Annotated in this window: 40 protein-coding genes, 1 tRNA gene and 2 pseudogenes (2 of these 43 only partly in view); 23 read left to right on the top strand and 20 right to left on the bottom strand. The window is 64.6% G+C overall.

Annotated elements, in window-relative coordinates:
* The 6 genes in view from ABIC16_RS04765 to ABIC16_RS04740 are tightly spaced (at most 14 nt apart) and all read left to right on the top strand, a layout consistent with a single transcriptional unit that may run on beyond the window.
* Positions 1 to 2,333, top strand: the 3' portion of a protein-coding gene (locus ABIC16_RS04765; RefSeq protein WP_354290223.1) for a beta-N-acetylhexosaminidase. Its footprint begins 28 nt before the window's first position; the window shows 2,333 of its 2,361 coding nt (coding positions 29-2,361); its start codon lies off the left edge, out of view; the stop codon is at positions 2,331 to 2,333.
* Positions 2,333 to 4,936 (top strand): beta-mannosidase, encoded by a 2,604-nt coding sequence (locus tag ABIC16_RS04760; protein ID WP_354290222.1) that lies wholly within the window; start codon positions 2,333 to 2,335, stop codon positions 4,934 to 4,936. Before ABIC16_RS04765 ends, ABIC16_RS04760 begins: the two co-directional genes overlap by 1 nt.
* Positions 4,933 to 7,482: a glycoside hydrolase family 3 C-terminal domain-containing protein gene (locus ABIC16_RS04755; RefSeq protein WP_354290221.1), complete on the top strand. Its 2,550-nt coding sequence runs from the start codon at positions 4,933 to 4,935 to the stop codon at positions 7,480 to 7,482. The genes ABIC16_RS04760 and ABIC16_RS04755 overlap by 4 nt, the downstream gene beginning before the upstream one ends.
* Positions 7,479 to 8,909, top strand: coding sequence for a glycoside hydrolase family 125 protein (locus ABIC16_RS04750; protein WP_354290220.1), 1,431 nt, complete (start codon positions 7,479 to 7,481; stop codon positions 8,907 to 8,909). Before ABIC16_RS04755 ends, ABIC16_RS04750 begins: the two co-directional genes overlap by 4 nt.
* Complete coding sequence (locus tag ABIC16_RS04745) at positions 8,906 to 11,224, top strand: GH92 family glycosyl hydrolase (RefSeq protein WP_354290219.1); 2,319 nt, start codon at positions 8,906 to 8,908, stop codon at positions 11,222 to 11,224. Before ABIC16_RS04750 ends, ABIC16_RS04745 begins: the two co-directional genes overlap by 4 nt.
* Before the next feature lie 14 nt (positions 11,225 to 11,238).
* Entirely contained in the window at positions 11,239 to 13,167 is a 1,929-nt protein-coding gene (locus ABIC16_RS04740; protein ID WP_354290218.1) for an alpha-L-fucosidase, read from the top strand.
* A 237-nt stretch (positions 13,168 to 13,404) separates the two neighbouring features.
* On the opposite strand, the gene ABIC16_RS04735 is transcribed toward ABIC16_RS04740, so the two are convergent.
* From ABIC16_RS04735 to ABIC16_RS04715, 6 genes and pseudogenes are all read right to left on the bottom strand, one after another.
* Complete coding sequence (locus ABIC16_RS04735; RefSeq protein ID WP_354290217.1) at positions 13,405 to 15,447, bottom strand: L-dopachrome tautomerase-related protein; 2,043 nt, start codon at positions 15,445 to 15,447, stop codon at positions 13,405 to 13,407.
* Between the two features lie 109 nt (positions 15,448 to 15,556).
* Positions 15,557 to 17,461 carry an acetate--CoA ligase gene (gene acs / locus ABIC16_RS04730; protein ID WP_354290216.1) on the bottom strand — a complete coding sequence of 635 codons (1,905 nt, stop codon included), beginning with the start codon at positions 17,459 to 17,461 and terminating at the stop codon, positions 15,557 to 15,559.
* Between the two features lie 24 nt (positions 17,462 to 17,485).
* The gene (locus tag ABIC16_RS04725; RefSeq protein WP_354290215.1) at positions 17,486 to 17,929 is read right to left on the bottom strand and encodes a hypothetical protein; all 444 of its coding nucleotides are present in this window, start codon (positions 17,927 to 17,929) and stop codon (positions 17,486 to 17,488) included.
* Positions 17,930 to 17,963: 34 nt separating this feature from the next.
* Positions 17,964 to 18,191, bottom strand: a pseudogene (locus ABIC16_RS21175) (hypothetical protein); the annotation flags it as partial.
* A complete protein-coding gene (locus tag ABIC16_RS04720; protein WP_354290214.1) occupies positions 18,160 to 18,759 on the bottom strand; it encodes a CC0125/CC1285 family lipoprotein in 600 nt (199 codons plus the stop codon). The gene ABIC16_RS04720 and the pseudogene ABIC16_RS21175, both read right to left, overlap by 32 nt.
* A gap of 100 nt (positions 18,760 to 18,859) precedes the next feature.
* Complete coding sequence (locus tag ABIC16_RS04715) at positions 18,860 to 22,183, bottom strand: TonB-dependent receptor (protein WP_354290213.1); 3,324 nt, start codon at positions 22,181 to 22,183, stop codon at positions 18,860 to 18,862.
* A gap of 363 nt (positions 22,184 to 22,546) precedes the next feature.
* Here ABIC16_RS04715 and ABIC16_RS04710 point away from each other — a divergent pair, with 363 nt between their 5' ends.
* The 4 genes and pseudogenes from ABIC16_RS04710 to ABIC16_RS04690 all read left to right on the top strand — a co-directional run bounded on the left by ABIC16_RS04710 (position 22,547) and on the right by ABIC16_RS04690 (position 28,694).
* A complete protein-coding gene (locus tag ABIC16_RS04710) occupies positions 22,547 to 24,148 on the top strand; it encodes a tryptophan halogenase family protein (RefSeq protein WP_502958283.1) in 1,602 nt (533 codons plus the stop codon).
* A gap of 8 nt (positions 24,149 to 24,156) precedes the next feature.
* Positions 24,157 to 25,659, top strand: a complete 1,503-nt coding sequence (locus tag ABIC16_RS04705) for a tryptophan 7-halogenase (protein ID WP_354290211.1) — start codon at positions 24,157 to 24,159, stop codon at positions 25,657 to 25,659.
* A gap of 2 nt (positions 25,660 to 25,661) precedes the next feature.
* Positions 25,662 to 27,173: a tryptophan halogenase family protein gene (locus ABIC16_RS04700; protein ID WP_502958339.1), complete on the top strand. Its 1,512-nt coding sequence runs from the start codon at positions 25,662 to 25,664 to the stop codon at positions 27,171 to 27,173.
* Between the two features lie 62 nt (positions 27,174 to 27,235).
* Positions 27,236 to 28,694: pseudogene (locus ABIC16_RS04690) on the top strand (tryptophan halogenase family protein).
* Positions 28,695 to 28,718: 24 nt separating this feature from the next.
* On the opposite strand, the gene ABIC16_RS04685 reads toward ABIC16_RS04690, so the two are convergent.
* Both ABIC16_RS04685 and ABIC16_RS04680 read right to left on the bottom strand, forming a co-directional pair.
* Complete coding sequence (locus ABIC16_RS04685) at positions 28,719 to 29,735, bottom strand: cupin-like domain-containing protein (RefSeq protein WP_354290208.1); 1,017 nt, start codon at positions 29,733 to 29,735, stop codon at positions 28,719 to 28,721.
* Between the two features lie 78 nt (positions 29,736 to 29,813).
* Entirely contained in the window at positions 29,814 to 30,923 is a 1,110-nt protein-coding gene (locus ABIC16_RS04680) for an aldo/keto reductase (protein ID WP_277968031.1), read from the bottom strand.
* A 96-nt stretch (positions 30,924 to 31,019) separates the two neighbouring features.
* Between ABIC16_RS04680 and ABIC16_RS04675 the strand changes: the two genes are divergently transcribed.
* A complete protein-coding gene (locus ABIC16_RS04675; RefSeq protein ID WP_354290207.1) occupies positions 31,020 to 31,922 on the top strand; it encodes a LysR family transcriptional regulator in 903 nt (300 codons plus the stop codon).
* A 371-nt stretch (positions 31,923 to 32,293) separates the two neighbouring features.
* Positions 32,294 to 33,469 carry an alpha/beta hydrolase gene (locus ABIC16_RS04670; RefSeq protein WP_354290206.1) on the top strand — a complete coding sequence of 392 codons (1,176 nt, stop codon included), beginning with the start codon at positions 32,294 to 32,296 and terminating at the stop codon, positions 33,467 to 33,469.
* Between the two features lie 185 nt (positions 33,470 to 33,654).
* Here ABIC16_RS04670 and ABIC16_RS04665 read toward each other — a convergent pair whose 3' ends face one another.
* Entirely contained in the window at positions 33,655 to 34,566 is a 912-nt protein-coding gene (locus ABIC16_RS04665; protein WP_354290205.1) for a LysR family transcriptional regulator, read from the bottom strand.
* A 102-nt stretch (positions 34,567 to 34,668) separates the two neighbouring features.
* Here ABIC16_RS04665 and ABIC16_RS04660 point away from each other — a divergent pair, with 102 nt between their 5' ends.
* On the top strand, positions 34,669 to 35,367 hold the full coding sequence (locus ABIC16_RS04660; RefSeq protein WP_354290204.1) for a pirin family protein: 699 nt from the start codon (positions 34,669 to 34,671) through the stop codon (positions 35,365 to 35,367).
* A 55-nt stretch (positions 35,368 to 35,422) separates the two neighbouring features.
* A complete protein-coding gene (locus ABIC16_RS04655) occupies positions 35,423 to 36,250 on the top strand; it encodes an alpha/beta fold hydrolase (RefSeq protein WP_354290203.1) in 828 nt (275 codons plus the stop codon).
* Between the two features lie 71 nt (positions 36,251 to 36,321).
* Here the strand turns inward: ABIC16_RS04655 and ABIC16_RS04650 are convergent, their stop codons facing one another.
* The 9 genes from ABIC16_RS04650 to ABIC16_RS04610 form a co-directional block, all read right to left on the bottom strand.
* Positions 36,322 to 37,587, bottom strand: a complete 1,266-nt coding sequence (locus tag ABIC16_RS04650) for an MFS transporter (RefSeq protein WP_354290202.1) — start codon at positions 37,585 to 37,587, stop codon at positions 36,322 to 36,324.
* Positions 37,584 to 38,696 carry a metallophosphoesterase family protein gene (locus tag ABIC16_RS04645; RefSeq protein ID WP_354290201.1) on the bottom strand — a complete coding sequence of 371 codons (1,113 nt, stop codon included), beginning with the start codon at positions 38,694 to 38,696 and terminating at the stop codon, positions 37,584 to 37,586. Before ABIC16_RS04645 ends, ABIC16_RS04650 begins: the two co-directional genes overlap by 4 nt.
* A 475-nt stretch (positions 38,697 to 39,171) precedes the next feature.
* Entirely contained in the window at positions 39,172 to 39,591 is a 420-nt protein-coding gene (locus ABIC16_RS04640) for a hypothetical protein (protein ID WP_354290200.1), read from the bottom strand.
* A complete protein-coding gene (locus ABIC16_RS04635; protein ID WP_354290199.1) occupies positions 39,581 to 40,183 on the bottom strand; it encodes a DNA/RNA non-specific endonuclease in 603 nt (200 codons plus the stop codon). Before ABIC16_RS04635 ends, ABIC16_RS04640 begins: the two co-directional genes overlap by 11 nt.
* Positions 40,184 to 40,868: 685 nt before the next feature.
* Positions 40,869 to 41,180, bottom strand: a complete 312-nt coding sequence (locus ABIC16_RS04630; RefSeq protein ID WP_354290198.1) for a hypothetical protein — start codon at positions 41,178 to 41,180, stop codon at positions 40,869 to 40,871.
* Positions 41,177 to 42,274 carry a hypothetical protein gene (locus ABIC16_RS04625; RefSeq protein WP_354290197.1) on the bottom strand — a complete coding sequence of 366 codons (1,098 nt, stop codon included), beginning with the start codon at positions 42,272 to 42,274 and terminating at the stop codon, positions 41,177 to 41,179. The genes ABIC16_RS04630 and ABIC16_RS04625 overlap by 4 nt, the downstream gene beginning before the upstream one ends.
* A gap of 178 nt (positions 42,275 to 42,452) precedes the next feature.
* Complete coding sequence (locus ABIC16_RS04620; RefSeq protein WP_354290196.1) at positions 42,453 to 42,848, bottom strand: hypothetical protein; 396 nt, start codon at positions 42,846 to 42,848, stop codon at positions 42,453 to 42,455.
* The gene (locus ABIC16_RS04615; RefSeq protein ID WP_354290195.1) at positions 42,845 to 43,942 is read right to left on the bottom strand and encodes a hypothetical protein; all 1,098 of its coding nucleotides are present in this window, start codon (positions 43,940 to 43,942) and stop codon (positions 42,845 to 42,847) included. The genes ABIC16_RS04620 and ABIC16_RS04615 overlap by 4 nt, the downstream gene beginning before the upstream one ends.
* Positions 43,943 to 44,056: 114 nt before the next feature.
* A tRNA-Leu gene (locus tag ABIC16_RS04610) sits at positions 44,057 to 44,143 on the bottom strand.
* Between the two features lie 96 nt (positions 44,144 to 44,239).
* Here ABIC16_RS04610 and ABIC16_RS04605 point away from each other — a divergent pair.
* The 9 genes from ABIC16_RS04605 (at position 44,240) to ABIC16_RS04565 (ending at position 55,742) form a co-directional block, all read left to right on the top strand.
* Positions 44,240 to 45,175 carry a complex I NDUFA9 subunit family protein gene (locus ABIC16_RS04605; protein ID WP_354290194.1) on the top strand — a complete coding sequence of 312 codons (936 nt, stop codon included), beginning with the start codon at positions 44,240 to 44,242 and terminating at the stop codon, positions 45,173 to 45,175.
* Positions 45,176 to 45,235: 60 nt separating this feature from the next.
* Positions 45,236 to 46,045 carry an undecaprenyl-diphosphate phosphatase gene (locus ABIC16_RS04600; protein ID WP_277968088.1) on the top strand — a complete coding sequence of 270 codons (810 nt, stop codon included), beginning with the start codon at positions 45,236 to 45,238 and terminating at the stop codon, positions 46,043 to 46,045.
* A gap of 159 nt (positions 46,046 to 46,204) precedes the next feature.
* Positions 46,205 to 47,647: an NAD(P)-dependent oxidoreductase gene (locus ABIC16_RS04595; protein WP_354290193.1), complete on the top strand. Its 1,443-nt coding sequence runs from the start codon at positions 46,205 to 46,207 to the stop codon at positions 47,645 to 47,647.
* Positions 47,644 to 48,399: a hypothetical protein gene (locus ABIC16_RS04590; protein WP_354290192.1), complete on the top strand. Its 756-nt coding sequence runs from the start codon at positions 47,644 to 47,646 to the stop codon at positions 48,397 to 48,399. The genes ABIC16_RS04595 and ABIC16_RS04590 overlap by 4 nt, the downstream gene beginning before the upstream one ends.
* Positions 48,396 to 52,916 carry a glutamate synthase large subunit gene (gene gltB, locus ABIC16_RS04585; protein ID WP_354290191.1) on the top strand — a complete coding sequence of 1,507 codons (4,521 nt, stop codon included), beginning with the start codon at positions 48,396 to 48,398 and terminating at the stop codon, positions 52,914 to 52,916. The genes ABIC16_RS04590 and gltB overlap by 4 nt, the downstream gene beginning before the upstream one ends.
* 160 nt (positions 52,917 to 53,076) lie before the next feature.
* Complete coding sequence (locus ABIC16_RS04580) at positions 53,077 to 53,514, top strand: hypothetical protein (protein ID WP_354290190.1); 438 nt, start codon at positions 53,077 to 53,079, stop codon at positions 53,512 to 53,514.
* 336 nt (positions 53,515 to 53,850) lie between these two features.
* Entirely contained in the window at positions 53,851 to 54,648 is a 798-nt protein-coding gene (locus tag ABIC16_RS04575) for a nuclear transport factor 2 family protein (protein ID WP_354290189.1), read from the top strand.
* A 64-nt stretch (positions 54,649 to 54,712) separates the two neighbouring features.
* Positions 54,713 to 55,384 (top strand): glutathione S-transferase family protein, encoded by a 672-nt coding sequence (locus ABIC16_RS04570; RefSeq protein ID WP_277968094.1) that lies wholly within the window; start codon positions 54,713 to 54,715, stop codon positions 55,382 to 55,384.
* Positions 55,365 to 55,742 carry a tRNA-binding protein gene (locus ABIC16_RS04565; RefSeq protein ID WP_277968095.1) on the top strand — a complete coding sequence of 126 codons (378 nt, stop codon included), beginning with the start codon at positions 55,365 to 55,367 and terminating at the stop codon, positions 55,740 to 55,742. Before ABIC16_RS04570 ends, ABIC16_RS04565 begins: the two co-directional genes overlap by 20 nt.
* Here the strand turns inward: ABIC16_RS04565 and ABIC16_RS04560 are convergent.
* On the bottom strand, positions 55,734 to 57,221 hold the full coding sequence (locus tag ABIC16_RS04560) for a hypothetical protein (protein WP_354290188.1): 1,488 nt from the start codon (positions 57,219 to 57,221) through the stop codon (positions 55,734 to 55,736). The genes ABIC16_RS04565 and ABIC16_RS04560 overlap by 9 nt on opposite strands.
* A 48-nt stretch (positions 57,222 to 57,269) precedes the next feature.
* Positions 57,270 to 57,671 carry the 3' portion of a hypothetical protein gene (locus tag ABIC16_RS04555; protein WP_354290187.1) on the bottom strand. Its footprint extends 27 nt past the window's final position, so the window shows 402 of its 429 coding nt (coding positions 28-429); its start codon lies beyond the right edge, outside the window; it ends in the stop codon at positions 57,270 to 57,272.

Below are 57,671 nucleotides of genomic sequence, written 5' to 3'. Positions count from 1 at the left end.
GGGCGATCGGCACGGTCGGGATGATGTCCGCGGTTCTCGGCATTTCTTCGGCTTCGGCGCAATCCGCTGGTGTTGCCAAGCCTTTGCCGTTGCTGCCGCTCCCCGCCACGATCACCACCACGCCGGGCGTGGTCCGAGTCGTCACCGGCACCACCATTGCGGTGCCGCCCGGCGATGCAGAAGCCGCCTCGGCTGCGCAATTGCTGATCGCCCGCGTGACGACGACGCGCGGAATCACGTTGCAGGTCGCGAATGCCGACGCCACGATCCGCTTCGTCCGCGACCGGACCATCACCGGACCAGAAGCGTATCGGCTCGACGTGACCGGCGGTGGAATCCGGATCGCCGCCGCGTCCCGCAGCGGGTTCGTGTACGGCGCGATGACGCTCGCCCAACTGCTTAGCCCCGACCAGGCGTTCGGCAAGCCGGTGACGGTCGCGGGCGTATCGATCTCGGACGCCCCGCGTTTCGCCTGGCGCGGCCTGATGGTCGACGTCGCGCGCCATTTCCAGCCACTCCCCGCGCTGTACCAGATCGTCGACCAGATGGCGGCGGTGAAGCTCAACACGCTCCATCTGCACCTGACCGACGACCAGGGCTGGCGGTTCGAAGTCAAACGCTACCCGAAGCTGACCGAAATCGGCGCGTATCGGACACCCCCATCGACCGGCGGAGCCGCCCCCACAACGCGCGTCGGCGGTTTCTATACGCAGACCCAATTGCGCGCGCTAATGCGCTATGCCGCCGAGCGCGGGATCACGATCGTTCCCGAAATCGATCTTCCGGGCCACGCGCAGGCTTTGGTCGCAGCCTATCCGGAGCTTGGCGTATTGGGGGATCGCCCCGCCGTGTCGCACGACTGGGGGATAAATCCGTATCTGCTCAACCCCGGCCCTAAGGGTGTTGCGTTCGTCGAGGCGGTTCTCGACGAATTAATCTCGGTGTTCCCGGGCAGTTACGTCCATCTGGGCGGCGACGAAGCGATCAAGGACCAGTGGCAACGCTCACCCCAAGTGCAAGCGCAAATGGCATCGCTGAACATCAAGACCGAAAACGGGTTGCAAAGCTGGCTGATCGACACGTTCGGCCGGTATCTTGCGAGCAAGGGTCGGCGGCTGATTGGCTGGGACGAGATCCTCGAGGGTGGGTTGCCCCCGTCTGCATCCGTGATGTCGTGGCGTGGTGAAAAGGGCGCGGTCGATGCGGCGAACGCTGGACATGATGTCGTCCTGTCGCCCGACCCGATGCTGTACCTCGACAATCTTCAAAGCGATCACGCCGACGAACCGCCGGGACGGCTGAAGGTACAGACGCTTGCGGCAATCTATGCCTATGATCCGATGCCAGAGGGGATCGATCCCGCGCGCGCTAAACATGTGCTTGGCGCGCAAGCGAATGCATGGAGCGAGTACCTCGTAACCCCTTATCAGGTGCAGCACGCGCTATTCCCCCGCGCGGCGGCACTGGCGGAAACGACGTGGTCCAGCGCACCGCGCGATTTTTCCAGTTTCTCGAAGCGGCTAGCGCCCCAAGTCGCGCGCTGGCGGCGGGGCGGGATCGAGGTGGCGGACAGCGCTTTTGCGGTCGGCTACACGCTACAGGGTTCGCGCGGCGACGCACTCCGCACGGGCAAGGTGACGGTCACGCTCGCGACGCAGGTGCCGGTCGGCACGATCCGCTACACGCTCGACGGCAGCGCACCGACCGCGCGGTCCGCCGCTTATGCCACCCCGCTAATCGTCGCGCCCGGCGTGACGATCAAGGCCGCCGCGTTCGATGCCGAGGGAATCGCCACCGCAAAGGTCCGGGACTTCGCCACGAGCCGCACGGCCTTGCTGTCGCGCATGCCGTCCGATCTCGTCGCCTGTCCGGGACGGTCGTTCGGGTTGCGGATGCCGATGACCGCGGATGCCGAGACCAACGGTCCCACCGTCCACATCGGCGTGTTCGACACGTGCAGCGTATATCCCGCCGCGCCGCTCGATGTCGCGGGCGGCTTCACCGTCGACGTCGCGCGGATCGCCCGCAATTTCGGGCTGGCGCACGATACTGCGGACGTGCGCCAGCATTTCCGCGTTACGCCTTATGGCGAACTGCTCGTCTCGCTCGGATGCCGTGACACCAGCGGTCGCGTGCCCGCCATGGACGCGCCGCCGACCAAAGTGATCGCGAGCTTTCCGCTGCCCGATCCCGCGACCGCGCCGACGCGCATGACCTTTTCCGCTACGCTTCCACGAATGACGGGTGACCACGACCTATGTTTCCAATTCACGTCGCCAGCCGAGGGGCCCAATTACGCACCGCTGGCCGTCCAGCTGACCGAGCGCCGCTGATGCGCCAGGCTTTGAGCAGCGCCTTCGTCCTGACGTTGTTCGCCTCGGTCGCCGCGCCGCTTGCAGCCGCGCCGCGGTCCGCGATTCAGCTCGACGACGGCTGGCAGGCGCGGATCGCGCCGTCGGATGGTGCCGCGATCGCCGCGCATCGTTCCGAGGCGCGCTGGTTCCCCGCGCGCGTACCCGGCAGCATCCAGCAGGACCTGATCGCGCGCCACCGCGTGCCCGATCCGTTCCTCGCCACCAACGAAGCCGCGATCCAGTGGGTCGGGCGGACCGACTGGCAATATCGCCGGACGCTCGCGGTGACGCCCGCGATGCTCGCGCGCGATCATCTCGATCTGGTGTTCGACGGGCTCGACACCTTCGCGACCGTGACGATCAACGGGCGTGCGGTGCTGACCGCCGACAACGCGCATCGCCGCTGGCGGATCGCCGCGAAACCGTTCCTAAAGCCGGGCGCGAACGAAATCCTCGTCACCTTCGCCGCGCCGATCAAGACGTTGCAGCCGATGGTGATGGCGCAAAAGGCGTCGCTTCCAGGCGAATATGATTCCGCGTTTGGCGACGAGCCCAAGGGCCGCCAGACCTCGCCCTACATCCGCAAGCCCAAGTACAATTACAGCTGGGACTGGGGCCCGCGCATCCTCAACGTCGGGCCGTGGCGCCCGGTGCGGCTCGAGGCGTGGGACAGCGCGCGGATCGATACGCTGCGCGTCGAGCAGGATGCGCTGTCGGATGCCGAAGCACGGCTGCTCGCGAAAACCACGATCCAGGCCGATCGCCCCGGCCCCGCGCAGATCCGCGTCACGCTGACCGGCCCCGGCGGCACCAACCAGACCGTTACCCAGCAAGTCACACTCGCCGCCGGACCGAACGCCGTCTCGCTGCCGATCACGGTCGCGCGCCCGCAACGCTGGCAACCCGTTGGGTACGGCGCGCAGGCCCTGTACCGCGTGTCCGCCGCGCTCGAGCAGGACGGCACCGCGACCGACACCGCGGACCGCCGCATCGGGCTGCGCACGGTCGAGCTGATCCGCGACAATGGCGCGATGGGGTTCCGCGTCAACGGCATCCCGATCTTCGCCAAGGGCGCGAACGTGATCCCGTTCGACAGCTCCCCGACCCGCGTCACACCTGCATCGATGCGCCCGCTGCTCACCGCGGCACGCGACGCCAACATGAACATGCTGCGCGTCTGGGGCGGCGGCTATTATCTCGACGACGCCTTTTACGACATGGCGGACGAGATGGGCCTGATGGTGTGGCAGGACTTCATGTTCGGCGGATCGGTCACCCCGCCCGATGCCGCCTTCCGCAAGAACGTCCAGATCGAGGCGGAGGAACAGGTCGAGCGGATCGGCACGCACCCGTCCGTCGTCCTCTGGTCGGGCGGCAACGAGATCCTGTCGGGCTGGGAAAACTGGAGCGATCGCAAGGCGTTCAAGAAAGTCGTCGGCGCGGACGAGCAGGAGCGGATCGGCGTCGGCATGGCGGTGCTGTTCGACCGGGTGTTGCGCGATGCGGTGCTGACGCGCTCGCCGGGCACGCCCTATTGGCCGGGCTCGCCCTCGAACGACTATGACGGTCCGACCGATACCGACAAGACAGGCGACCGCCATTTCTGGGACGTCTGGTCCGGCTCCAAGCCAGTCGAACGCTACCTCGACGCCTGCCCGCGCTTCATGTCGGAATATGGCTTCCAGGCGATGCCCGACATGGCGACGGTGCGCGGCTTCGCGGGCAACGGCCCGCTCCAGCCGACCAGCCCGGTGCTCAAGGCGCACCAGAAGTTCCTCGCCGGCGAAGGCAATGACCGCCTGTTGCTCTACATGCGCGACCGGCTCGGCGAGCCCAAGGACATCGCCGACTTCGTCTATCTCAGCCAGGTCAACCAGGCCGAGGCGATTGCGCTCGCAGCACTTCACCACCGCTCGTGCCGCCCGGTGACGATGGGGTCGCTCTACTGGCAGCTCAACGACGTCTGGCCGTCGATCTCCTGGTCGAGCATCGACTATAGTGGCCGCTGGAAACTGCTCCATTATGCCGCGCGCCGTTTCTTCGCGCCGCAGGTGATCGTCGCCGAGCATAAGGACATGGCGACCCGGATCGCATTGGTCTCGGATGCGACCACCCCGATCGCCGCACGCTGGCGAGTCCGCGCGTTCGACATGACGGGCAAACCGCTCGCCGAGCAAGGCGCTGAGACCACGCTCCCCGCACTGTCCGCAACCGACGTCGCCAAGCTCGACGATGCGGCGCTGTTTGCAGGCGCCGACCCCACGACGAGCTATGCGGTCGCCGAACTGATGATCGGCGATGCGGTCGTCAGCCGCACGATCATCGAACGCGGCGTCCCCAAGACGATGCGCTACCCCGACCCCGGCCTGACCGCGACCTGGTCGGGCGACACGGTAACGGTGCGCGCAACCGCGTTCGCGCGCGCGGTGATGCTCGATTTCGGCAGCATCGGCGCGCATCCGTCCGACGACGGGTTCGACCTGTTGCCCGGCGAGAGCCGCACGATCACCGTCACGTCCAAGGCCACGCCGAAGGCGCTTGCCGCCGCCCTCACCCTCCGTTCGCTGGGATCCCGCCGATGATCTGGTTGTTGCTCGCTGCCGAGGCCGCGCAAGTGTCGCCCAACCTCGCCACCATGACACCCGAGCAGAAAGCGTCGCAGCTCCAGAGCAGTGCGCCCGCCGATCCCGCCGCCGGGCTGCCCGCCTATGACTGGTGGAGCGAGGGCCTCCACGGGATCGCGCGCAACGGTTATGCGACGGTCTTCCCGCAGGCGATCGGCATGGCCGCGACGTGGGATGCGCCGCTGCTCAAGCGGATCGGCGACGTCGTCGCGACCGAGGCACGCGCCAAGTTCAATGCGCAACCCGTCAATGCGGATCGCAAGATCTACGAAGGGCTGACGATCTGGTCGCCCAACATCAACATCTTCCGCGATCCGCGCTGGGGCCGCGGGCAGGAAACCTATGGCGAGGATCCGTATCTGACCGGGCGGCTCGGCGTCGCCTTCGTCACCGGCTTGCAGGGCCCCGACCCCGCGCACCCCAAGGTGATCGCGACGCCCAAGCATTTCGCGGTCCACAGCGGCCCCGAGGCGGGCCGCGACAGTTTCGACGTCGATCCGTCGCCGCAGGATCTGGAAGCGACCTATCTGCCCGCGTTCCGCCTCGCGGTGACGGAGGGCAAGGCGCAGTCGCTGATGTGCGCGTACAACTCGATCCTCGGCGTCCCCGCCTGCGCCAACGCGCCGTTGATGATCGATCGGCTGCGACGTGACTGGGGCTTCAAGGGCTTCACCGTGTCGGATTGCGATGCGGTCGCCAACGTCCACATGTACCATCATTACCGGCTCGATGCCGCGGGTGCCGCCGCGGCCTCGCTCAAGGGCGGGACCGACCTCAACTGCGGCAACACCTATGCCGCGCTGCCCGAGGCCCTGAAGCGCGGGCTGGTCACGCAGCAGGAAATCGACACCTCGCTGCAACGCGCGCTCGATGCGCGCCGCGCGCTCGGCATCGCGTATGGCGCGACCAGCCCGTGGTCGAAGATTTCGCCCAAGGAGATCGGCACGCCCGACCATCACGCGGTCGCGCTGGAAGCCGCGCGCAAGGCGATCGTCCTGCTCAAGAACGACGCCAACCGCTTGCCGCTCAAGGCTGGTACGCGGATCGCGCTGATCGGTGCGGACGCCGATGACGTCGGCGTGCTTCAGGGCAATTACCACGGCACCGCAATCACCCCGGTCACCCCGCTGGAAGGGATTCGCCGCGAATTCGGCGCAGCCAACGTCCGCTATGCGCAAGGCTCGCTGCTGGCCGACGGTTCTGCCGTCCCGATTCCCGAGACCGCACTCCGCTCGAACGGCGCGCCCGGCTTGCAGGCCGAGTATTTCGCCACCCCCGGCGCGACCGGGACGCCCGTCGCGACGCGGCGCGAGCGTCACATCGACCATGACACCAACCGCGCAGCCCCCGCCCCCGGCCTGGGCGCGCAGTGGAGCGCACGCTGGACCGGCGAGCTCGTACCCCCAGGGCCGGGCACGTATCGCCTGATCGTCGATGCCCCCGCCTGCTGGAAATATTGCAAGTCGCACGATGCCGCGCGGCTGTGGATCGACGGCAAGCCGCTGTCGCAAGGCGAGATCAAGAAGGGCCGGATCGACGTTCCGTTCACCAGCGATGGTCGCCCAGTCGCGTTCAAACTAGAGTTCGACCATGTCAGCGACGACGAAGGCGTTCGCCTGCTATGGCTCCCCCCCGCCGAGCCGCTGATCGCCGAGGCGGTCGCGGCAGCGAACGCATCCGACGTCGTGGTCGTCTCGGTCGGCCTGTCGCCCGATCTTGAAGGCGAGGCGCTGTCGGTCAGCGTCCCCGGTTTCGTCGGCGGTGATCGCACCGACATCGCGCTGCCGTTCGCACAACAGCGCCTGATCGCGGCGCTCAAGGCGACGGGCAAGCCGATCGTGCTGGTGCTCACCAGCGGCAGCGCGGTCGCGCTCGACCCCGCCAACGCCGACGCGATCCTCGCCGCCTGGTATCCGGGGGAATCGGGCGGCACCGCAATCGCCGACACGCTCGCCGGGCGCAACAATCCGTCGGGTCGCTTGCCGGTCACCTTCTATGCCAACACGACCGATCTGCCCGCCTTCGTCGATTACGGGATGAAGGAGCGGACCTATCGCTACTTTACCGGCACCCCGACCTGGGGCTTCGGCCACGGCCTGAGCTACACAAGCTACGGCTATACCGCACCGGTTGCGCGCGTCAGCGTCGCCGCCGGGCAAAGCGCCACGGTGCAGGTTCGCGTCGCCAATACCGGCGGCCGCGACGGCGAGGAGGTCGTCCAGGCGTATCTCGTCCCGACCACCGCCGCCGCAGCGGGCGGGACCACCCCGGTCCTCCAGCGCCAGCTCGTCGGCTTCACCCGCCTCGCAGTGCCGCGCGGCAAGGCCCGCACCGCCAGCTTCACGTTCGATCCGCGCAGCCTCAGCCTCGTCGCGCGCGACGGCACGCGCACGGTCGAGCCGGGTGCGTATCGCATCTTCGTCGGCGGCGGTCAGCCCGGCACCGCGCCGGGCGCATGGATCGACCTGACGATCACCGGCACCCGGCAGGAGCTTCCAAAATGATCGTGACACGCCGCGAAGCCATCCTGGGTGGCGTGGCTGGGGCCACGCTCACCGCAACGCCCGCGCTCGGTGCGACCTCGCTGCCGAGCAAGCGGCCTGCGGTCGGCGCCCGCCGCTTCACCAGCCGCGCGGTCGAGCGCGAGATCGCGCGGGTTTCGGCGAAGATCGGCGATCCCAAGCTGCGCTGGATGTTCGCCAACTGCTATCCGAACACGCTCGACACCACCGTCAGACTGAGCACGGTCGACGGCGGCCCCGATGCGTTCGTCATCACCGGCGACATCCCGTGCCTGTGGCTGCGCGATTCCTCGGCGCAGATGACCCCCTATCTCCATCTCGCGCGCGAGGATGCGCCGCTGCGCCGAGTCTTCCACGGGCTGATCGCGCGACAGGCGCGCTCGATCCTGATCGACCCCTATGCCAATGCGTTCATGGAAGATCCGACCGCCAAGACCGACCTGAGCTGGTCGCTGTCCGACAAGACCGACATGAAACCCGGCGTCGCCGAGCGCAAATGGGAGATCGATTCGCTCTGCTACCCGATGCGGCTCGCGCACGGCTATTGGCAGGCGACCCGCGATCGCGCGCCGTTCGACGCGCGCTGGGCCAAAGCCGCGCGGCTGAGCATCGCGACCTTCCGCGTGCAACAGCGCAAAGACGGTCGCGGCCCCTATAGTTTCCTGCGCAAATCGGATCGCAACATCGAGACGATGCCGCTCGACGGCTATGGCAACCCGTCGCGCCCGGTCGGGCTGATCCATTGCGGATTCCGCCCGTCGGACGATGCGTGCCTCTATCCCTTCCTGATTCCGTCCAACCTGTTCGCGGTCACCGCCTTGCGTGAACTCGCGGTCGTCGCACAGGGCGCACGCGGGGACGCTGCCCTCGCGCAGGACGCCACCGCGCTTGCCGACGAAGTCGCGCGGGCGCTGGTCGAACATGGCCGGATGCGGCTGCGCGATGGCAGCGAGGTGTGGGCCTATGAAGTCGACGGCTTCGGCAATGCGATTTTCATGGACGACGCGAACGTCCCCTCGCTGTCCGGCCTCGGCTATCTCGGCTGCGTGCCCGCCAACGACCCGCTGTGGCAGCGCACCCAGGCCGCCGCGTGGAGCCCCGCCAACCCCTATTTCTTCCGCGGCAAAGCGGGCGAAGGGATCGGCGGGCCGCATGTCGGTCTGCGCCAGATCTGGCCGATGTCGCTGATCGTCCGCAGCCTGTCGAGCAACGACCCCGCAACGATCCGTGCCTGCCTCAAGACCCTGCGCGATACCGACGCGGGCACCGGCTTCATGCACGAAACCTTCGACCAGGATGATCCCGCGCAATTCACCCGCTCGTGGTTCGCCTGGGCCAACGGCCTGTTCGGCGAGCTGATCGTCCGTGTCGCCAACACCCGCCCCGCTTTGCTGGAAGGCACCTTGTGAGCATCGACCGTCGTACTCTGATCGGCAGTTCCGCCATCGCGCTTCTCGCCAGCGCAATGCCACTCCGCGCCGCCTCGCGCCCTGCCGCCAGCGCGCCCAACCTGTTCGTCGGCACCGGCGGCGACGGGCATACCTATCCCGGCCCGACCCTGCCGTTCGGCATGGTCCAGCTCGGCCCCGATACCGACGTCACGCGCTGGGATACGTGCTCGGGCTATCATCACGGCGACGGCTCGATCATGGGGTTCAGCCACACCCATTTGTCGGGCACCGGGATCGGCGACATGCTCGACGTGCTGGTCGTGCCGACGACGGGTCCGGTGCAGTTGCTCCCCGGGCCGATCGACAATCCCGACGCGGGCTACCGGCAGCGCTATTCGAACGAAGTCGCCGAGCCCGGATCGTACCGCGTCCAGCTTGAATCGGGCGTGCGCGCCGAACTCACCACGACCGAGCGGACCGGCTGGCATCGCTACACCTTCCCGCGCGGTGCGGGGCATGTGCTGATCGACCTGTCGCATCTCGTCCACGACACCTCCGACAAGGCCCCGTTGATCGACGATGCGACGCTCGCGATCGACGCCGACGGGGCGATCACTGGCGGACGCCGCGTGTTCCGCTGGGCGAAAGGCCGCCGCATTCACTTCGCGCTGCAATGCTCGCGCCGCCCCGACCGGGTGACCTTCTACGGCGACGATGATGTCGAGCAGCCCGCCGGCACCCGGCAAGTCGCGGGCAAGCGGCTCAAGCTCGCGCTCCACTTCGACGATGCGGGCTCGGCACCGCTGCTGCTGCGCTGTGGCATTTCGGGCGTCGACGTCGCGGGCGCGCGCGCCAACCTTGCGGCGGAAGCGTCGCATTGGGACTTCGACCGCACCTTGCGCGCCGCGCGCAAAAGCTGGGCGGACGCACTCAGCGCGGTTCAGGTCGAGGGCGGCACCACCGACCAGCGCACGATCCTCGCCTCGGCGCTGTATCACGCGCAACTCGCGCCCACGCTGTTCTCGGATGTCGACGGGCGTTACGTCGGGCTAGACGGCAAGACGCACACGGTCCCGCGCGGCGGGGCCGCCTACAGCAGCTGGTCGCTGTGGGACACGTATCGCGCGCTCCATCCGCTGCTGACGCTGATCGCGCCGGTGCGCACCAAGAGCCTGATCGACGACCTGATCCGCCAGACGCAGCAATCCCCTTATGGCCCGCTGGTGTGGCCGTTGCAGGGCAAGGAAACCGGCACGATGATCGGCTGGCACGGCGTCGTTCCGCTCGCCGAAGCCCGCGCGAAAGGCATTCCCGCCGACTACGCCGCCGCCTGGCCCGCGATCGCCAAGCGCAGCTTCGATTTCGCCGCCCCCGACAAGGACAACAGCCTCGGGCGCGACCTGTACGACCGGCTCGGCTACGTCCCCGCGGACAAGGTCTTCGAAAGCGTCAGCCGTACGCAGGAATATGCCTATGACGATTGGGCGTCGGCACAGATCGCCCGCGCCGCCGGTGCGACGACGGACGCCGATCGCCTGCTCAAGCGCTCCGGCAACTGGCGCAATGTGATCGACCGCGAGACGGGCTTCGCGCGCCCGCGCTTCGCCGACGGCACATGGTGGACGCCGTACGATCCGATCCAGCTCGGCCACATGCCGCGCCCCGGCTGGCGCGACTATACCGAGGCGAACGGCTGGCAGGCGACCTTCCTCAACCAGCACGACATCTACGGCCGGATCGCGCATGTCGGCGGAGACGCGGCGTTCGCCGCCAAGCTCGACGCGATGTTCTCCGCGCCCTCGACGCTCCCCGCCAACGCCCCGCCCGACATCTCGGGGATGCTCGGCCAATATGCGCACGGCAACGAACCTGATCAGCACGCCGCATACCTCTATGCCTATGCCGGCCAGCCGTGGAAGACGCAGGCGATGGTCCGGCGGTTGTGCACCGAGATGTACCGCAACGCGCCCGACGGGATCATCGGCAACGACGATTGCGGGCAAATGAGCGCGTGGTTCGTCTTCTCGGCGCTCGGCTTCTACCCGGTCGATCCGGTCGAGACGGTCTATGTGTTCGGCTCGCCCCTATTCGAACGCGCGGTCGTGCGCGTCGGTGACCGCCGCACGTTGACGATCGAGGCCCCAGGTAACCGCGCCAATACGCCCTATGTCACTGCGGTCACCTGGAACGGCAAACCCTGGACCAAGAGCTGGATCGACCACGCCACGCTCAGCGCCGGTGGCACGCTCCGCTTCACCATGTCGGCCAAACCCAACCCCGGCTTCGGCGCGGCACGCGGCGATCGTCCCCCATCCTTCGGCCATTCGGCATGACCCTGGAGATTCCTATGACCAGCTTCTCGCGCCGCGCGGTGATCGCCTCCGGCCTCGCCGCCACCGCTGTTCCCGCGCTGACTGCCCCCGCGCTCGGCAAGTCCCCTGTCGGCGCGCCCAAGCCGTGGGGCGCGACGCCGTCGCCACGCCAGCTCGCGTGGCACAAGCGCCAGCAATATGCCTTCATCCATTTCTCGATCAACACCTTCACCGACAAGGAATGGGGCTACGGCGACGAAGACCCGAAGCTGTTCAACCCGACCGACTTCTCCCCCGACCAGATCGTCGCGGCGGCCAAGGCGGGCGGGATGACCGGGATCATCCTGACCGCCAAGCATCACGACGGTTTCTGCCTGTGGCCGACGCTGCTGACCGAACGCTGCATCCGCAACACGCCCTACAAGAACGGCAAGGGCGATATCGTCGGCGAGATGGCGGCGGCAACGCGCCGCGCCGGGCTCGACTTCGGGCTCTATCTGTCGCCGTGGGACCGGCATCACCCCGAATACGGCCGCCCCGCCTATGTCGACTATTTCCGCAAGCAGATCGTCGAGCTTTGCACGCGCTACGGCACGCTGTTCGAATTCTGGTTCGACGGCGCGAACGGCGGTGACGGCTATTACGGCGGCGCACGCGAGACGCGGAAGATCGATGCCCCCGCTTATTACGACTGGAAGACGACCGTCGCGCTCGTCCACCAGCATCAGCCGATGGCGTGCACCTTCGATCCGCTCGGCGCGGACATCCGCTGGGTCGGGAATGAGGACGGCGTCGCGGGCGACCCGTGCTGGCCGACGATGCCCAACCACCCCTATGTCCAGGCCGAGGGCAATAGCGGCGTGCGCGGCGCGGAATTGTGGTGGCCCGCCGAGACCGACGTGTCGATCCGCCCTGGCTGGTTCTATCACGCGGACGAGGACGGCAAGGTCAAGATGCCCGACCGTCTGCTCAAGCTGTACGACGAATCAGTCGGGCGCGGCACCAACCTCAATCTCAACCTGCCGCCCGACCGGCGCGGGCGCATCGCCGACACCGACGCGGCGGTGCTCGCCTCGTTCGGCGCGGCACAGGCGGCGACCTATCGCACCGATCTCGCGCGAGGCGCGGTCGCGCATGCCAGCGCCGAACGCGGCGCGGCCTTCGCTGCGGCGCGCGTGCTCGACGGGCGCGACGACAGCTACTGGTCGACACCCGACGCCGACCACAATCCCACGCTGACGCTCGACCTGCCGCCGGGGCGCAGCTTCGACCTGATCCGGTTGCGCGAATATCTCCCGCTTGGCGTCCGCGTCACGCGCTTCGCGGTCGATGCCGAGGTGGATGGCTTGTGGAAGACGCTCGCCGAGCATGAAGCGATCGGCGCGCAGCGCATCATCCGCTTGCCGCAACCGATCACCCCGCGGCGGCTTCGCTTGCGCATCCTCGACGCGCCTGCCTGCCCCGCGATCAGCGAGATCGCGCTGTTCCGCCAGGTCGCGCCGGTCAAGGTCGCACCCAGCACGCGCAAGGACCCGACGATCCTGTCGACCGCAGGGTGGCGGATCGTATCGGCCTCGTCGCCCGGCGCGGAAGCGTTGCTCGACGACGATGCCGCAACGCGCTGGACCACCCCCGCACCGACGCCCGGCACGCCGTCCACCGTTACCATCGACATGGGCAAGACGGTGCGCCTCGCGGGTGTGAGCATCACCCCGTCGCGCACGCTCGCCAAAAACGTTTCGCCGCCGCGCGGCTATCGCTGCGAAACCAGCGTCGATGGCAAAAAGTGGGAGCCTGCGGGTGCGGGCGAACTCGCCAACATCGCTTATGCGCTCGCGACGCAACGGTTGCCGTTCGCCAAGGCGCGCGACGCGCGGTGGTTGCGCCTCTCGTTCGACGCGACCGCGCTTCCCGCAGCGTCGCTTGCGCTGGCGGGGATCGGCGGGTTCATCGCGGCGGGGTGAGGTGCATAGGGTGGTGGGGAGGCGAGATCGCCCCCCCACCGTTCGTTTCGAGCGAAGTCGAGAAACCCGCGCTGTGCCCGGTTTCTCGACTTCGCTCGAAACGAACGGGAGGAGTGAAAGCTTGCCCCCCACCCCGTTCGGGCTGAGCGAAGTCGAAGCCCCCCCTCCCCACAGACCGCGGTCCGTTTGGCAAGAGGTCCTTCGACTTCGCTCAGGACGAACAGGTGAGGGAAACCCTCAGCGCCGCCCACCCTTCCCCGGCATGAACGCAAACAGCTGCGTCTTAAGCGAAGCCGGCGTGCCCGGCTTGAACCAGTTGGTGTCCTGGATATGGCTCGCAGTCACATAGATCCGCCCGTCCGGCCCTTCCGAAAACGTGTCCGGCCAGCGCAACCGGCGATCGCTCAGCACCGGTTCGACATGATCCCCCACCAGCCGCGTGATCGCATTGTCGGTCGGCGAGGTCAGGTACAGCGTCCCGGCCTTGCTCATCCACAGCCCGTCCGCGACATGCGTCTGCGCGACCGTCTTCACGCCCGCCTCGCGCGCCGTCTCAGCCACACCCTCGCGCAGCAGCGCGGTGTCGGTCGAGTACAGCGTCTTGCCGGTCAGCGCCTGATAATAGAGCGTCTTGCCGTCGTTCGAAATCGCGATCCCGTCCGCCGAGAAGGCAGGCTGGCGACCATCGGGGCGGACCAGCGGCTTGCCGTCGGTGGTCACCTTGACGGTCTTGTCGATCTGCGTCGAGACATGCCCGTCGAGCGCACGGAAGCCCTTGCCGCTGTCGAGGTCGATCACGATGATCGCGCCGCGCGTCCCGCTGTCGGTGATGTAGCCGGTCTTGCCGTCGGGCGAGAAGCGGATGTCGTTGAGATACGTCCCCTGCAACGCGACGTCGCCCGGCACCAGGATCGTCTTCACGACGCGGTTGGTGGTAAGGTCGATCTTGACCAGCTTGGGCGCGCCTTCGAGGATCTTCTCATTGCCCGGCGCGCCGGGGTCGAGCACCCAGAGATTGCCGTGGCCGTCGGGCACGATCGACTGGACGCAGACGAAATAGTCGCCCACCGGCAGCTCGGTCGCGCGCGCGTTGCGCCAGCTGTTCCACTTGGCGTCGGGATAGGGCTTGAGTGACCCGTCGGCCATCACTTCGGCGACCGAAATCGGCGCATCGTCGGTCCAGCGCGGGAAGTTGACAAAGCGGCGACCGTCGGCGGTGACCGCGACGCCCGTCACCTGATGGTCGAACGTCGCGACTTCGCTCAGCGCATTGGTCGCTGGGCCACTCTGCGCGCGTGCCACGCCGAACGCGGCAGCGGCGATGATCCCGGCGGCGGCGATGCCCTCGAGGAGGGGCTTGGTCTTGGTCATATAGAAACTCCGGTCATGCGTGTCGGCGAGGCTCTGGGGGTCGCCGGTGAAAAGATGAATGAGGTGGCGCGCGACCGCCTGTGGGTGCTCGCGCTGCGGAAAATGGCCAACGCCTGAAATCCGGATATAGCCGAACGGCCCGGTAAACTTGTCCGGCACGCCCGCGCTGGCGGACGGCGGATTGACGCCATCCGCATCGCCCTGGATGTAGATCGCGGGCAGCGCGAGCGAACGCGTCGCCTTGACCTTGTCCTCGAGCCACTGGCTGCGCGGATCGGGCGCGGCCTCGTCCCAGCGCGCGCGATAGCTGTGGAGCGTCACGTCGACCCAGTCCGGATTCGCGAAGGACTGCGCGACGCGGTCGAACGTCGCCGCGTCGAACCAGCCGCGCGGTGCCCAGTTGACCCAGTGGATATGCGCGAAACCCTTGGGATCGGCGCGCACGGCTTCGGCGCCACGCGCGGTCGCCATGAACCAGTGATACCAGGTCCGCTGCGCCTGTTCGAACGGCGGGGTCGGCGCGCCGCCCATCCGCGGCATCGACGACAGCAACGCGATCCGCTCGACCCGCTCGGGCCATCCGATCGCGAGCGCCTCGGCGGTGGTCGATCCCCAGTCATGCCCCGCGACCATGAACCGCTGGATCCCGAGCCCGTCCATCAGCGCGATCGCGTCCATCGCGAGGATCGCGCTGTTGCCGGTGCGCGGCCCGTCACCAAGCCGCGTTTCGCCGAACCCGCGCAAGCTCGGCACGATCACGCGCAGGCCCGCCTCGGTCAGCGCGGGGACGACCGCGTCCCAGGTCGAGGCGTCGTCGGGCCAGCCGTGCAGCAGCAACACCGCCTGTCCGGCGGGGTCGCCATGCTCGGTATAGGCAATCGAGAGATGTTCGGTGACGAGGTGCTGCATGGGGCGGGGTGGCCTGTATCGTTGACCACCCCACAACCCGGTCAACCGCAGCGCGTTCCGCCGGGATGTTTCCAACCCGGCTCGCGAACCCGTGCCGTGCTCCCGCGCCTTACGCCTTCGCCGCCTGACTATCCGCCACCAGCGCATCGACCACGCTCGGGTCCGCCAGCGTCGAGGTATCCCCCAGTGCCCCGGTATCGCCCTCGGCGATCTTGCGGAGGATGCGGCGCATGATCTTGCCCGAGCGAGTCTTGGGCAGGCCGGGCGCGAACTGGATCGCATCGGGGGTCGCGATCGGGCCGATCTCGTGCCGGACCCAGTCGCGCAGCCCCTTGCGCAGCGTCTCGTCCGGCTCGACCCCGGCGTTGAGCGTGACATAGGCGTAGATGCCCTGCCCCTTCACGTCATGCGGGAAGCCGACCACCGCCGCTTCCGCGACATCGGCGTGGAGCACCAGCGCACTCTCGACCTCGGCGGTGCCCATGCGGTGCCCGGACACGTTGATGACGTCGTCGACCCGGCCGGTGATCCACCAATAGCCGTCGGCATCGCGCCGCGCGCCGTCGCCGGTCGTGTAGACCCCCGGATACAGGCTGAAATACGCCTCGAAGAAACGCGCCGGATCACCCCACAACCCGCGCATCTGCCCCGGCCAGGATTTCGCGATCACCAGATTGCCCTCGGCCGCGCCCTCCAGCCGCTGCCCCTCGGCGTCGAGCAACTGCGGATCGACCCCGTAGAAGGGCAAGCTCGCCGACCCCGGCTTGGGCGGCGTGCCGGGGAGCGGGGTGATCATGTGCCCGCCGGTCTCGGTCTGCCACCACGTGTCCATCACCGGGCAGCGCCCCTCGCCGACGACGTCGTGATACCAGCGCCACGCCTCGGGATTGATCGGCTCGCCGACCGACCCCAAAACCTTGAGCGACGCGCGGCTCGTGCCCGTGACGAAGGAATCGCCCTCCTTCATCAACGCGCGCAGCGCGGTCGGGGCGGTGTAGAGCGTCGTCACCTGATGCCGGTCGACCACTTCCCACATCCGCGCCGCGGTCGGCCAGGTCGGCACGCCCTCGAACATCAACGTCGTCGCGCCGTTCGCGAGCGGACCGTAGACGATATAGCTGTGCCCGGTGACCCAGCCGATATCCGCGGCGCACCAATAGACCTCGGGCGCGGCATAATCGAACACGGTCGCATGCGTCATCGCCGCCCACAGCAGATAGCCGCCAGTGGTATGCACGACCCCCTTGGGCTTGCCGGTCGATCCGCTGGTGTAGAGGATGAACAGCGGGTCCTCCGCCGCCATCGGCTCGGGCGGGCAATCGTCACCGACCGGCGCGACCGCTTCGTCATACCAGACGTCGCGCCCTTCGGTCATCGCGACCGTGGCCCCGGTCGCGCGGACGACGAGGACATGGTCGACCTTGCCCGCAATCGTGATCGCTTCGTCGACACACGCCTTGAGCGGCACCGCGCGCCCGCCGCGGCGGCCTTCGTCGGCGGTGATGACGATGTGGCTGTCGCAATCCTCGATCCGCCCGGCGAGCGCCTCGGCGGAGAAGCCTGCGAACACCACCGAATGCACCGCGCCGATCCGCGCGCAGGCGAGCATCGCGACCGCCGCCTCGGGGATCATCGGCATGTACAGCGTGATCCGATCGCCCTTCTTCGCGCCCAGTCCCTTAAGCACATTGGCGAAGCGCGACACTTCGCGGTGCAGCTCAGCATAGGTGATGGAGCGCGGTTCGGTCGCGGGGTCGTCGCCTTCCCACAGGATCGCGACCTGATCGCCACGCGCTTCGAGATGCCGGTCGATGCAATTGACCGAGACGTTGAGCACGCCATCCTCGAACCAGGTGATGCGGAAATCATCCTTGTCGAACGACCAGTCGCCCGCGCGCGTCGGCGGCGTCATCCAGTTGAGCCGCTCGGCCGCTTCCAGCCAGAAACCGTCGGGATCGGCCAAAGACCGCGCGTGCACGGCTTCGCGCTGCGCGAGCGGATGGGTGTCGGACATGGGGGAACTCTCCTTTACGATTTTTCAGCTGACCCCGTCGTGGTCGGCAACATAGCAGTGGAGCGCGTTCGTGGCGTTGATCGCGTCATAGGCATCGATGTCGTTCGCCACCACGGTCGCCAGCGTGCTTTGATACGGCTGGATCAGGCAACTACGCTTCGATGAAGGTATCCGGTTGGAGACGATCCGGACGCACCTCGCCTCCATCGCAGCCGGCGACGGGAAAATGTCGATCTTCCGCTCGAGGGTCAGGCGTATCATAATGACGTCGCGCCGCGGCTGCCGTTCAGCGACTGCCAAGCGCCGCAACGCTTTGCGCGAAGGCGTCCACAACGTCCCGGACTCGTCGCCCCGAAGTTTCCGCGCCGTGAGCGCGCCTCTCCCCATACTGCTGGTCAGCGCTTTGGAGATACGGACGGACATAGAGGTCCGGTCGTAGCTCAGATCCTCCGGCTTGATATCCGCCACATCCACCCCCTCCCGTCGCCCACACCGTAAGGTGCCGGATCGACGGCGCAACGGCACAGCTCAAACCCGTGTGAAAGGTCGCCGTCAAGGCTCTATCGGACAGCAACCGATGATCGTTCGGATCAAGTCTGCCGGACACGGTCGCACTGTCTCGGCGGTGTCGACGTTTTACCTCCGTTCGAGGGCGTGAAGACCTAGCCCGGGACGGTAGCACGCCCCCATGCAGGCCGTTACTTTTTGGGCGTGATCTCTGCGATGACATCCTTTGCCGCAAAAATCTGCGGCGGATTGGTCTGGCCGCGCAACAACGTTTCGCGATCCGCGGCCATCTGCACGAGCAGGACCGTCTGATTTACCTGCCGCGGCTGCCATCGTTCGAGCATCTGATACGGGACGTCGCCGCCACCGAACCCCCCTGTGCTCGGACCAGTCGGGACCGACGGACTGCTAACCCCCGGAGCTCCCCCCGATTGGTCGCCCGGACTGCCGGTTCCGGCCGAGACCGACCCGCCCGACAGATTGGGACCGGCGCGCGACGACAGGCTGCTCGTCCTGCTCGCTTCCACCTGGTGCGTCCGTGTCTCAAGGACGGCGAAAACCGGTTGCCCCGCCGCAACGGTCAACTCCGCCGCGCGCAGAAATGCAAAGCGCGCAACCTGTTCGGAGGGCATGCTCTCCGCCCCCGTATACGTCACGGTCATCCGTCCGTCGGCGGCGGGAGAAGCGTAATAGCCAACCCCGCCCGGGCCGGCGGCGGCCTGGTAGGACGGGGCGGCGGTGACGCATCCAGATACGCTGACGACTATTGCGAACAGGACAAACGCTTTCATCGCATGATCCCTTCTCACTTTGTCTAAAGGCCGTGAATCAGCGTATCAACATGCCGGATGGGCGCCTCACCACCCGGCATGTCGCGCTAGTTGTGTCGGTCTACATCTGGAAAATCGCCCCGACCACGATGCGGCGATCGTTAAGGAAGCTGAAGCGGTCGTACATTTGACCGCTCTGATCGATGTAGGCACGCGCCTTGCTCTTGGTATCGAGGATGTTGGCGATCGAGGTGCGCAACTGGACCCGCCCCAGCGTGTATTTCAGCGACGCGTCGAGGAACCCCGCCGCGGAGTTATAGATCGGGTTGCCCGTAACATAATCGCGATAGGTGGTCAGATATTCCGACCGCCAGTTATAGGCGAGGCGCGCTTCCAGCCGCTTGTCTTGATAGATCGCGACCGCATTGGCGATGTGCTTCGACTGGCCGAGCAGGTCGCTCACCCCCCAGCGGAACACGGTCGTCACGTCGTCGGGCACACCGTCGCCGTCGCTGTCCACGCCGTTGCCCGGAGGCGTCGTGGAAGCGTCAATATAGGTATAGTTGCCCTGCACACCGAGATATTTGAGCGGACCGGGCAGGAAATCAAAGAATTGCTGATAGCCGATTTCGATGCCCTTAACCTTGGCCTTCGCCTGATTGACCGGACCGTTGTAGATGATTTGCGTCCGCGTCCCGTCCAGCGTCACGTCGCCCAGCACTAGGTCACCGTTGGTGATGATGTTCGACAAGTCCTTGTAGAAGCCCGCGACCGACAGATACCCGCCCTTGAAATACCATTCATACGACAGATCGAAGCTGTTCGCGGTGGTGGGTTTTAGGAACGGGTTGCCGCGGCTGACCCGGACTTCGCCGACACGAATGTCCACGGCGCCACGGTCTATGCCGCGGAGCGGATCATTGACGTCGGTGATCGGCGGATACGATGTGCGGTTGGTCGTTACGACATATTCCTGCGACGCGCGCAGGTCCTGCACGTTCGGGCGACTGAGCCCCTTGCTGAAGCCGAAGCGGATCAGCATTTCGCGATTGAGGTTCCACTTCATGTTGAACGACGGCAACCACCGTTCGTCGACTAGGTCGACCTTGATCGGTTTCGCCGCCTGCGCCGCATAGGCGATGGCCCCCGGCAGGAAATCCGCCGGATCGTCGCGGCTTTCGGCGTCGTCGGTGCGAGTCCGAATACCCGTCACCGGGTCGACCGCCGGCGTCTGGACGTCCGCCACGAACGGACGGAAAGCTTGGAACCCTGCCGATGTCAGGTCCGTCCGCACATATCGCAAGCCTACGTTACCGTCGATCGACATGCCGTTGCCGAAGGTCTGCTTGAAATCGACGCGGAGATACGCGTTCTTTGTCTTCTCGGTGATGTCCGAGGTGTCTTCCGGCCGGAACACCGCGCTCCCGAAGCTCGATCCGTCCGCGACGCCGCGCGGCACCCAGCCGTAGTTCGCACCGAGTTGCGGCTCGCTTGCGATGTAATTCCGGAACTTGGTATAATCCGACAGTAGCGACTGGTTGACGAACACAAACGAACTGTTCGCGCCGCCGACGACACCGCCGCGGAAGAATTTGCTGAAATCAACCGACTGGAAACCCGCCGCCGGATCCTTGAAGGTCCCCGCTACGGCAAAGCCGCCACGGCCATCCCACGCCGGCGCGATCGACCCCCAGTTAAGCGCCATTTCCGAATTGACCTGGCTGCGTTCCGAGAAGCGCGCACCGAACTTGATGCTATCGAACCAGCTCGCGAGCCCGTCGCCACCCGACACGTCATACGCTAGATCCCCGCGCAGAGCGTAGAGATCCCCCGTACCGACCTGGAAGCGATCGGCGGCGAACTGCCAGTTCGCACCGTTCAGGTCGCCGCTGTTGGTGGGATGCGGGATATACACAGCCGGGTTGCCGTTCGCTGCATCGGCGTCTCCGGTGAAACGGGTCTGGCCCGGATTGAACCGATGCGCCGGGTCGATCACGAAATCGATCGTCGGATGGTCGAGATTCTGCTTGATGTTCCAGTTGAGGTAGGTGTTCATCCCGCCCCAGATTTCACGCTGCTTCGCACTGGCCTTGGTGTATTGGCCGTCCAGCGTCAGGCTCAGACGGTTGCTCACCTTCCACTTGAAGTTGACGGTGAAATCCTGCGTGCGCGATCGCTCCTGCTTGCCGATGCCGAGCGACCCGACCGGTGCACCGCGCGCGCCGGTCCATGAATCCGCATTATTGGTGACGAACCCCGATTCCATCAGGCCGCCCTTGACCGGGATAAGCGTTTCGCAATCCCCCGGGTTAGCCGGGAAACCGCCCGGGCCGCTGCACATCGGAAGCCCCGCCGAACCGAAATTGGGGTTCAGCTTGATGTTGCTGACGCCCATGGTGGTGCCCGTGTCGTGCTCGGGAAACCATTCCAGCGTGCGCTCGACACTGTCGATGTCGAGATCAACGCGAATGTACTTCGCGGTCAGCTGCATGCTGTCGTTCTTCCACTGACCGGCGAGATAGTAGCTCTTGCGGTCGCGGTCGACGTCGTTGGTCCGCATCTGGAAACCGGGTGTGGCGCCGATGATCTGCGAAGGATTGACCCCGGTGAACTCGCCTAGCTTGTTCGCGCCGGTCAGCGAGGTTTCAGGGATATTGCCGCTTGCGTCGAGCACACGCGGCATCGGCGCATTCTGCTGCCAACCGTTGATCCGCGAGTTGAGAATCGATTGCGAGAAGGAACCGATTAGGCCGAATTCCCCAATCCCCGTCTTCCACCGGTTCCCAATGGTCACGCTACCAGCGGGAGACCATTTTTTACGCAGATCGGAATAGGTCGTGTCGAACGCGACGGCGAAGATGCCTGCCTTGCGATCGAACGGCTCGAGCGTGCGCAGGTTGATCGTGCCGCCGATGCCGCCCTCGATCAGGTCGGCGCTCTGGTTCTTGTAGACGTCGACCCCGCCGACCAGTTCGGGCGGGATGCTCGAGAAATCGAGCGCACGACCGCCGTTGGCGCTGAACGCGTCGCGACCGTTGAATTCCGAACGCACGAACCCGAGCCCGCGGACGAGGTTGCCGCGTCCTTCAGGTGACGGAAAATCGGGGCTGGCACCCCCCGTCGGGAAGCGCGAGATGGTGACGCCCGGAATACGCCCGATCGCTTCGGCGACCGACAGATCGGGCAGCGTCGCGATGTCCGACGCGCTGATCGAATCGACGAAGGTGCTGGCGCGGCGTTTGATTTCCTTGGCGGAATTGAGCGCGCCGCGAATACCCGTCACGACGATATCGTTATCACCGGCAGGCAAGGTGTTGCGCGGAAGGGTTGCCGTCGGGCTTGCCGAGTCGATCTGCTTGTCGTCCTGCAGCGGCACTTCGGTCTGTTCCGGCGGAACGATGTCAGTGCGCGGACGCGACGACTGAGCCAAAGCTACTGCCGGCATGGAAAGGAGTGAAATTGCCGATGTCGCGAGCAAAAGGCCCTTCGCCGAACATGGCACGGCCGTACGCGTCAGAAATCGCATGGATTCATCCCCTCCAAACCGGATTTGTTCCGGCTACTCCCAGTTTCCACCCTATCAATCCGCTTTGCCGATATGTGGCCATTGTTGGCCATCACACCGCGGATTCCGAGTGAATGAAACTTTTATACTCCGACTTATTTGCGTCGCAATGGGGTCTTCAAAATAAATCCGTTTCGGCCCGAAATCCGCACATTTCCGGCGATTTGGCAGCGATTTGACGCGTCAAATCCTTGTCCTCCGGCTACAAAATTGAACTCCCGGTATTGGACCAATCCGAACGCGATGCTACCGCAACCACAGGAGGAGAGGATGCCAGAGAAGCCGTTCGCCGATGCGCGCGCATGCGCATCAGAAATCACCAGCATTTGCATCGTCGGGGGCGGCACGGCTGGTTGGATGACGGCGGCTGCGCTGGCGAAGAAGCTCGCGGGATTACCTGTTACGATCCGGCTGATCGAATCGGCGGAGATCGGAACTGTTGGCGTCGGTGAAGCCACTTTGCCGCATATCAGGGCGTTTAACAGTGCCTTGAACATCGACGAAGCCGAGTTGATGCGCGAAACCGAGGCGACGTTCAAACTCGGCATCGAGTTCTGCGACTGGGGTAGGATTGGAGACCGCTACATCCACCCGTTCGGCGATTTTGGCCCGGCGATCGACGGTGTTCCCTTCTACCATCACTGGTTGCGATTGCGCGCATCGGGCGCGGCGGGGGGTGCGGCGGGGCGGCTCGACGATTATTCGTTCCCGATCGTGGCGGCCGAACACAACCGCTTCCAACACCCGATATCGGACCTCGATCGACTTGAATCGACGTTTGGGTATGCTTACCAGTTCGATGCATCACGCTATGGCGCTTACCTGCGCCGTTATGCCGAAGCGCGGGGCGTCGAGCGCGTCGAAGGCATGGTAAAAGACGTGCGATTAAACGTCGATTCAGGGTTCGTTCAGGCCGTTTCTCTCGCCGATCAACGCGTGTTTGCTGCCGATTTGTTCATCGATTGCTCCGGTTTTCGCGGCCTTTTAATCGAGGGCGCGCTCGCGGCGGGGTATGACGATTGGAGCGACTGGCTGCCGTGCAACCGTGCGATCGCGGTGCCGACGCAAAGCCGCGGTCCGCTCGGTCCGTTCACCCGCGCGACGGCACGGACGGCGGGATGGCAATGGCGTATTCCGCTCCAGCACCGCGTCGGCAACGGGCACGTTTATTGCAACAGCTTCATATCGGACGACGAGGCCGAACGGCAGCTGATCGAGAACCTCGACGCACCGATGCAGGCCGCACCGCGGCGGCTCGCTTTCACCACCGGGCGACGGCGCGCATTCTGGAAGCGCAACGTCGTTGCGATCGGACTGGCGGGCGGTTTCCTCGAGCCGCTGGAATCCACGTCGATCCACCTGATCCAGGACGGCATCACCGAATTGCTCGCGCTGTTTCCGGATCGCGGGTTCGACGCGCCGAGCACGGCGGAATACAACCGGCGGATGGGGCTGCACTACGAACGTGTTCGCGACTTCCTGCTGCTCCACTACGTCGCCACGCAACGCGACGACAGCCCGTTCTGGCGGCATTTCCGCGCGCTGAAACTGCCCGACAGCTTGCAGGAGAAGATCGAGGCGTGGACGACGCGCGGCTATGTCGTCCCCTACGAATTCGGGCTGTTCCTCCCGCCGAGCTGGGTGGCGGTGATGATGGGGCAGAACCTGCTCCCGAAGGGGTACGATCCGCGCGCCAATACCATCGGAGACGCCGCCCTCGCCGCGCGCGCCGCCGCGGTTCACGACGCCGTCACCAGGGCGGTCCGTGCGACGCCGGACCATGCCGATTATATCCGGCGGATCGGCGCGGCGGGCAGCCTGTCCGTCCCGGCGACGGCGGCGTAGCGACCACCGTGCAGTCCACCGCCGACCACACCGCCAGCCCGATCGCGCATATCCTCGTCTGCGGAAGCGGGCTTGCCGCATGGATGACGGTCGCGACGCTCGCCAGGCAAGTCGCCTCCGCGACCCGGATCACCTTCGTCGACATTGGCGGCACCGCGGAAAGCGACCTGTTCTACGGCACCGTCACGTCGCCGTCCGCCTATGCCTTCAATCTCGCGGCGGGTGTCGGCGAACCCGCCGTGACGCTCGATAGCGATACCGCCTTTTCGTGGGGGACCCGCTACGACCATTGGGCGGGCGGAAAGCGATCCTGGACGCAATGCTTCGCGCTGCCCTTCCCGGTGGTGGATGGCGTCGTGTTCCATCACTATCTGGCGGCGGTCGGGATCGACCGGCTGGAACCCTATCTTGCGGGGGCAATGGCGGCGAAGCGCGGTGCCTTCGCGCATCCGCCCCGCGACGACCCGGCCGGAAAGCCGCAACACCCGCTCGGCCGCGCGGAATATGGCTATCAGTTCGATCCCGACCGCTATGCCGGCGTGTTCGCGGCAGCCACTACCGCTGCCACGGGCCGGGTCCGGCGGATTGCAGGAGCGTTGGCTGCCGTAGACGTCGATGCTGGCGTGATTTCCGCGCTGCGGCTGCACGACGGCACGGTGCTGAACGCCGACCTGTACGTCGATTGCAGCGGGCCTGCCGCGGCAGTGCTGTCCGCGCTGGAACCAGAAACCCGCTCGGGCCGCCGGATCGGGATCGCCGCGAGCGACGCCCCCGCCGCGCGGCCGGGTCGACCCGTGCGAACCGTAACGCCGACACCGTACGGCTGGCGCAGCGACACGCCGCTGCGCGGCCGCACCCGCCGGGTCACGGTTTACGATCCGACGCAGGCCGACGAAGCGTTTGCGGCCCATGCCCTCGCACCGGACCGCATCGCGGAAACGACACTCCACCACCGCCGCCACGCCTGGGCGGGGAATTGCGTTGCGATCGGCCACGCCGCATATGTCCTCGAACCGCGCACGCCCGCCCCGATGATGCTGCTGGAACGCGACGTGGAGCGCTTGCTGTCGCTCATCCCCAACGCGCCGGGAATGCGGGTCGAGCGGACAGAATATAACCGGCGCTTCCAGGAAGATCATGACCACGCCGCGGCGTTCGACCGCGCGCTGGTCGCCACCGATGGGCTTCCCGATAGGCCCTATTGGCACGCCGCGCGCGACGAACCGCCCTCCGAAAAGCTGGCGCGCAAGCTGGAGATGTTCGAGAACCGCGGCTTGCTGGTCGCCTATGACCTCGAACCGTTTCACCCGGAGGACTGGACGATCCTCCATCTCGGCATGGGGCGGCGCCCGGCGCGGCACGACCGGCTCGCGGATCGTGCGCCATCCGCACAGGTCCACGCCTTCCTGAGCACGCTGGAGACCAGCATCGCACAGTCGGTCGCGACCGTGCCGGACTGCGACGTGTACCGTGCGCACCTGGAGCAATATCTGCTCCGCAACCGGCGATGACCATGCAAGCACCGCATCTGAAACAGATCGTCATCGCAGGCGGGGGCACCGCAGGGTGGATGGTCGCGGCGGCGCTGTCGAGCTTGCTCGAACCGCGCGACGTGACGATCACGCTGGTCGAATCGGACGCGATCGGCACGGTCGGCGTCGGCGAAGCGACGATCCCCGACATCCTCGCCTTCAACCAGATGCTCGGGATCGACGAAGCCGAGTTCATGGCCGCCACCCACGCAACCTTCAAGCTCGGGATCCAGTTCGTCGACTGGGGAAAAGTCGGCGACCGCTACTTCCACCCGTTCGGCCAGCATGGCGCGGACATGCGCGGGATCGACTTCCATCAATATTGGCTGCGCAGCCGCGCCGATGGAAACCCCTCCGCGATCGACGCCTACAGCCTTTGCGCGGTGGCAGCGCAAGCGAACCGATTCACCTTGCCCGATCCGAACCCGCGCTCGGTCCGGTCGCAGATCCGCTACGCCTATCATTTCGATGCCACGCTCTATGCGCGCTTCCTGCGCCGTTATGCCGAAGCGCGGGGGGTCCGCCGGGTGGAAGGGATCGTGCGCAACGTCCGCCGCGCCGCCGACGCGGACGCGATCGCCGGGCTGGACCTCGTCGACGGTCGGGCGGTCGACGGGGACTTCTTCTTCGATTGCACCGGCTTTCGGGCGTTGCTGACCGCCGACACGCTCGACGTCGGATATGACGACTGGAGCCACTGGCTCCCGTGCGACCGCGCGCTGGCGGTGCCGAGCGCACACGCCGGGCCGCTCCCCCCTTATACCCGTGCGACTGCGCGGGGGGCGGGGTGGCAGTGGCGGATCCCGACGCAACGGCGCACCGGTAACGGCCATATCTATTCGAGCGCGTTCCTGTCGGACGATGCCGCGGCGGACATTCTGCTGGGCGGGCTCGATGGCCCGGCCTTGGCCGATCCGCGCCAGATCCGCTTTACCGCCGGCTGCAGGAAGCGCTTCTGGACGGGCAATTGCATCGCGATCGGGCTCGCCGCGGGGTTCCTCGAACCGCTGGAGTCGACCTCGATCTATCTTATCCAGGAGGGGATCAGCCGATTCATCTCGCTGTTCCCTACGGCCGACATTCCATACATCGTCCGCACCGAATACAACCGCCACATGCGCACCGAATTCGAACAGGTGCGCGACTTCATCATCCTGCATTATGCCGCGACCGAGCGCGACGACACCGCGTTCTGGAACCATTGCCGCACGATGGCCCTGCCCGACACGCTCAACCACAAGATCGCACTGTTCCGGGAGACGGGACGCGTCTTCCGGTACGAAGAGGAGCTGTTCGCGCGACCGAGCTGGGTCGCGGTGCTGCTTGGCCAGCGCGTCGTCCCCAAGACCTTCGATCCGATCATCGCCACGCTCCCCAGCGGCGACGTCGCACACAGTCTGCAATCGATGCAGCGCGCGATCCAGGCGGCGGCGGAACAGATGCCGACGCACCAGCAGTTCATCGCGCACTTCTGCCCGGCGCAGGCGGCGTAGGCGCGGTGGAGGACGCGCGCATCCGCAGAATCGTGATCGTCGGCGGTGGAACGGCGGGCTGGATGGCGGCGGCGGCGCTGTCGCGCGTGCTGGCGGCGGGCGGCCTGGACATCCGCGTGATCGAATCCGAAGCGATCGGCACGGTCGGGGTCGGCGAAGCGACGATCCCGCATATCCAGTATTTCAACCGGTTGCTCGGTATCGACGAGAACGACTTCGTCCGGCGCACCGCCGCCACGTTCAAACTGGGGATCGAATTCGTCGACTGGGGCGGGCTGGGTCAGCGCTACATCCATCCCTTCGGGAGTTACGGCCAGGAAATGGAAGGCGTGCACTTCCATCACTTCTGGTATCGCCAGGCGCAGGCGGGCGGCGCGCTTCCGCTCGATCGCTACAGTATCGGTGTCGGCGCAGCGCGTGCCGGCAAGTTCCAGCGCCCCGATCCATCGCTCGTCCATTCGCCGCTTGCGACGATCGCGTATGCCTATCAGTTCGATGCGGCGCTTTATTGCCCGCTATCTGCGCGAACTGGCGGAAGCAGCGGGAACGCTGCGGGTCGAGGGCAGGATCGTCGATGTCCGGCTGAACGGCGAGAGCGGGCATGTCGAGACATTGCTGCTCGACGATGGGACCGTGGTGGCCGGGGACCTGTTCATCGATTGCTCGGGGTTTCGCGGCCTGCTGATCGAGGGCGCGCTGGGCACCGGCTATGACGACTGGAGCAGCTATCTTCCCTGCGACCGCGCGGTCGCCCGTGCCTGCGAACGCGTCGCCGACCCGATTCCCTATACGCGCGCCACCGCGAAGGCGGCTGGGTGGCAATGGCGGATCCCGCTGCAATCGCGGACCGGGAACGGTCACGTCTATTGCTCGGACCATATCGACGACGACGCAGCGCTGCGGGTCCTCGACGCCGGGCTCGACGGCAAGCCGATATCCGAACCGAACTTCCTGCGCTTCAAGGCTGGCGTGCGGCGCAAGGCGTGGAACCGCAACGTCGTTTCGCTGGGTCTGGCCGCCGGGTTTCTCGAACCGCTGGAATCGACGTCGATCCATTTGATCCAGTCGGGGATCGCCCGGTTGTTGACCAACTTTCCCGACAAGCGCTTCAACACGCCGGATATCGACTATTACAACCGGCGCACCCGGATCGAATACGAACAGATCCGCGATTTCCTGGTGCTCCACTACAAGGCGACCGACCGCGACGACAGCGCCTTCTGGAACCGCTGCAGGACGATGGTGGTGCCCGCGTCGCTGGAACAACGGATCGCCATTTTCCGTGAGAATGCGCGCCTGTACCGGGAGGATAGCGAGCTTTTCAGCGAAACGAGCTGGCTTGCGGTGCTGCATGGGCAGAATGTCGTGCCACGGAGCCACCATCCGATCGCCGACCTGTTGCCTCCGGACGAACTGGCCGCGCGCATGACGCGGATCGCGGCCGCGATGGAGGGAAGCGTCGCGCGGATGCCGGACCATCAGGTCTTCATCGACCATTATTGCGCGATCGATCGCCGCTGAATCGAAACGGCGGTTCGAGCGCGGTCAGCGCCGCAGTTCGTCCATCAGATACTGTTTCACCGCCGCGACCCGCTCGGGCGTCATCTCGCCAAGCGCACCGCGCCCGCCGGGGGGAAGGTGCGCGACCGCGTCATGCCCGCCGTCGAACACGTAATGATCGAACCACGCGCGCCACACCGCCCGTTCGCGTTCCGGCAAATCACGGATCGTCATGATCGCGTGCATCAACGTCTTGAACGGCGAGCCCGGCCACGTCCGTTCACCTATGTTCCACCAGTAATTGACCAGCACGTTGACGGGATCGAGCGCCTCGACCTGATGCCACCACATATAGGGAATGTAGACCGCATCCCCGGGCTCGAGCTCGGTTTCCTCCGCGGTCGCCATCGCCTCGGCGTAGCGCGGATACCGCTCCAGATCGGGCGCGCGCAAATCGACCATGCTGACCGGTGGCCCCGCAAAGGTGAAGTCGAACGGGCCGACGTATAGATTGCGCACCTGCTCGGGCGGGAAGAAGGTGAAGCGCCGCCGCCCCCCGACGACGACCGCGACATTCTCCGACATGTCGAAATGCGTCGAAACCGTCGCGCGATTGCCGATCCAGAGGCGCGGGCTCGCGTCCGCACCGACGATATCGGTCGCATTGTCGCGGGCGAAGTCGGGGCAATTCTCCGCGACGGGAATCGCACCCGCATAGAAGGCCGGCGGTTCGGCATCGCCTTGCACACTCAGCAACACGTCGAGCAATTCGGCGATCGGCGCGATGCGCTGCTGATAATTCAGGCCGCGCAGATCGTCGCGATACCAGAACCGGCCCTTGATCTGTGGCGGCCCGAGGAACGCCGGGACGGGCTTCCCGCGATCACTGGCGCGGAGGTGATTGCACAGGTCTTCCGGTGACCGCCCGGCGGCGCGCACCGCCGGCCAGTCCTTCGCCAACGCGCGCAGCACCGCGGGTCGGCGCAAGGGCACGATCTCCGACCGGAACTGCGCGCGATCGACGTCGTGCCATTCTCGTGTCTTTGCGAAGGCTTGGGTCATAGCCGCACGGTTTCGGGCAAAAGCCGCGAAACATCAATCGCTACGGTAACGCCGCAGAGTCGCTCCTCGGATGCGGTCTCAATTGGTGGTCGCCGCCCAGGGTGCGACATCCCGCCCGCCGAAGATCGTACTGCGCGGCAAGTCGAAGATAAAATAGGGATTGAGCATCGGCGGCGCGCCCGCCGCGTCAAGCCGGGCCTGCTGGTCGTCGTCGAACACAATGTCGAGCGCGGCGATGTTCTCGCGGAGCTGTTCCGGCCGGCTCGCACCAATGAGCACCGACGCTACCCCCCGCCGCTGCGCGACCCACGCGAGCGCGACTTGCGCCATCGGCCGACCGATCTCGCCTGCGACGGCGCGCAGCGTGTCCACCACGTCGAAATTCCTGTCCGTGAACAACATGCCGCCGAAGGGATTGTCGCCGTTCAACCGCCCGTCGCTTCCGCTGCTCGTGGCGTCGCCAGCGCGATTGGGGAGGCTTCCCGCAGGGCCGGCCGCGGCGATCTTCTCGCGTCCATATTTCCCAGTCAACAACCCCGCCCCGAGGGGACTCCACGCGACCAGCCCCAGGCCGAGCGCCTGCCCCGCCGGAACGACATCCAGTTCCACGCCACGGTCGATCAGCGAATAGGAATATTGCAGGCCGATCGGCTCGGGCAATCCGTGCGCCCGCGCCAAGGTTGCGATCTGCGCGGCGTACCAGGCCGGCGCGTTGGAGAAGCCGTAATAGAGGATATCCCCGCGCCGTACCGCATCGGTCAGCGCGCGCAGGACTTCCTCGGGTGGGGTGGTGCGATCCCAGACATGCGTCCAGTACAGGTCGATAAAGTCAGTACCCAGGCGGCGCAGCGACCCTTCGATTCCATCACGGATGTTGCGCGCCGAATTGCCTCCTGAAAGCGGCGTCCCTTCCGTTCGCGGGAAGCCGGATTTGGTCGCGATCACCATCCGGTCGCGATTGCCGCGCTCGGCGATGAACCGCCCGAGCATTACTTCGCTGTTGCCCCCGGAATAGACGTCCGCGGTATCGGCGAAATTGCCGCCCGCCTCGACATAGGCGTCGAAGATCGAGCGCGACGTCGCTTCGTCCGCGCCCCAGCGTCCCGCCCCGAACGTCATCGTGCCGAGCGCGAGCGGGCTTACCGTCAGGCCGGATCTTCCAAGCGCGCGATAGGTCGTGAGGGTCATTGCTGTATCTCCGTTGCAAGTCTCCCCGAAGATAGACCTTGTTGGAGCCTTAATTAGCCGCCATTCGCGACAAGAGCTTATGAGCAGGATGCAGCATTGAAGCGCGGCGATCTGGATGACCTTGCCGCTTTTGCAGCGGTCGCCCGCGTGCGGAGTTTCACGCGCGCCGCCGCCGAACTGGGCTTGTCCCCGTCCGCCCTCAGCCATGCGATGCGGGCGTTGGAACAGCGGCTCGGTGTCCGGCTGCTGGCCCGTACGACGCGCAGTGTCGCACCGACCGCGGCCGGCGAACGCCTGCTGCGGTCGCTCAATCCGGCGCTGGCCGAACTTGCCGAAGGTCTGTCAGCGCTTGCCGATTGGCGCGGCGTGCCCTCGGGCGCGATCCGGCTGACCACGTTCGGGTACGCCGCGCGAACGGTGCTCGCGCCGACACTGCCGCGTTTCCTGCGCGAGCATCCCGACATTTCGGTGGAAGTGATCGTCGAGGACCGACTTGTCGATCTCGTCGCGGGAGGTTTCGATGCGGGGATACGCCTAGGGGAAACGGTCGATCGGGACATGGTCGCGGTTCCGGTCGGCCCGGAGCTCCGGACGGTGGTGGTCGGCACGCCAGAGTATTTCGCGACACGCGCTTTACCCGCCACGCCCGCCGATCTGGAAGGCCATAACTGCGTCAATTACCGGCTTCTCGGCGGCGGCGGCCTGCTGCCCTGGGAATTCCAACGCGACGATCGTGACATCCGGTTCAGGCCCGGCGGTCAACTCATCGTGAACGACGAACTGCTTGCGGCGGCTGCCGTCCGCGCCGGCGCGGGTCTGGGCTATATGCTGGAACACGACGTTGCTGACGAGATCGCCGACGGACGGCTAATTCAGGTTCTCGACGCCTGGTGTCCGCCCTTCCCGGGCTGCTATCTCTATTATCCGAACCGGCATGTCACCCCGGCGTTGCGCGTGTTGATCGATACCCTTCGCCGGACGACGATCGGCAAGGATTGATCCACGAAGCGCCGGAACCGGGAAGGAGGTTGAGCAGGGGAGTAACGTTCTACTTGTACTCGCGCATTTGGCGCATAAGCACCAATCTGCTTTCGATCGACAAGTAAGACTTGTGCAGCCGGCAGTTTAATCACGTCAGTCCGAGAAATGGTGACTAGGGCGTTTTGCAATTGACCGTTACCAGCATAAACTCTTTATTGTCGGACAAATGTCGCCACGAGAGCCTCTTGACTACCTGGCGTCACGATTTCGCGACTCATAGAACAAAACCTTTACGCGACTCGCTTGCCACCCTGCACTGACGGTGCAATAACTCCGACTATTCGGATTCTCGCTCACGCTAGGAGCGGAACCGGTGGAGGAGGCCTGACGTGAGATCAGTTATTGCCGGTATCTCGGCTGCACTTCTTTCGATCGGCGCTGCATCCGCCCAAACCGCGACGTCGCCCCCTGTCGAAGATTTCAAGCCTTCATCGGTCAATCAGCCGGGACAGCAATATCCTCAGGTGAACTCTCAAGGCTACGCCCGTTTTCGCATCGTTGCACCTGATGCGAAGGCGGTAAAAGTCAGTCTGGGGCTGGGCGGCAGGGGTGGCACTGTTCTGGCCAAGGCTCCCGACGGGAGCTGGGTCGGCACCTCGGAGGGGCCGCTGGACGAAGGATTCCATTACTACCATCTGACCGTGGACGGGGGCACATTCAACGATCCGGGCGCACTCAACTATTATGGCTCCACGCGCTGGGAGAGCGGGATCGAGATTCCCGCCCATGATGCCGATTTCTACGCCATGAAGAACGTTCCGCACGGCAATGTGCAACAAATCCTGTTCCCCTCGCCAAGCACTGGCACCCAGCGACGTGCATTCGTCTACACCCCGCCAGGGTACGATGCCGCCAAGGCCGCGCGATATCCTGTCTTGTACCTGCAACATGGATGGGGCGAGGATGAGACAGCCTGGTCGAATCAGGGCCACGCAAACCTCATTCTCGACAACCTTATCGCCGCACGCCAAGCAAAACCGTTCATCATCGTCATGACCTACGGCATGACGAACGATATAAAACCTGGCGCCCCGGGCGGCCTCGCAAGCTTCGACATTCGCCCGTTCCAGACGGTGCTGGTGAACGAGCTGATCCCTTACGTTGACACCCATTTCCACACGGTGACCGACCCCGCGCATCGCGCCATGGCAGGGCTGTCGATGGGTGGCTTTGAGACCAAGCTGATCGCTCCCAAGAACCTCGACACGTTTGGCTATATCGGTCTGCTCAGCGGCGGTACCGTTTCCCTAGAAGATGTAACGGGCACGCCCGGCTTCAAGGACAAGGTCAAGCTCGTCTTCGTCAGTTTCGGAAGCCGCGAACTCGACCGCGCGCGCCCGAACTTGCCACCCGGCGCTCCACCGTCCGACCCGCGCGCCAACGCGGCGGCGCTCAAGGCGGCCGGGATCAACAGCGTTTTCTACGTCTCCCAAAACACGGCGCACGAGTTCCTGACGTGGCGCCGTAGCCTGCGGGAGATGGCGCCGCTGCTGTTTCGCGATTGAAGGCGTTTGCGTGACGCCGCGCCCACGAAACACCGTAATCGCGTGCGGTCGAACGGCGCTCACCCCCCTAAAGCTTGGCGATTAAGGTCGCGCGAGGTCTCGTTCTACGGGAGTCCGACAGCCCTTCCATCGACGCCTGAACGGACCAGCGACAGGACGGCGGTATTCCCACGTACGCTGCTTGCCTACGCGCAATCCCAGGGCGCTCTTGCCAATTCGCGGCCAAGATAATCGATGAGAGTCTGAACCCGAAGCGGACGCAAGGGACTAGGTGGCATGACGAGATGAAGACCTAGCGGTGTCACCGACCAATCCGGCATTGCACGCCTCAACTTGCCATCACGAAGTTCCTGCCAGACCAGAAACTCGGGTTGAATCGCGAGCCCCTGCCCAGCAAGAAGAGCGGGGTTGAGCAAATCGGCGTTGTCGGTCCAGACGCGCACCTGCGGTTCGACGGTTTCCTCCCCGAACGTGGGATGCGTAAAGCGCCAGCTTCGCGACGCTCCCCCGGTATAGGCCAAGGCAGAATGTACGGCTAGCTCGGCCGGGTGCGTCGGCATGCCGTGACGATCAAGATACTCGGGAGACGCGACCAGCAGGAGCCGGACTGTGCAAAGCCGGCGCGACAACAGCGAGGAATCGTTCAGGCTGGCGATCCTGAGCGCCAGATCGAACCCCTCCGCCACCAGATCGACCTTGCGGTCGCTTAGCGAAAATTCGACGTTGATCTCGGGATAAGCCTGGAGAAAGGCTGGGAGCGTTGCCCCAAGATAGGCGATGCCGAACGACAACGGTGCGCTGATACGCACGCGTCCGCGCGGCACCGTTGACTGCTCACCGGCCTCGTCCTCGACCGCTTCGCCCTCGCTGAGGATTCGCGATGCCCGCTCCAGTGCGGCGCGGCCGGCATCGGTCAGGGCGATGCGACGTGAGGTGCGCGCGATCAGCGTGAGACCAAGACGCGCTTCCAGCCGTCCGATGGCTTTGGATACGGTGGGATCGGACATGCCCATCGCGCGCGCGGCACGGGAGAACGAGCCATGCTCGGCGACCTTGGCAAAGATCGCCCACGCTTCGAGATCGGGAAGTCGCTTCATCATTTTCGGAAAGGATGAAATGCCAACCTTGCCGTTTCGTCAAGTCTGAACTGGGGCCATCTTGAGGTCATCGGAGCAACAGGGCTCCCCGGAGACCGAACCATGATCGACCGTCGTCCCTCCGCCAGCCTCGGTGGTGCCAACCATGGTTGGCTCGACGCCAAGCATCACTTCTCGTTCGCGAGCTACTATGATCCAGCCCGGATGGGCTGGGGCGGCATTCGTGTCTGGAACGACGATACGATCGCAGCCGGCACCGGCTTTCCGCCCCATCCGCACAACGACATGGAGATCATCACCTATGTCCGCGAAGGTGCGATCACGCATCAGGACTCGCTCGGCAACATCGGCCGCACCGAAGCTGGCGACGTGCAGGTGATGAGCGCGGGATCGGGCGTCCGCCACTCCGAATACAATAGGGAGCCGGGCACCACCCGCATCTTCCAGATCTGGATCGAGCCAAAGACACGCGGCGAAGCGCCCTCATGGGGTGCAAAACCCTTTCCCAAGGGCGAACGCTCGGGTCAATTCGTGACGCTGGCGAGCGGCTTCGCGAACGATGCAGACGCCTTGCCAATCCGTACCGACGCGCGCATCGTAGCGGCCACGCTCAAGGCCGGCGAGACCGCCGAATATCCGCTCGGCGCCGATCGCCACGGTTATCTCGTCCCGGCGACGGGCACGGTCGAGGTCAACGGCACCCGCCTGGAAGCACGGGATGGCGCCGCTATAACCGATGAGGCGGTACTTCGCGTCACCGCGATCGAGGATGCGGAGATCGTCCTCGTCGACGCTGCCTGACCTGCACCAGACCCTGTAGCGTACCCGTATCCACTCACGTTTGAGGAGAGCCGTTATGCCTTTCATCACCACCGCCGACGCGACTGAAATCTTTTACAAGGACTGGGGCACCAAGGACGCGCCCGTCGTCATGTTCCATCACGGCTGGCCGCTCAGTTCGGATGACTGGGACACGCAGATGATGTTCTTCGTCCAGAAGGGCTATCGCGTCATTGCCCATGATCGCCGCGGACATGGCCGCTCGACTCAGTCGGCGGACGGCCACGACATGGACACCTATGTCTCCGACGTGATCGCGCTCACCGACGCGCTCGACCTGAAGGAAGCCATCCACGTCGGCCACTCGACCGGTGGTGGCGAGGTTGCCCGCTACGTCGCCCGTGCAAAGCCCGGCCGGGTCAAGAAGGCGGTGCTGGTCAGCGCGGTCGCGCCAATCATGGTCAAGACCGACACCAACCCGGATGGCGTGCCGATGGACGTCTTTGACATGGTGCGCGAGCAGACCGCGACGAACCGCTCGCAATTCTACTACGACTTCACCCTCCCATTTTTTGGCTACAACCGCGGGGGCGCGGAAGTGAAGGAAGCTGTGCGCCTCAACTGGTGGCGGCAGGGCATGATGGGTTCTGCACTCGCGCATACGCTTGGCATCAAGGCTTTTTCTGAAACGGACTTCACAGCGGACTTGAAGGCGATCAGCGTGCCAACGCTGGTGCTGCATGGCGAAGACGATCAGGTCGTTCCCTTTGCGACCACCGGCAAGATGTCAGCCGAGATCGTGAAGGGCGCTAAGCTCATCTCTTACCCCGGCTTTCCGCACGGCATGCCGGTCACGCATGCCGACCGGATCAACGCCGACCTGATTGCCTTCATCGAAGGCTGATCGATTGTAACAGCATGGGGCGGTTGCTCGCCCCATGCTGTTGCACGAACCTCAGCCGCCATATGGCAGCATCAGGCCGCCACCGCCCGAAGTGGCGCCCCGGGTTTTCCGGCACAGGCGGGCTTCAACGATCCAGCAAAGCCTACCCAAAGTGCGATCGATACGAGCGAGAATGCACCCAACAAGATGAAGGTCACGTGGTACCCGAGACCTTCCGCAATCCAGCCGCCCACTGCAGGACTGAGCGAGGCGCCGACGCCCTGCACCGTCATCACCGCACCCTGCCCGACATTGACCCGACCAGTCCCTGCAAGAATCCGCGCGACCAGACCAGGGACCGCGACGCTTTGCAGCCCAGCCGCGATACCGTCGAGGATCTGGACCGGAAAGACGCCCCATGAGGTAATGAAATACGAGGCGATCAGCCCGCGCACTGGCAAAATCAGAAAGGTGACGAGGATGACGAGCCAGTAGCCTTTTGCTTCCGCCGAACGCATCGCGACGATTGCTGCGACGATCATCACCGCCTGCGCAACGACGATCATCTCGGCCGCAAAGATTGCCGGGTTGACGTCCTTGGACGCGACCGCGAGCGTGTAGAGCGGCAACAACCCGCCATTGCCAAGATGGAAGAAGGCAAGGCTCGCGGCGAGGATCAACAACGGCTTGTTGTGCAGGAGCATCTTGAACCCCTCCGCCTTGCCCGCGTCATCGTCCTTGCCATCGTCTTTCTCGAGACCGCGTGCGGCTTGGTGATCAATCTCCGCTTCGGGGATCATCAGCACCGACACGATCGCGAGCACGCCGAACAGCGCAGCCAGCACGAACACCGCGCCGAACCCAAACTTCCAGCCAAGATACCCCGACAGCGCCGCGCCGACCATGTTGCCGGCATGGTTCCATGCCTGGTTACGCCCGTTCTGCCGGTTAAACCCGTTTTGCCGAACGATACCAAGCGTGATTCCCGCAACCGCCGGGCCAATCGCCGCGCCGGCGATTGCAGTCGCGATCTGAGACGTGGCGACCACCCAGATGCTTTGTGAGAACCAGATCAGCGTCGACGCAAGCACCGTGAAAATGCCCGAAACAATCACGGCGATGCGCTTTTTCTTGGTCGCATCGATGAGTGCGCCTGCTGGGGCAGTCATCAGCATGCCCGCTACACCGCCGATGGTCATCACCGTGCCGATTGCGCCGGTCGCCCAGCCCTTACCCTGCAGGAACACACCGAGGAACGGGCCGATCCCCGCCTGCATATCCGCCATGCTGAAGTTGAGCGCCTCAAGCGCGCCGCGGGCGCGTGTACTGCCCTTGAGCGCCACCTGGTCGTCACTCACCAATCGGCTCCGTTCTTGTTCGGCCCGCGCTGCGCCCCGTCGATCCCGCGTTCCAGCCATGCACCGATCGCGTGGACGTCGCGCCCGAGCCCAACGGGCGCCGTGCGCTTCGGCGTCGATCCTTCGCTGCGGACCAACGCGTCGATCACATCCTCACTGCCGCCCGACCGCACTACCAACCGATGAAGGCCGTCCGGGACATTGGTGATGGTAGCGCTCCACAGAGCAGGCTCGCCCGCAACTCGCGCCATCGCGATCTCATCCCCGTCGTTGAGATAAGCGGAAGCGCTTTCCGTCGCGCCGAAGACTTTCGCCCGCACGACAAAGCCGCCTTGAGGAACATGAAGCGTGTTGGCTGGGTCGGTGATCAGGCGACGATCGGCGGGCGAGGTGATCTGGACCAGAGGCCAGGCTGCGTCGAACGGTTGAAAGCACCAACTTGGTACGCCATCGTCGAGCGTAACAACCGAGAATCCGGGTGCGCCCTCTTCGGTCTGCCCGGTCGATCGCGTCGCACCATAGATGACGCGACCGTCGTTGAGCAGTTCGTTGTAATGCGTGTGACCGGTATCGACGAACGCGACATGATGTGTTGCGAACAGGGCGGCAATACCATCGGGATCGTCGCGCAGATCACCCGGATATGCGTGCATGAATACAACCGCACGCTCGCCAGCGACATCCGCCGCGCTTAACGTGCGCTCGATCCAGCGCCGCTGGGCGGGATCGATCCGGAAATCGGGGCCGCCGTGTCCCGCCGACACGATATCCAGAAACAGGCAGCGATAGTCGCCGATCCGCTCCGAATACGGCGCATCCTTCGTTGTGATCGCGCGCATCGCGACAAGGTCGCCGGGTTCGAAATCATGATCGCCGGCCAGAACGTGCCATGGTCGATCGAGCACCTTCATCGCCGTGCGGATGCCTTCATATTGCGCCACGGTGCCATGGTTCGCATTGTCGCCAGGGAGAAACGCGAAATCCACTGCGCCGCCGATCTGCGTTTGCGCAATGCGTGCCAGCGTTTCGAACCGGCTCAACCCTTCGAAGCCATCCGCCTCATCCACGTGCAGGTCGCCAAAGTGAATCCAACTCAGGCAGCCTGCCATTCCAACGTCCTTCCACCACCGTAATCTTCGCGGAAAGCGACCCGTTCGACCGATGGTTCCATGACATTTTCGACACTTAAGGACGCCGAATCCTGGGCAGTCCGTTAGGTCAGCCGCTGGCGGACGAACTGGAACGTTATCGACGCCTCCGCCGGAACGGACGCAGTGATCGAACAACTGTCGAGACGCACGTTGCAAGCGTTTCAGCTGAAAGACACCACCGCGCAGAGAAGCAGGCTCTGCGATCGCAGACGTGGATCTCCTCGACCTAGACGGTGCCGCGATGGTCGCCGCCAACCCGCAAAGCGCCTTCGTATCGAAGTGACTTCGCACCAGCGACGCCATCCACTAGGAAACGGCAAACACGATCTCACCGAGACTCGAGACACGAGACAACATCGGTGATCACGACCGTGTCGAAAAAACCGCAGTCGCGGGTTCTCTGCCTACGCCTGACGGTCGAGAAGTTCGCACCCTACAGATTATAATCCAGCCCCTCGATTTCGGGTGGCCAGGGCGAATAGACAATCGGCTTCTCCCCGAAACGCCGTTGAACCGCACGCGCGCGACGCTCGACGACATCCTCGTTGGGATCAATCTCGTCGGTATAGATATAGACGACCTCAAACCTGCCGTCGTGACACAGATACTCCAGCTCCATCCATCGCTCTTCGCCCTCCTGCGCCTCCCACAGTTCAAGCAACGCATCAGGCAATCGCCTGTTTACCGCCCAACGATAGAGGACCTGATTGCCCAGTTCCTTGAAGATCGATTCTCCGACCATGTTGTCGTCGAGCTGGGCATAGAGGAGCGTGGGTTCGACTGGATAATCGCGATCCGCCGCCAGCAATTGCCCAATCTCGTTGAGCAGGGCGTTGATTTCGTCATTTCCCACGGTTTCTCTCCGATCGTTCGTTGCGAAACTTCGCGCTCTTTCTATTGCCGTCGACCGTCCACCATACATCGATCACCGATGGGCGCACCGATCCGCCATCGAACTGCGGGACGATTCTGACCGTCACGGCACGTCCGGTGCGCTTGTCTCTCGCCCATTCATCCTCGAGCACGCGATAACCGCCGCGATTGAAATTGGCATTCCGCGCGAAGTGATTGAACGCCTCGGTTGGCCAATTGAATCGCGCAGCGTTGTAGCGACCGCCATCATCCGAAGGCTGCCACTCTACGTCGCCTGCCTGCGCCTGTGCCGTGCGCGACCGCATCTTCTTGCCGGCCAGTACAAGTGCACCGGAAACGTCGCGTTCGCCCCTTGTCGTCGATCTGATACTCGTAACCGTTGCGAACTTCGCGATGCAGCTGTGGCACAATACTAAATATTCCGGGCCGTTCTTCAAGCCTTGTCCGCGAATCTGCTGTTTGCTGCTTTCTCTTTGCTGTGGCTCTGTCTGAGACTTGCCGCTGCTGTACTGGATCATCAATCCAGAGCTCGCTCGATGAAGCCCCGCCACCCCCGAAGCGACCGCCGCCACCAGCGGTAAATCCCCCACCAGTCCAACCAATCTCGGCGTTGGGGCTTGGCTTGGCGGCTCTCAGCGATGCCGCCACTGGGCGCGAATTTATGTCTTGGGGATTGGGCGACGGAGCTGCGCGTGGCTGATGGAAATTCTACGCAGATCGAGAGTGCGGCGCCGCTGCGGATCGTGGCCGAGGACTCCCGCCGCTGCCGGACCTCCCGCTACCGGAGGATCCATTCCCCCCGGTGCGCCCGTAAGCGCGCCCCGAACGCGCGAACGTAAACCGTCCATCAGCCAGATCATGCGAAGGATTGAATTTCACTTCGAAGTCGTCGGCAGTGGTAACGGTCGGCCATCTACCGGTCCGCAACCAAACCGAAGAAACCCGTCGCCGCTCGGTATCGGCTAGCTCGGTATCGGCTATCTGAATCGTGCCGCCCCCGCTACCTCTGGGGCAAGAACATCTGAACAACATTTTCCGGGAAATCGAGAAAACGGCATACCAGCAGGCCGTCGCAATCGACAAGGACGCTCCAATAGGTGGCGTAGTTTAAAGACCGGCACCCCGTATAGGACAAAGACGGACACTTGGATAATTGGAAAATTTCTATATTACCCCAGACGATCGAAGAGCACCGCTGTTGACAGGATAGAACAGCGCGATTGATCGCAACTCCAGCTTTACGCTTCGTTTCGATATCTACGGCCTCGCATCCCGTATGGCCTCCAGCTCGGCCAGCCTCACAGGGTCATCCGAAGCAAGTGCTTCTTCAAGATAGAAGCCGTACGGCAAGTCACGTACCAATTCCTGCGCCTCACTGGTGTATTCCACGGCAATTATCGGGAACGCATCGACGAGTTCCCTCAGGAAAGGTTTGTCCATCGCTTCAAGCTGACTGCCAAGAACCTCCATCACCCTGCAAGCCTCGTCGGGATCAACGACGTCGTCGTCCGACAACTCACAAAATATGACAAAATTAGCAACGATTCGCGCGACCTGAGCAGCTATCATGGTTTCATTACCTTGACACCAATGTTCGTGACGTTCATTTTCTTTAAAAGTTTGAAAGCTTTAACTCTTTGGATGGGAGTAGGCACCTCCCACAGTCCAACTATATCGTGTTGTGCCAGAACATCCGCTTGGCGCAGCACCTGTGCTCGGGCATGTGGCATATCCCTTATCGCCCACTTTCGATCGACGACGTAATGCTCAAATACACCATCGAACTTGACTAGTCTTACCGAGCCATCCGCCATCGTTCGAGCCAATGCGGGCGCCAAGCCCGCCTGCGCACCAGTTGCTGCATCATTGTATGCCTTCCAGGCCTTTGTACTATTTAAATTTTCTTTCACCCAATGAATTACCGGCGGTTTATAGAGAGTCTCCGACGCAATCGCACTTGCTGCGCTTAATGCTGAGACTTTGGATATCACTGCCCCGGGCACTGCTGCCACCACGACATTGCCAGCGACTAGCCCCGTTGCTCTCCCCCAATCGTGCGCGGAGGCGTTCGCAGCGGCATCCGCTGCACGCGAGATGTGGATGCGCATCGGCGTAGCGTCGGCGACGAGCACTGCATCGATTGTACGCGCCACGCCAATCCCGATATTCTGGACTGTGGTGATGGGATTGGTCGTGAGTACGGAATACGCTCCGGTGAAAGTGCCCGAGGCGACGTCGTGAAGGCCTTCGCCGACTCCTCCGACGAATTCCGCAATCAGGCTTGGCGAATCGACCGGTCGCGAGGAATTGACTACCGACCGATAGGCAGGCGTTGAGCGAGCTCCCGGGCTTTTGCCAACGCGTATCGGCTTTTCGGAAGATACCGTTTCCCTGCGCGGTATCGTCGCCATTCGCAACCCTGCCCCACGCTGTCCGCGATGACCGACTCTTGGTGAACGATTACTGGGGTCCGGCTCTGGTTTCTGCCCGGCACCGCCATAGTAATGCCCTGATCCGGCAAAAGTGAACTGACCGTCGGCAGGATCATGCCAATGATTGAATTTGAACTCGACAACGTCCGGACTTGAAATGCGTGGCAGCCTGCCTGTTCGCAGCCATCGAGAAAACGCTGTTTGTCGCTCGTCATTTGCAGACTGTGCCATGCCGCCTCGCCCCCATCGATACGACGAGAACATTTGAGCAACATTTTCCAACAAGTCAAGACAACGCAGTGGCGGTCCAACCGGAAGCCGACCATCGTCCTGTACTATGCCTAGTCATCTAAAGACTGGTGCCCCGCAGGGGACGAAGATGGGCACTCAGATCATTGGAGAATTTACGTCAATCGCCAGTAATTTCCCCGTCGTCGTCAGCCAGTTTAGCCTTGACGCGACTGCGGCGGGCATCGCGCAATACGTCTTCGATTTCGAAGAGCAGAGCGCGTCCCTCGTCGGTCTTGCCGTTTGTGTCGTCCTGATCGGCGGCGAAGAGCGCCTTGGCACGCGCGGCCACATCGATAAGCACGGCGTAACGTTCTTCCCCCAATTTTTTTCGAACCAGGTCAAAACCTCCAGTTAGCTTGTCGAATTCACTGTCGATATTATGATCAAAGACGAGGGTTCGATCGAAGAACGTAGGGGCAAAGAGAATCATCGATCCGAGCTGATCGTTTATCTCGCTTAGCGACGCCGGGATATAGGGCTTTGGATTAAAGTATGGGTTGGGCCGGGTCATCATTTCGTCTCCGGACGGGTAAGGACATAGGTGTGGTTGGTACCGAGCTGACTCGGACGGATAATGACGACGCGGCTCGGACGGAAATCGGTATTAAAGAATCCGCGCACCTGCGCGGTACCGTGCGTCTTGCGCGCAAGGGTAACGTCGAATGCGACATCCTTCACGCGCGCATCAGGGCGGCGGTAGGTGAGATCGGAACTGTCATTCTCCCTCCGGTTGACCCGGACCGGACCTGGGCCGGCCGAGTCGATGCCGAGTTGATTGTATCGCTCGCGAAGCCCTTTCCGGACTTGCTGATCGACATAGTTCCCCAAGGCCTCCCGGTCATGCAACCGCGGTTTCAGCCGACCTGACTTAAGCAACTCCTGTCCTCGATCATAGGCGTCGTCCGCGCGCTGCTGAACGAACCGCAATGTCTCGACTTGGAGCGGACTGTAATCGCCTTTCACGCGCGCCACCAATGCGGCGCGCTGAAAGCGCAAATCGTCCACCTTAGCGCTGAGACCCTGAACCGTGACGATCGGCGTTCCGAAAGCGTCGGTTGGACCGATTTCGTCATAATGCCATTTTGGGTCGAGCGCCTTGGCTTGGGCAGTAAGTTGGCGCGACTGATCTTGCAGAAAATCCATTTGTGATCTGTTCGCTGGGCCGGTCAGGTCGAAGAGGTTGTCGGCAGCGGCGACGATTGTGCGGACGGGTGCATTGCGCAGCCCGGGAAAGGACTGTTCAAGCGTCATCGGATCCTCAAACGCCCGAGTGTTGCTGCCACGCCCCATCGCGGGACCAGGCCGCGCGGGTGGCCGCGCTTGGTTCGCTGTGGGTTCCAACACGCTGTTGCGCACAGCCGGGGCCTTGTGATCAGTTCCCCTCGCTGCGACCGGCAGTTCCCGCATTCCCAAACCTGAGCGGGCAAACCGCCGACTTGCAGAAGAGGAAACTCCGCCAGGCGCAAACGTGAAACGCCCGTTATAAGGATCATGCCAAGGATTGAATTTAACTTCGACGTCGTCGGCGATGGTGGCGGCTGGCCATCTTCCGGTCCGCAACCAAACCGCAAAAGCGCGTCGTCGCTCGGTATCGGATATCTGAATCATGCCGCCCCCCGCTATCTCTGCGGCGAGAACATCTGAGCAACATTTTCCAACAAGTCAAGACAACGCGATGCCAGCAGACATTGCGTGCTGAAGATAGTGCCCAAATCGATAGACTGGTGCCCGGAAGAGGACTCGAACCTCCACGACCTTGCGATCGCCAGCACCTGAAGCTGGTGCGTCTACCAATTCCGCCATCCGGGCACTGGGTAGGTGGCGGGCCTTAGGGGAGCGTCGTTGGTCTTGTCAACACGCACGATGCTAGGCAGAGGACAGATCGACATTCGAGAAGGCGCTTCGATGAACAACAAGCTGGTGACTTTGATCGGCGGCGGGGGTTTCCTCGGTCGCTATGTGGCGCAGGCGCTGCTGGAACGCGGCACGCGTGTGCGAATCGCACAGCGTGATCCGCATCAGGCCTTTTTCCTGAAACCCCTGGGGGGCCTCGGCCAGACGCAGTTCGTCGCGGTCGACATCACCAAACCCGAATCGATCGCGCGCGCGGTCGCCGGTGCGGATGCGGTGGTGAACCTGGTCGGTATCCTCGCCGGCGATTTCCAGAAGATTCAGGTCGATGGCGCCCGAATCGTCGCCGAGGCCGCAGCGCGTGCCGGGGTGGAGACCCTGATTCATATGTCCGCGATCGGTGCGGACAGTGCGTCGGATTCGGCTTACGGTCGCTCGAAGGGCGATGGCGAGGCCGCGGTGCGCGCCGCCTTCCCGTCCGCGACCATCCTGCGTCCGTCGATCGTGTTCGGTCGCGAGGACCAGTTCCTCAACCGATTCGCAGCGATGATCGGCAGCGCGCCGGTCGTTCCGGTGCTGCGGTCGGGCACGACGTTCCAGCCCGTCTATGTCGGCGATGTCGCGCAAGCGGTCGTCAAGGCGCTGGACGAACCCATGATCGCGGCAGGCAAGACTTTCGAACTCGGCGGCCCCGACACGATCACGATGGGCGCGCTGATCCGCTGGATCGCCAAGATGACCGGCCACAAACGCCGGATCGTCGAGCTGCCCGATTCGATCGGTGCCGCAATCGCGGGGCTCGGCTTCCTGCCGGGCGCGCCGATCACCAAGGACCAGTGGAAGATGCTGGCGACCGACAATGTCGTGTCGGCGGGGGCGAGCGGACTCGATACGCTCGGAATCACGCCGACGCCGCTCGATGCGGTCGCGCCGGCATGGCTGGTGCGCTACCGCAAGGGCGGTCGCTTCTCTGCACCGATCGCTGCCTGACAAAGCCGGCGAGGTCCGCGATCGATGGCCGGCCTCGCGGAGCCGTAGAAGGGAACGCACGTGAACGAGATCATCAACATCATCCTCCTCGGCATCGTCGAGGGGGTCACCGAGTTCCTGCCCGTTTCCTCGACCGGCCATCTCATTCTGGCGACCAAGCTGCTCGGTTATGACGCGGCACGCTGGGGGGCGTTCAACGTGATCATCCAGTTGGGCGCGATCCTCGCGATCGTCGCACTCTACTGGCGGACATTCTGGGCGGTCGGCATGGGGGTGATGAAGCGCGAGCCGAAATCGCTGCTGTTCGTCCGCAACGTGCTCGTTGCGTTTATTCCCGCCGCGGTGATCGGCCTTGCGATCCACAAGCAGATCGAGGCGTTGCTCGGCAATGCCGAGGTGGTTGCGATTGCGCTGATCGTCGGCGGGCTTGCGATCATCGCGGTCGAGCGGCTTGCCCCCAAGAGCGACATTGTCGGGGTTGCCGACATTCCGCTCACGAAGGTGATCGGCATCGGCTTCCTGCAGTGTCTCGCGATGGTCCCCGGCGTCAGTCGGTCGGGCGCGACGATCCTCGGCGCCCTCGCGCTTGGGGTCGAGCGGCGGACGGCGGCGGAGTTCAGCTTCTTCCTCGCAATTCCGACGATGCTCGGCGCGACGGCGCTCGAGCTGGTCAAGAACCGGCACGAGATGATGAGCGGCCAGGGTGTCGGGCTCGGTGCGATCGCGCTGGGGTTTGCGGTGTCGTTCGTCGTCGCCTTGCTCGTGGTGAAATGGTTCATCGGCGTGGTGACGCGCTACGGGTTCGTTCCCTTCGCGGTGTACCGGATCATTGCCGGCGCCATCGCATTGGCGTGGCTTTCCACGCTATAGGTCCACTTCGGTCCCTTTATCCCCGTAGTCAGCAATGGATTTCTACCACAACCAGCCGACGGCAATTTAATAGGTCAGTATATGTGTCTTATGTGATAGTTTTTCGGTGACAGCGACATATTAGTACGATATGCGCCGCCTCCTCGAAAGGATGCGTGCATGGCTGACTCATTGCTGCTCAAGTTTGTCGATCGCGATCAGGCGTATCCCGCAAAACGTGCGCCCGAACTGCGGGCGGAGGATTTTCAGGAGATTGCGGATCGTTACGCGGCTCCCGAGGCTGAGCAACAGGCCGGACGTTGCTCGCAGTGCGGCGTGCCGTATTGCTCGGTGCATTGCCCGCTCCACAATCACATCCCCGATTGGCTTCGCCTGACCGCCGAGGGGCGGCTCCGCGAAGCGTATGAGCTGAGCAACGCCACCTCGACCATGCCCGAGATCTGCGGTCGCATTTGCCCGCAGGACCGGCTGTGCGAAGGCAATTGCGTCATCGAGTTTTCGGGGCACGGCGCCGTGACGATCGGCTCGGTCGAAAAGTTCATCACCGACACCGCTTGGGAACAGGGCTGGGTCGAACCGGTCATGGTGGGGCCTGCCCGCGGCCAGTCGGTCGGGGTGATCGGCGCTGGACCCGCGGGTTTGTCGGCAGCGGAATATCTGCGCGGCAACGGCTATGAGGTCCATGTCTATGACCGCTACGACCGCGCTGGCGGGCTGCTGACCTATGGCATTCCGGGCTTCAAGCTCGAGAAGCCGGTCATCATGCGCCGGGTCGAGCGGCTCAAGGCGGCTGGAATCGTCTTTCACGAAAGCTTCGAGGTCGGCCGCGATGCGACGCTGGACGAGTTGCGCCAGCGCCATGACGCGCTGCTGATTGCAACCGGCGTGTACAAGGCGCGTGCGATCAAGGCGCCGGGTCTCGAGCGCGAGGGCGTGGTCGATGCGCTCGACTTCCTCACCGCCTCCAACCGCAAGAATTTCGGCGATGCCGTCCCCGCGTATGATGACGGCAGCCTCAACGCGGCCGGCAAGCATGTCGTCGTGATCGGCGGCGGCGATACCGCGATGGACTGCGTCCGCACCGCGATCCGTCAGGATGCTGCGTCGGTGAAGTGCCTCTACCGTCGCGACCGCGCCAACATGCCGGGGTCGCAGCGCGAAGTGAACAACGCCGAGGAAGAAGGCGTCGAGTTCGTCTGGCTCTCCGCACCCGAAAGCTTCGTCGGCGAAGGCCGCGTGTCCGGCGTCAAGGCGAGCGCGATGCGGCTCGGCGCCCCCGATGCGAGCGGTCGGCGCGCGCCCGAGATCGACCCCGAAGGCGGGTTCGATCTGCAGGCCGATCTCGTCATCAAGGCGCTCGGCTTCGACGCCGAGGATCTGCCGCGGCTGTTCGATGCGCCCGAACTTGGCGTGACGCGCTGGGGCACGGTGCTGGTCGACAACAAGACGCTGATGACCTCGCTCGACGGCGTGTTCGCGGCGGGTGACATCGTGCGCGGCGCGTCGCTGGTGGTCTGGGCGATCCGCGACGGACGTGACGTTGCGGCGACCATGCATAACTTCCTGAAGGCGAAGGCGCGGACCGCAAAGGTCGCGGCGTGAGATACGCCTGTATCATCGCGGGCGCGCTCGCTTTGGTCGGATCACCGATCTTTGCCCAAGGCGTGCCGTCATCCGTTGCTCAAACTGCCGCACACCCCGGCGCGCCGACGGATCCCGCCCGGCTGGCGGTAGCGCGGCGCGTCGCTGCACGGCTACTGCCCCCCGGCGTCTACAAGCAACTCATGTCGGGCTCGATGGACTCGATCATGGGCGGCGTGGGCGGTGCCATCAAAGCCATGCCGCTCGGCCAGATCGCGCAAATGGGCGGAATGAAGGTCGAGGATGCGCAGAAACTCGACAAGATCGATCTCACCCAGATCATGGCGATCTACGACCCGCGGTGGGAAGAGCGTCAGCAACTCACGATGCACGCGATGCTCGGGGCGATGGGCGACTTCTTCACGACGATGGAGCCCGAGCTTCGCGACGGGATGGCGCATGCCTATGCCAATCGTTTCTCGCTAACCGAGCTGACCGATCTGGATCGGTATTTCGGAACGCCGACCGGGGCGAAATATGCGGCGACCGTCACCACGATCATGACCGACCCGGCGGTCATGAATACGATGAAGGACATGATGCCCAAGATGATGCAGCAAATGCCGCATTTCATGGAGGCTGCTACCAAGGCGACCGCCGCGCTGCCACCGCCGCGACGGATGGAAGACCTGACCCTGGCTGAGAAAGCGCGCCTAGCCAAGGCGATGGGTACCGAAGAGAACAAGCTGCAAGACCCCAAGGGCACATCATGACCAACATGGACTCCGAACGCCTCCGCCTCGCCGCACACGGCATGTATCGCCCCGAATTCGAGGGTGACGCCTGCGGCGTCGGACTTGTCGCCGCGGCCGATGGCACGCCGTCGCGCCGCGTCGTGCAATCCGCGATCGATGCACTGAAGGCCGTCTGGCACCGCGGCGCGGTCGATGCGGATGGCAAGACCGGCGATGGCGCGGGCCTCCACATCGATCTCCCGCTCAAGTTCTTCGACGATGCGGTCGCCGCCTCGGGCCATCGCCAGATGCCCAACCGCCTCGCGGTCGGGATGATCTTCCTGCCGCGTACCGATCTCGGCGCGCAGGAGGCGTGCCGCACGATCGTCGAAAGCGCGATCATCGAGGAAGGCTATACCATCTACGGCTGGCGCCAGGTGCCGGTCGACGTGTCGGTGATCGGCCAGAAGGCGCAAGCGACTCGCCCCGAGATCGAGCAGATCATGATCGCGGGCCCCCTGCCCGACCAACAGACCGCCGCCGAGTTCGAGAAGAACCTCTACCTCGTCCGTCGCCGGATCGAGAAGCGCGTGATCGCAGCGCAGATCCAGGGTTTCTACGTCTGCTCGCTGTCGTGCCGGTCGATCATCTACAAGGGCCTGTTCCTCGCGGAATCCTTGTCGGTATTCTACCCCGATCTGCGCGACCCGCGGTTCGAGAGCCGCGTCGCGATCTTTCATCAGCGCTATTCGACCAACACCTTCCCGCAATGGTGGCTGGCGCAGCCGTTCCGCTGCCTTGCGCACAATGGCGAGATCAACACGATCCGCGGCAACAAGAACTGGATGCTCAGCCACGAGATCAAGATGGCGAGCCTGTCGTTCGGCGATCAGTCCGAAGACATCAAGCCGGTGATCCCGGCGGGCGCGTCCGACACCGCAGCGCTCGACGCGGTATTCGAGGCGATCTGCCGCTCGGGCCGCGACGCGCCGACCGCCAAGCTGATGCTGGTGCCCGAGGCGATGGCGGATTCGATCGACATGCCCGCCGATCATCTCTCCATGTACCAGTATCTCGCATCGGTGATGGAGCCGTGGGACGGCCCCGCCGCACTCGCGATGACCGATGGCCGCTGGGCGGTCGCGGGGATGGACCGCAACGCGCTGCGCCCGCTGCGCTATGTCCGCACGGTCGACGGGATCGTCATCGTCGGGTCGGAAAGCGGGATGGTCGTGGTGCCTGAATCGACGATCATCGAGAAGGGCCGGCTCGGGCCGGGCCAGATGCTCGCGATCGATCTCGACGAGGGCGTGCTGTACCATGACCGCGCGATCAAGGATCAGATCGCGGGTGAGGCTGATTACGCAGCGATGATCGGCGCGTTCAAGCGGATCGAGGCGCTGCCGCAGCCCGCCGAAGACGCGATCATGCGTTTCGATCGTGCCGACCTCACGCGCCGTCAGGTCGCGGCGGGGCAGACGCTCGAGGACATGGAGCTGATCCTGTCGCCGATGGTCGAGGGTGCGAAGGAAGCGATCGGCTCGATGGGCGACGATACGCCGCTCGCGGTCATCTCGGACAAGCCACGCCTGATCAGCCAGTTCTTCCGGCAGAATTTCAGCCAGGTCACCAACCCGCCGATCGACCCGTTGCGCGAACGCCATGTGATGTCGCTCAAGACGCGCTTCGGCAATCTCGCCAACATCCTCGACACCGAGGACCGGCGCGACGGCGTGCTGGTGCTCCAGTCTCCGGTGCTCGACGGCACCGCTTGGGCGCAGCTCAAGGCGCATTTCGGCGCGCAGGCGGCAGAGATCGACTGCACCTTCGAGGCAGGCGGCGGGCCGGAGACGCTCCGTGCCGCGATCGCCCGCATCCGTGCCGAAGCGGTGACGGCGGTGCGCCAGGGCAAGAGCGAACTGTTCCTGACCGACATGGCGATCGGCGTCGACCGGATCGGCATCGCGGGCGTGCTCGCGGCGGCGGCGGTGCATACGCACCTCGTCCGCATGGGGCTGCGCTCCTATGCCAGCATCAACATCCAGACCGCCGAATGCCTCGACACGCATTATTATGCGGTGCTGATTGGCGTCGGCGCGACCACCGTCCACGCCTATCTGGCCGAAGCGTCGATCGCGGATCGCCAGGCGCGCGGGCTGTTCGGCGAGCTGCCCCTTGCCGAATGTCTCAAGCGGCATCGCACTGCGGTCGACGAGGGCCTCCTCAAGATCATGTCGAAGATGGGGATCGCGGTGATCTCCAGCTATCGCGGTGGCTATAACTTCGAGGCGGTCGGCCTCAGCCGTGCGCTCGTCAACGACCTGTTCCCGGGGATGCCCGCGAAGATCTCGGGCGAAGGCTATGCCTCGCTCCATCTCAACGCGCAGCTTCGCCACGACAAGGCGTTCGACGAGGGCGTCGCCACGCTCCCGATCGGTGGCTTCTATCGCCAGCGCCACACCGGCGAGACGCACGCTTACTCGGCGCAGCTGATGCATCTGCTGCAGAACTCGGTCGCGAACGACAGTTACTCGACCTATCTGCAATTCGCGCGCGGGGTGGAGGCGCTGCCCCCGGTCTATCTGCGCGACTTGCTCCAGTTCAAATATCCCGACGAGGGCATTCCGGTCGACCAGGTCGAGGCGATCACCGAGATCCGCAAGCGGTTCGTGACGCCGGGCATGTCGCTCGGAGCGCTCAGCCCCGAGGCACATGAGACGCTCGCGATCGCGATGAACCGGATCGGCGCGAAGGCGGTGTCGGGTGAAGGGGGCGAGGACACCGAACGCTATTCGCCGCGCGCCAATGGCGACAACGCCAATTCGGGCGTCAAGCAGATTGCCAGCGGTCGCTTCGGCGTGACCGCGGAATATCTCAACGCTTGCGAGGAGATCGAGATCAAGGTCGCGCAGGGTGCCAAGCCCGGCGAGGGCGGGCAGCTCCCCGGCTTCAAGGTGACCGAGTTCATCGCCAAGCTGCGCCATGCGACGCCGGGCGTGACGCTCATCTCGCCACCGCCGCATCACGACATCTACTCGATCGAGGATCTCGCGCAGCTCATCTACGACTGCAAGCAGATCAACCCGACCGCGCGGGTGTGCGTCAAGCTCGTCTCGTCCGCCGGGATCGGCACGGTGGCGGCGGGCGTGGCCAAGGCGCATGCCGACGTCATCCTGATCGCGGGGCATGTCGGCGGCACCGGCGCCTCCCCGCAGACCAGCATCAAATATGCCGGCACGCCGTGGGAAATGGGGCTGTCCGAGGTCAACCAGACGCTGACGCTCAACGGCCTGCGCGGACGGATCAAGCTGCGCACCGACGGCGGACTCAAGACCGGGCGCGACATCGTGATCGCGGCGATCCTTGGCGCGGAGGAATATGGCATCGGTACGCTGTCGCTGGTCGCGATGGGGTGCATCATGGTGCGGCAGTGCCATTCCAACACCTGCCCCGTGGGGATCTGTACGCAGGACCAGAAGCTGCGCGACAAGTTCACCGGGACGCCGGAAAAGGTCATCAATCTCATGACCTTCATCGCCGAGGAAGTGCGTGACATCCTCGCGCGGCTCGGCTTCCGCAGCCTCGACGAAGTGATCGGGCGGACCGAATTGCTGCGTCAGGTCAGCCGTGGCGCGGAACATCTCGACGATCTCGATCTCAACCCGATCCTCGCCAAGGTCGATGCACCCGACGACCAGCGCCGCTTCAGCCTGACCGGGCGCCGCAACGAAGTCCCCGACAGCCTCGATGCGCAGATCATCAAGGATGCGGGCGCGGTGTTCAGCCGGCGCGAGAAGATGCAGCTGACCTATTCGGTGCGCAACACGCACCGCGCGGTCGGCACGCGACTGTCGAGCGAAATCACGCGGACCTTCGGCATGTCGGCGCTGGCGGACGGGCACGTCCACGTCCGGTTGCGCGGATCGGCGGGCCAGAGCCTCGGCGCGTTCCTGTGCAAGGGGATTACGCTCGAGGTGTTCGGCGACGCCAATGACTATGTCGGCAAGGGCCTTTCGGGCGGGATCATCGCGGTGCGCCCGGTCGTCAGCTCGCCGCTGGTGTCGCAGGACAACACGATCATCGGCAACACTGTGTTGTATGGCGCGACGTCGGGCAGCCTCTATGCGGCTGGCCAGGCGGGCGAACGCTTCGCCGTGCGCAACTCGGGCGCGAACGTCGTGGTCGAGGGCTGTGGTGCGAATGGCTGCGAATATATGACCGGTGGGACCGCGGTCGTGCTCGGCCCGGTCGGCGCGAACTTCGGCGCAGGGATGACCGGCGGGATGGCGTTCATCTACGACGCCGACGGCAGCTTCGCGCGGCGTGCCAACCCCGACAACATCACATGGAACCGCCTGTCGTCGCTGCATTGGGAAGCGGTGCTGCTCGGCATGGTCCGGGCGCACCACGCCGCGACCGACAGCAAATGGTCGGGCGCGTTGCTCGACGATTGGGGCCGCGTGGTGGATCGGTTCTGGCAGGTGGTGCCGAAGGAAATGCTGACCCGGCTTGCACATCCGATCGACGACCGAGTGGAGCAGGTTGCCGCGGAATAATAAGCGCCGCCGTGATGCGGCGCAGGCAGGAGCCAGAGGTTGCGGGCAGCCCCGCCCGTAACCTTTGACTGCCGCGCAGCGTCGCCACCAGCCCAACGGATCGACGTACCTTCGAAAAGATGCTATCAGCGACGCCTGACCGCAGTCCAAAAGGTACGCCATGCGTCTGTATCTCCTAGGTTTGTTCGCCCTCACCGCCGCCACTCCCGCGCTGGCGCATGAGCCTGCCCCACGCCCGTCGCCGCAGATCGACGCGGCGAAGGTGGGCGCGCTCCTGTCGAACCCGCTCATTCAGGAGGGGCTCGCCGCGGTCGTCGACCAATATGCAAACGCATTGCTCCAGACGCACGTCGGTCCGGTCGCGCAACTCGCGGACCCCAGCGCGCGGATCCGGCCCGAGGATACGCTGGCGGACGTCATCGCCCGGCAGGATCCCCATTATGCGGATCACCTCCACCAAGGCGCGAAGGGCGCGATTGCCGCGACCGGCAAGGCCGCCACGGGAGTCGCGAGCATGACCGCCGAACTCCAGCGCACGACCGACCGATTGCGCGCGGTCCTGGCGCAAAGCGGGCTCGGTCTGGACGCCGACCGCTAGAAGTCGACATCCGCTCCGTCGGGCAACTCCATGGGATGGGTCCCTTCGGCAGGAACGGGTAAGGCTGCGGTCCGGACGTCCGGGCATACGGGCCGGGCGACAGGAAACCGACGCCCGTTCAACGCAACTGCTCTTGCTCTCCCAAAAGAGCCATCCCGAGCCGCGCCCGCAACCTTCCCGATCGCGGGGAGCGTGGTGCCATGCCCGGCGTAAGTCACCAGTCGGAAATTCTCCTCCCTTTCCCCTCGACCCACTCGCTTGCCAGTTGGCGATAGTAGCGTATTATTCGAATAACACAGTTCGAATGACCGAACCCGCCACTGGGACGAAATGTCGATGCTTCATCCGATAGCGCTGCTCGCAACCACGCTCGTTGGTACGCACTCCCCCGCTCCCCTACCAACCGAAGATCGTATCAGGGCGGCGGACGACACCTTCTGGGCAGCGTTCAACACATGCGACCGCAGGCGCATGGAAGCGATGATGACGCCCGATGTCGAGTTCTACCATGACAAGACCGGCGCCACGGTCTCGCGCGACGCGGTCGTCGCGTCGTTGATGGACGGCCCTTGCGGTACGAAGGGATTTCATGTCCGCCGCGAACTGGTTGCGGGGTCGCTCTCCTATGATCCGGTGCCGGGGTTCGGCGCGATGCTGACCGGACGGCACCGTTTCTATGCCCGGTGTGACGGCCAACCCGAACGGGTCGATGGCGAAGCGCGGTTCGCGGTCGTGTGGCAGGACGTGGGAGGCACGCCCCGGATGCGTCGCGTGCTCAGCTACGCGCATGGCCCCGTGGTCGAGCCGCCTGCCTCGGCCGCGATCAATATACCCGTGGCGACCTTGCAGCGCTATGTCGGGCGGCACACGTCACCGCTGGGCGACATCGCCGTTACCCTCGCCCAAGGACAGCTTCACATCGTATCCGGGCACATGTCCGCCGATCTCGTCGCGATCGACGTCGCGACGTTCCAGGCACCGGGGCGTGCGTTAAGGTTCGCGTTCGTCACGGACGGCGATACGATCGCGAAGGTGGTCGTCGAGGAAAATGGCGGGATCGTCACGGAAGGCACGCGGCAGGAGGCGCGCCCGGGCCAGCCGCGCTCAACGGCGCTGTCCGGCCACACGCCGTAACGTCTGACCGATTAAACCCCCGCGCCATCTTCCCCCTGCGTCCCACAGCTTCTACCACGACCGTATGTGGCAACTTTACCAATTCCCGCTCTGCCCGTTCTCGCGCAAGGTCCGGCTTTTGCTGGGCGAAAAGGGCATCGGCTATGAACTCGTCCGCGAAAGCCCATGGGAGCGGCGCGACGAATTCCTCGACATGAACCCGGCGGGGCAAGTCCCCGTGCTGGCGGACCAGTCCCGTAGCATCCTGTTGATGGATTCCATGGCGATCTGCGAATATCTCGAGGAAACGGTCGAGAAGGCCGCGATGATCAACGGCACCGCGACCAGCCGCGCGGAAATCCGCCGCCTCGTCGCGTGGTTCGACACGCAATTTTTCGCCGATATCGTCGCTCCATTGCTGCATGAGCGCATGGAAAAGCGCATTGTGACGAAGGAACCACCCGATTCGAAGCGGCTTCGCGACGCAATGAAAGCGGCCGTGCGACATCTCGATTACACCGATTACCTGCTCGACCATCACAACTGGATGGCGGGTGCGACGATGAGCCTCGCCGATCTTGCCGCCGCGGCACAGATTTCGGTCGCGGATTATCTCGGTGGGATCGACTGGAAAAATCACGAACAGACCGCGAAATGGTATCGCGGGTTCAAGAGCCGCCCGAGCTTCCGTCCGCTGCTGTCAGAGCGGATGGAGGGAATCATGGCACCGAAACATTATGACGATGTCGACTTCTGAGCCTTCATCCCCCGAGACCGCAGGACAGATCGCATTCGACGATTTTCTGAAGGTCGACGTGCGCGTCGGGACGATCGTCGAGGCGCTGCCGTTCCCGCAGGCGCGCAAGCCCGCCTATCGCCTGGTGATCGACTTCGGGTCCGAGATCGGCACCCGGCGCTCTTCGGCGCAGATCACGGTGCATTACACGCTGGAGCAGCTCGTCGGGCGGCAAGTCGCGGCGGTGGTCAACTTCCCGCCGCGCCAGATCGGCCCCGTCATGTCCGAGGTGCTGACGCTCGGTTTCCCGGATGAAGCGGGCGAGGTCGTGCTGATCGCGCCGGACCAGCGTGTCCCGAACGGCAGTCGCTTATTCTGACAGGGCGCGCTCGGCCCGGCGCGTCTGCCATACGATCAGCGCGAGCAAGGGCAGCGCGATATCAAGATACAGCGCGAACCCGAACCACGCGCCCCAGCCGAAGAAGAGATTGGGCAAGGTCTGAAGCTTGCCGGCCAGGAATAGCCCGACGAAGTTGCGCGTCCAGGCGGGCGCCGCCAACGCTTCTGGGGCGAAGATGTCGGTGCTGGCGATGACCAGATTGATCACCATCGACAGCGCCAGCAAACCGATTGCCGCCTGGCGCAGACGCGGGCCCCGCAGCGACGCCCAGAACGGCGCGAGCCCGATCGCGAGAAACGGGATGGCTGGGACCGAATGCCGCGGCCCGATCGAAGCGCCGCCGTCCCAATAATAATAAGAGGCGTTGATCGACACGACGACCACGATCACCGCCACCGCCAGCCAGCCCATGTCGCGGGTGTCAGGGCGCCGGATCATCCCGACGAGGCCGACGACCCCGACCAGCAGCACGGGCGAAACCCACACAAGACCCCGGCGAAGCCCGAACAGGATTTCCCACAGGATCGCGGGCTTTGGATAGGTCAGGCCGAATACCCCCTGGTTCATCCCGTCGAACCCGACCACGCCTTGATATCCGAGCATGAACGGCGTGCCGAACGCGATGACGTTATACACGACCACCGGAACGAACGCCGCCGCCGCGCTGACCAGCGTGACGCCATAGATCCGCCAGCGCGCGCGCGCAGCGAAGCGCCGGGTGCGCCACAGTGCCCAGACGCCGATCGCGACGCCGCTCAATGCGGACTGATACTCGATCGCGACGGCCCATCCCAGCGTGAGCCCCGCCATCACCGGATACCGCCCGCGCGCCTCCTCGGTGGCGCCAGCGGTACCGCGCCAGATCGCCCAGGTGGCGATCAACAACAGCGCCGCGACCGGCGCATGGCCGAACAGGCTGGTCGACCATCCCCAAGCGATCGACCCCATCGCATAACCCAGCGCCGCGAATAGCCCGGCGGCGGGACTTCCGGTAATCCCGGTGCCGAGGTCGAGCAACAGGACCGCGGCGAAGGCGGTGAGGATCGCTGCGGTCGACGCGACCGCGACGCTGAGGCGCGCCCGCAGAAATGCCGTCAGCCGCGGATTGGCGATGTCGATGATCTGATCGCTCGCTTCCGTGCCGGTCAAGCGGTCGACGCCCCACACGGCAGGTAGCGCCATCAGCGTCATGCCGGGGGCCTTGTCCATGTAATAGTGCCGCGCATCGCCCTGCCCGAACTGCGCCTTGTCGATCGTCAGCGATTGATATCGATCGATCCGCGCGTCCCCCCGTTCGACGAGCGTAATGGCTGCAAACAGGCGCGTCGCCGTATTGGGGTTGAGGGCGTAGGACCCGAACCAGACGCACGATATCCAGACGAGGCCGAACAGCATCGCCGCGACCGCATGCGGCCCCCGAACCGCTGCGGACGGCACCTTGCGGTCGAGCGCGCTCAACTGGCGGAGCGAAGCAGCATCACGGTGCGACGTCCCGCCCTGATCACGTTATTCGAGCGCCCGATCGACGGCGCGTTGATCGCCCTTGGCGGCCTGGCGCTCGCGCTTCCACTGCTGGCCGCGTTGCGCGAGGCACCCCGTCGCGCCGCCGGCACCGACCGTCGAGCAGCTTCCGATGCCCTCGACTCCGACCTTGTCATTGGCTTCGGCCTTGGCTGCCCAGCTCTGGTTCTGCGGGGTGACTTCCAGTTCGCGCAATTCCTTCGGAATGCGGAACTGCTCGCCCGGCGCGCGCCGGACACACACGACGATTTCGTTGCCGTTGGTGTCGGTCGGACATTTCTGGTTGCCGTAGATCGTCATCGTCGGGGCGGGCACGTTCTGTGCGGCGACCGGCGCAGATACGATCAGGGCCGACCCCACCGCCACCAGCGCGGCGGCGGAGAAGGT

Origin of the sequence: Sphingomonas sp. PvP055, assembly GCF_040546365.1 — a bacterium.
Classification (GTDB): domain Bacteria; phylum Pseudomonadota; class Alphaproteobacteria; order Sphingomonadales; family Sphingomonadaceae; genus Sphingomonas; species Sphingomonas echinoides_A.
This window is presented reverse-complemented; position numbering and strand designations above follow the sequence as displayed.

Bases quoted from the DNA above. Each gene is read 5' to 3' on its own strand.
- ABIC16_RS04630 (WP_354290198.1), bottom strand. From the start codon at position 41,180: ATGATAGCTGCTCAGGTCGCGCGAATCGTTGCTAATTTTGTCATATTT.
- ABIC16_RS04605 (WP_354290194.1), top strand. From the start codon at position 44,240: ATGAACAACAAGCTGGTGACTTTGATCGGCGGCGGGGGTTTCCTCGGT.
- ABIC16_RS04710 (WP_502958283.1), top strand. From the start codon at position 22,547: ATGCTACCGCAACCACAGGAGGAGAGGATGCCAGAGAAGCCGTTCGCC.
- ABIC16_RS04750 (WP_354290220.1), top strand. From the start codon at position 7,479: ATGATCGTGACACGCCGCGAAGCCATCCTGGGTGGCGTGGCTGGGGCC.
- ABIC16_RS04575 (WP_354290189.1), top strand. From the start codon at position 53,851: ATGCTTCATCCGATAGCGCTGCTCGCAACCACGCTCGTTGGTACGCAC.
- ABIC16_RS04700 (WP_502958339.1), top strand. From the start codon at position 25,662: ATGCAAGCACCGCATCTGAAACAGATCGTCATCGCAGGCGGGGGCACC.
- ABIC16_RS04740 (WP_354290218.1), top strand. From the start codon at position 11,239: ATGACCAGCTTCTCGCGCCGCGCGGTGATCGCCTCCGGCCTCGCCGCC.
- ABIC16_RS04735 (WP_354290217.1), bottom strand. From the start codon at position 15,447: ATGCAGCACCTCGTCACCGAACATCTCTCGATTGCCTATACCGAGCAT.
- ABIC16_RS04720 (WP_354290214.1), bottom strand. From the start codon at position 18,759: ATGAAAGCGTTTGTCCTGTTCGCAATAGTCGTCAGCGTATCTGGATGC.
- ABIC16_RS04620 (WP_354290196.1), bottom strand. From the start codon at position 42,848: ATGATGACCCGGCCCAACCCATACTTTAATCCAAAGCCCTATATCCCG.
- ABIC16_RS04755 (WP_354290221.1), top strand. From the start codon at position 4,933: ATGATCTGGTTGTTGCTCGCTGCCGAGGCCGCGCAAGTGTCGCCCAAC.
- ABIC16_RS04595 (WP_354290193.1), top strand. From the start codon at position 46,205: ATGGCTGACTCATTGCTGCTCAAGTTTGTCGATCGCGATCAGGCGTAT.
- ABIC16_RS04680 (WP_277968031.1), bottom strand. From the start codon at position 30,923: ATGACCCTCACGACCTATCGCGCGCTTGGAAGATCCGGCCTGACGGTA.
- ABIC16_RS04715 (WP_354290213.1), bottom strand. From the start codon at position 22,183: ATGCCGGCAGTAGCTTTGGCTCAGTCGTCGCGTCCGCGCACTGACATC.
- ABIC16_RS04660 (WP_354290204.1), top strand. From the start codon at position 34,669: ATGATCGACCGTCGTCCCTCCGCCAGCCTCGGTGGTGCCAACCATGGT.
- ABIC16_RS04665 (WP_354290205.1), bottom strand. From the start codon at position 34,566: ATGAAGCGACTTCCCGATCTCGAAGCGTGGGCGATCTTTGCCAAGGTC.
- ABIC16_RS04570 (WP_277968094.1), top strand. From the start codon at position 54,713: ATGTGGCAACTTTACCAATTCCCGCTCTGCCCGTTCTCGCGCAAGGTC.
- ABIC16_RS04580 (WP_354290190.1), top strand. From the start codon at position 53,077: ATGCGTCTGTATCTCCTAGGTTTGTTCGCCCTCACCGCCGCCACTCCC.
- ABIC16_RS04685 (WP_354290208.1), bottom strand. From the start codon at position 29,735: ATGACCCAAGCCTTCGCAAAGACACGAGAATGGCACGACGTCGATCGC.
- ABIC16_RS04655 (WP_354290203.1), top strand. From the start codon at position 35,423: ATGCCTTTCATCACCACCGCCGACGCGACTGAAATCTTTTACAAGGAC.
- acs (WP_354290216.1), bottom strand. From the start codon at position 17,461: ATGTCCGACACCCATCCGCTCGCGCAGCGCGAAGCCGTGCACGCGCGG.
- ABIC16_RS04645 (WP_354290201.1), bottom strand. From the start codon at position 38,696: ATGGCAGGCTGCCTGAGTTGGATTCACTTTGGCGACCTGCACGTGGAT.
- ABIC16_RS04615 (WP_354290195.1), bottom strand. From the start codon at position 43,942: ATGATTCAGATATCCGATACCGAGCGACGACGCGCTTTTGCGGTTTGG.
- gltB (WP_354290191.1), top strand. From the start codon at position 48,396: ATGACCAACATGGACTCCGAACGCCTCCGCCTCGCCGCACACGGCATG.
- ABIC16_RS04760 (WP_354290222.1), top strand. From the start codon at position 2,333: ATGCGCCAGGCTTTGAGCAGCGCCTTCGTCCTGACGTTGTTCGCCTCG.
- ABIC16_RS04565 (WP_277968095.1), top strand. From the start codon at position 55,365: ATGACGATGTCGACTTCTGAGCCTTCATCCCCCGAGACCGCAGGACAG.
- ABIC16_RS04625 (WP_354290197.1), bottom strand. From the start codon at position 42,274: ATGGCACAGTCTGCAAATGACGAGCGACAAACAGCGTTTTCTCGATGG.